Below are 47,862 nucleotides of genomic sequence, written 5' to 3'. Positions count from 1 at the left end.
GACGGCGTCGTAGCCGGCGTCCTCGGCGCGGACGCCGAGTTCGACGAGGCGGTGCAGGTCGTGTTCGGGGGTGAGTTCGATGCCGAGCATGGTTATTCGTCGAAGGTCCACTCCCGCAGCGCCTGCCGGACGAAGTCGCCCTCCGGCTCGCGGAAGTGGTTGTCCGAGCCGTCGTGGTCGCCGAACGCCCAGTCGCGGACGACGACGACCGGGGTGCCGCCGTCGCCCTCGCCGGCGACGAGGTTCGCCGCGGACGCGAGCTCGTCGATCACGTTCTGGACGGTGACGCCCATCTCACGGCCGTCGCGGTCGCGCTCGCCGCGCCAGTCGCGGCTCGCCGGGAGGCCGGCCCACCCGATCGCGACTCCGCGCTGGCCGTGTCGGAACGGGCGGCCGCAGGTGTCGCTGACGACGACGCGGTCGGCCGCGATCCCCTTGCGGACTCGTTCCGCGCTCTCGGTGGGGCGCTCCGGGAGCAGCAGCAGGTCGCCGTCGGGGACGTTCGACCGGTCGATCCCGGCGTTGACGCCGATGTGGCCGAAGCGGGTCGCGGTGAGGAGGAACGGCGCCTCCATGATCAGCTCCGTCGACTCCTCGATGACGGCCTGCGCGAAGCGCGGGTCCTTCTCCTCGCCCGAGATCTCCGCGAGCCGGTCGGCGACCGCCTCCGCGCGCTCGCTCGCCGGGAAGTCCGAGAGGTCGAAGACACGGCCCTCCGCCTTGGAGACGACGGTGCTGGCGACGACGACCACGTCGTCCGCGCGGAGGTCGACGCGCTCGTCGATCATGGCCGCCAGGTCGTCTCCCTCCCGGATCTCCGGGAGGTCCGGGACGGCGAACAGCTCCATACGAACGAGTGGGTTGCGACGAGGAAAAACCCCGCCGGTACCGGGCCGGTTTGACGGTATCGGGCTCTAAGGATGAGAAGGTGGGTTCGGCATGGTCGGCGACGATCACTTATAAACCGAATTGCTGTGGCGCGCGCCTCCGAGCGCCCCTCGGGCGCGAGGTGCGCCGCGCGAGGTCGCCGGCGCTACGCGCCGGCTGCCAGAGGGACCTTCGGTCCCTCGCTGGAGTCGGTCGCCCGGAGCAACGCGGAGGGCGACCGACGAGGCTGGGGAGGCGTGAGGTGCTGTGCGGTGCGATCGGGCGGGACTCAAAGGGGCAGTCGCGAGGACGAAGCTTGACGAAGCAAGGACCGGAAGGAGCGAGTGAAACGAGCGACTGAGGACCGCAGCGAGTCACGCGAGTCGTCGCGACTGGGGCTTTGGCGGTGTTCACCGTCGATCCGCTGTCAACCGTTTATAAACAAGCGACTGTGGCTTTGGCGGTGTCCCCTGACGCTCCGCACACCTTATAAACGAAACAGCCAATCTTGTACGTGTGGATCTGCACGTCCGGTACGAGGGAGACGACGACCCCGACAAGTGCACGGCGCGGAAGCTCGCGCGGTTCGACCTCGCGGAGCTGCACCGCTCGGACCGCGCCACGCCCTACGGCGTCGTGCTCAACCCTCACGCGGAGCGCGCGCTCTCGCCCGCGGACGCCGACCTCGCCGAAGAGAACGCCTTGGTCGCGCTCGACTGCTCGTGGGAGTCGGCGGGCGAGAAGATGTTCAGTCTCCCGGGCGAGCACCGCGCGCTCCCGTACCTCGTCGCCGCCAATCCCGTGAACTTCGGGCGACCGATGCAACTCACCACGGTCGAAGCGTTCGCGGCCGCGCTCGCGATCCTCGGCGAGCCCGACCACGCCGAGCGGATCATGGCGAAGTTCACGTGGGGCGAGACGTTCCTCGACCTCAACGAGGAACCCCTTCGGCGGTACGCGGACTGCGACGACTCCGCTGAGATCGTCGCGATCCAGCAGGAGTACCTCGATCGGGAGTAGCCCGTCGAGCGTTACGGGAACGGGGGAGTCGATACCGGAACCGAACGCGGGCGCGACAAGCCTTTTGCGTGACTCGCACGTATCACGGAGCGATGGTATCCACAGGCGACGCCGCACCCACGTTCACCGCGACGATCGGCACGAGCGACCACGAACCGTTCGATCTCGACGACCACATCGGCGACGGGCCGGTCGTGCTCGCCTTCTTCCCGGGCGCGTTCACGCCCCCGTGCACGAACGAGATGGTGGCGTTCCAGGAGCGCGCCGCCGAGTTCGAGGACGCGGGCGGAACGATCTTTGGCGTCAGCGCCGACTCCCCGTTCTCGCAGGGCGCGTTCCGCGAGGAGCACGGGATCGAGTTCGACCTCGTGAGCGACATGGGCGGCGACGCGATCCGGGCGTACGGGCTGGAGATGGACATCGCGGATCTGGGCCTCTACGGGATCGCGAACCGCGCCGTGTTCGTGCTCGACGACGAGGGCGAAGTCGTCTACGACTGGGTCGCCGACGACCCGACCAACGAGCCGGACTACGACGCCGTCCTCGACGCGGTCGAAAGCGCGTAAGACGTCGTTGATCGGCATTATAGAGAGCAAGGAGAATACCCGCGCCTTTAGGCGCGGGATGAATCTGACACTCTGACCGATAATCCACCGACAACGTTCCAACCGGATATTCCACGTCCGGTCGTTGATTTTAATACTTATTCTCTTATAACGTATTATGAACACAGTCCGATGCTGGAGACGACCCGCACCTACGTCGCACGCATCACGAACCACCAACAGGTTCGTGACGACCTCGACCAGTGCGGGTTCTCCGCCTCGAAACTGTGGAACGTCGGACGCTACCACATCCAACAACGGTGGGACGAAACCGGTGAGATACCCGGCGAAGCTGAACTCAAATCGGAGCTGAAAGACCACGAACGCTACAGTGACCTCCATTCGCAGTCAAGTCAGCGAGTTCTCGAAGAACTTGCTGAGGCGTTCACCGGCTGGTACAACTCCGACGATGGCAACAACCCACCGGGCTACCGGAAACGTGGCGACCGACACCCGCGCTCCACCGTCACGTGGAAGAAACGAGCCATCAAGCACGACACGAAGCACGGTCAACTCCGTCTCTCGAAAGGCTTCAACCTGAAAGAGAGTCGGTCTGACTTCATTCTCGCGGAGTACGAAACCCGACCCGACGTAGAAGTTGAGAACATCCAGCAGGTGCGTGCCGCCTGGAACGGTGACAAGTGGGAGCTACACCTCGTCTGTAAGAAAAAGATCCCAGTCAAAGACGCACCCGGCGACAAGACAGCAGGGATCGACCTCGGTATCAGCAACTATCTCACCATCGACTACGAAGATGGCGCGAGTGAACTGTATCCGGGGAACGTGCTGAAAGAGGACAAACACTACTTCACCCGAGAGGAGTATCAGACCGAAGGCGAGAACGGCCCGTCGAAGCGTGCGCGGAAGGCTCGGCAAAAACTCTCCCGACGCAAAGATCACTTCCTCCAGACCCTCAGCAAACACATCGTTGAGCGGTGTGTCGAAGAAGGTATCGGGAAGATAGCAGTTGGCGATCTTAGCGACATCCGCGAAGACGAGAACGGCGACTCGCGGAACTGGGGTGCGTCGGGGAACAAGAAACTCCACGGCTGGGAGTTTGACCGCTTCGCCCGTCTCCTTGAATACAAAGCCGAGGAACACGGTATCCTTGTTGACCGTGTGAATGAGGAGAACACGAGCAAAACGTGTTCGTGTTGCGGGCAGATTCGTGACTCGAATCGTGTGGAGCGCGGTCTGTACGTCTGTTCGTCGTGCGAGACGACGATGAACGCGGACGCGAACGGTGCGGTGAATATCCGGCGAAAGATAACTCAGAGTCCCCCGACAGGGGATATGAGTAACGGCTGGTTGGCACAGCCCGGAGTCTTCCTGTTCGACCGCGAGAGCGGGTCGTTCAACACGAAAGAACAGGGAGACTGCAAACCTTAATATCCCAACGCTCGGGATTCCTCCGGCTTTAGCCGGAGGAGGATGTCAATTATACGTAGTTGACCGCGGTCCGGTAGTGAACTCTACTGAAACGCTAGCTCTCCATTTATAAGTATCAGGCAGCGGATCGACAGCGAACACCGCCAAAGCCCCAGTCGCGAGGTGGGCGCACGCTCGCTGCGCGCTTCAGTCGCTCACTCCGTTCGCTCCTTCCAGTGCTTACATCGCCTGCGCCCACCTCGCGACTGCCCCTTTGAGTCCCGCCCGATCGCACCGCACAGCAACCGCAGCCTCACACCTCCCCAGCCTCGTCGGTCGCCCTCCGCGTTGCTCCGGGCGACCGACTCCCTCGCGCGGTGCTGCTCGGCCGCGAAGCGGCCTCGCAGGCACGCGCCAATCGGTACACTCCACCCGTCGATCCACCATCGATGAAGTCAGAAAATCCGACTCAGTCCCCGAGCACCCCGCCGATCGCGCCCGCGAGCGCCGAGTCGATCGCGAACAGGAACGTTACGAACAACCCGACCACCAACACGCCGGCACCGCCGAGCAGACTGCCGACGGGACCACCGACCAGTCCCACGAGTCCACCGAACGCGGCCAGAATGAGGGTGACGACGACTCCGCTCACGGAGCCGGCGAGCAGGCCGTGCCACGTCCCCGAGAGCAGCCCGCCGCCGGCGACGTAGCCGGCGACGAATCCGCCGATCAACCCCGCGCCGATGTGGCCGACGACCGGGGCGAACGTCGCGAGGAGCCCGGCGATCAGCGTCACGACGAACCCGTAGCCGACGGCGCGCCAGTCAGTCATACTCCTCCGTACCCGTCGCCGAGATAAATACTCGCCGTCGCGTCCGTTCAGGATTCGAACACGCGAATGCGAGGAGACCGGATCCGCCGACATCCATTTACCGACCGCCGCGACGACCGGAATTTAAGCCCTCTCTGCCCCAACAAGTGCTCATGCCCTCCGAGTCCAGCACAGCGATCGACGAGACCCAGTCGTCGGCGGACCGGGACCGCGGCGCGGATTCCGCGGGCGACTCCGCCGCGCTCCCTGACGCCGATCCCGACATGGCTCCCGTCGAGTGGGGCCCGGTCCGCTTCGAGCGGCTGCGGTCGCTGGCGTTCGGCGCGAGCGCGACTGTGGGCGTGCTCGTCCTCGCGGCGCTGCTGTTCGTCGCTGCCGGGATCGTCGTCTCGGTGATCGGGGGCGGCACCTCGCTGTTCGGAGGCGGCGGCCCGCCGGCGTCGACGTGGGCGCTGCTCGTCCTCCTCCTCGTCGGCGGCCCGATGTCGCTGTTCTACTGGATCGTGGCGTACGATCAGACCTCTCCGGAGCGCCGTCGAGAGCTCCGGTCGCAGTTCGGCGACTACTCGTTCGACCTCTCGGGGCTCCGACTCGGCTGGACGCTCGCCGGGGCGGGCGCCGTCGTCGCTGTCGGGGTCGCCGCGATGGGACCGGGTCCGTTTCCCGAAACGCTATCGGTGTTCTCGGCGTTCGCGCCGTTACTCCTCGCGTTCGCCACGCTCTTCCCAGTGATCGCGGGCTCGGGCGGGACCGACCTGCGGCTCGATCCCGCAGCCGAGACGATCGAGCGTACCTCCCGGAGCCACGACCGGACGCGCTCGGACGACCTCGGGTCCGTAGTCCGGACGCGTCGGATCGACCTCCCGTGGACGACCGTCTTCCTCCTCGCGTACCGCGGGAACGCCTGGTATCGCTCGACACCGTGGCTGTTCGTCCCGAGCGACCTCGCCGACGAGGTCGAGCGGAAACTGGGCGCGACGCTCGCGCGGAGCGACGGACCCGACCGAGCCAGTGTCCCGGAGCGCGTCATTCTCGCGATCGTGGGTTCCGCCTCGCTCGTCGTCGGCCTCGCGATGGCCCTCGCGGCCGGCGAGCCGGCGGCCGGGATCCTGTTAGCGCTCCTGACGGCGCCGTTCAGTCTCCTCTTCCTCGCGCTCGCGGCCCGACTGTGACGCCCGATAGCGGCGAGAATTCGGTCCGTCGTCGACACCGGACGTGCCACCCCCTACCACGCGACTCATATAGTCGGGCCTCGTAGGTCCGACCATGGACCGACAGCGTCTGGAGAAGGCCCTTGAGTCGGAGTTCGGCGGGACCGAGGCCGAGCGGCGGGCGGTCGCCCGGGCGGCCCGCGATCTCGCCGACTCGGGGCGACCCTCCCGAGACCGCGGGCACGCCCTCACCGTGCCCGGCGTGATCGACCACCTCGAAGACGCGCCCGACGGCTCCTCGATCGCCGAGCGATGGAACTGGTGGCTGGGCGCGCTCGACGCCGCCTACGGCGGCTACGACTACTTCACCGTGTGGTTCGTCGAGGGCGACGAGGAAGCGGGACTCCGGCGGTAGCCCGTGCGGAAGCGGTCGGTGTATCCCTGTGCTCACACCGGTAACGGCTCTACTTTCACTTTCACTCCGCGGATGGCTCGCTTATAGGGGCGTTCCGTCCCTCGGTAGGGGTATGAGCGCGACGAGCCACGAGCAACCTCGATACGCGACGCCGACCCGCGTCGACGTCACCGAGTGTCGGACCGATCGGATCGCCGACCGCGTGCGGCTGAACCGCGTGCAGGGAAGTGAGGTCCACCTCGAACACCGCGGCGGGCGCACGTTCCTCGTGACGACGCCCGCCGAGTGAGACGAGAGCGGACGGCAAACCGCACGATCAGTCGTCCGCGGCGACCTGATCCCGGGGAGATCCGCCGTCGGACAGCAGGCTGTCGAGTCCGACGCCGAGCGCCTCGTTCGTCCGCGCCATCGATTCCTCTCGGGAGACGTCCGTCGTCAGTTCACGGATCGCGTCGACGTTCTCGGGCACCACATCGGCCTCCTGGTGGACGTTCTGGAACAGGTACAGATCTCGCCCCTCGACGCTTATCGACTCCTCCCAGACGCAGTTCTCCCAGAAGTCGCCGCGAGCCCGCCCGAGGTCGGACGCGTAGTCCTTCAGGGTCCCGGCGCCGTCGATGCCGGCGCCCTCGGGGATCAGGAACAGCCGCGTCTCGCCGCGGAGCAGCTCGCGCACTTCGGCCGTCGTCGGCTCCCGTTCGAGCGTGACGTTGACGCTGTGGGTGTGCATGCCGGTGACCGGCGCCTTCAGCGCGGCCGTGTCGACCGAGACATCTGGGAGGATCTCGTTCACGTCGGGGCCGTGGTGCGAGGGGACCGTCGCCGGGTCCGGCACCACGTCGTTTATCGGGCCGCGGTCGGTCTCGCTCGGGTCGCCGCCGCGCCGGACGAGGGTCACCCGGGCCTTCTCCACGCCGTACGCCTCGTCGAGGGGAGCGAGCAGCCGCGAGAGTCCGGTCGTGTTACAGGAGACGACGCGGAGCGAGTCGGCGTCGCGGATCTCCGCGCTGGCGCGGGCGTTAAAGGAGGCGTCCGCGATCGCGGCGTCCTCGCCGCCCTGGTAGATCGCGGGCGTGTCGTGGGCCTCGTAGGTCGGGCGGTTGCGCTCGCCGACCCCGGAGGGCGCGCAGTCGACGACCACGTCGACCGCGTCGAGGAGGTCGCCGAGGGTCCCCGCCACGCCGAGGCCGGCGTCCTCGAACGCGGCGGCTCGGTCGTCGAGCGCTGCGTACAGGTCGTAGCCGCGGCGGAGCGCGGCCTCGGCGCCGTAGTCCGGGCTCGTCTTCGTCACGCCGACGAGTTCCATGTCGGGCTGGGCCGCGACCGCGTCCGCGACGCGTTTCCCGATCGTCCCGTACCCGTTGACGCCCACGCGTGTCATGGGTCACGGTCGCTCGGGGAACAGCATAATGTTTTCGAGTGATGCAATCAGAAATTAACTACGCCGAGAGTAATCGGTCAGTTAATTCGCGCCCCGCCGAGATGAAACTGAATTTCGAAACGGAATAAATTAGTCGCCGATGGGAAGGACTAACGTCCGTCGCCGCCGATCGGCGGATATGTCGAGCGAGCTTGCCGATGCCGCCGAGACCGCCGTTGAGCAGTGCCTGTGCGTCGCGCCGGACGAGTCCGTGGTCGTCGTCACCGACGAGAAACGCGAGCGCATCGGCGAGGCGCTCTACGAGGCCGCGAGCGCGGTCACGGCCGACGCAACGATCCTGCGGTACCCGCCGGCGGACCAGCACGGCACCGAGCCGCCCGCGCCGGTCGGGGCCGCGATGGCCGAGAGCGACGTCTTCCTCGCGCCGACGACGAAGAGCCTGAGCCACACCCGCGCTCGCGGAGCCGCCTGCGACGCCGGGGCGCGCGGCGCGACGCTCCCCGGAATTACCGAGGACGTGTTCACCACCGGACTCGACGCCGACTACGCCGCGATCGACGACGCCTGCGACGAGGTGCTCGCGCGGGTCGTCGACGCCGACGAGGTCCGGGTGACCTCGCCCGCGGGCACCGACATCACGTTCGGGATCGGCGACCGCGAGTGGCTCGCGGACACCGGGATGGTCCACGAGCCCGGCGACTTCTCGAACCTGCCGGCCGGCGAGGTGTTCGTCGCGCCCGAAACCGCGACGGGCACCTACGTCGTCGACGGGACGATGATGCCCCACGGGCTGCTCGGGAAGGGGAAGGAGCTGGTGTTCGAGGTCGAAGACGGGTTCGTCACGTCCGTCAGCGACGAGGCCGTCCGCGAGGAGATCGAGACCGCAGCCGAGTCGGTCGGCGACGCCGCGTTCAACCTCGCGGAACTGGGGATCGGGACGAACGTCGGCGTCGACGAACTCGTCGGCTCCGTCCTCCTCGACGAGAAGGCGGGCGGCACGGTCCACATCGCGATCGGCGACAACGCCGGGATCGGCGGCGAGACCGACGCTCCGATCCACCTCGACGGGATCCTCCGGAACCCGACCGTCTACGCCGACGGCGAGGCGATCAAACTGCCGAGCGCGTGACGCGGGCGATCAGACCGGAGGCGAATGTTCCCTTATAAGTAAACGGGGCTGTGGCTTTGGCGGCGTTCACCGTCGCCCCGCCGTCAACGACTTGGAAACGGGTGATTCTCTCTCTCACCAGTCCGTATTTCGCTTAAAAAGAACGTCCCGTACGCACGTCACGTATCAGTCGTCTGCGGCTGCGCCGTCGGCATCCGTCTCGGTCGCGTCCGTCGCCGCGTCGTCCTCGATGCTCGGCGGGTACTTGCCCCGATCGAGCTTCAGGTCGGACTGCGGCCGCGCCATGCAGGTGAGCGCGTACTCCTCGGCCTCCTCGTCGGTGAGCCCGCGGGCCGCCGGCTGTGTCACCTCCCCCTCGACGATCGCCGCTGAGCAGGCGAGACACATCCCGACGCGACAGGAGTACTCCTGAGCGATCCCCTCCTCGATACAGGAGCTGAGGATCGTCTCCGTGTCGGCCACCTCGATCGTCTCGCCGGTGCCGACGAACTCGACGGTGTACTCGGTCATGGCGCGGAGTACCCGCCGGCCGGTCAAAAAGGGTTCCCCTCGATCGCGTCGCCGTCGCGGGGACGGAAGCGGATGAGGGAGCGGTGAATTATCCGATCTCGGTTGATTTCTCGATATCGGTTTTTTGGCTCTATTGAAATCCTTAGTAAGTGATACATCCTGACGGAATGTGGTCACTACAGGCTGTTTGTCGACCGACTGTTTCAGGCGAGAATATGTCTGAAGAAGAGGATTTCAACAGAGCCGCAGCGAAAGAATCGATGCAGAAACCAAGGTGTCTGGAAACCAAGCGAACACCTCCACTTGGATTCGACGGGCGCTACTTCGGCTGTCGAACGACTTGACTTTTCAGGCATGAGACGGCCGGAATCACCCGTCTCAAAACAAGGGAACAGCTTCCCAGCACAGTGGGTCTGAAAGTGGGCTGAGAGTCCCCAGACACCCTTCTGGGTGATTATGACTCCGTGTTAACACGACGGCTGAAAATTGCGTATAATTCTCTGAAGACGATAGCGGCACCCACACCAAGTGATCCAAGTGCGGCTGCGGTCATGAGTGCGGGAACGAAGAAGACGGGATCAAGGACGTAGTCAAGGGGTGCGCCCGTTAGTACAAATGCGACGGAGTACCCGAGAACTACCGCCGCGTTGCCGAGCCACGCAAGTACAATCCCGTGAGAGTACAAGTAGACGACCGCCGCGACTGGAGCGCCGAATACGGCGAACGTGAATGGCTGGTATGCTGGTATAGTCCGTGAAACCAAGGCATCAATGTGGCCGCGAGAACGCCGGCAGTGATAATGACAACCAGCGCTCTGTGGCGGTCCTCCGACGAGCCGAGGAAGCGTTCTGACAGCGAACGTTCGTTCGGTGGCGCCCAGTAGCGGGACAGCGACCCAATCACAATGGCAAGAGCGCCGAAAGCGAAGCTGAGACGGAGATGGGTCGCAAGTGTCACACGAAGAACGTCGGCTTCCAATACGTCTGGCTGCGGGCTGAAAACCCTGCGTGCGAGTGCCGACGCGACTGGTAGGACGGGCGCCGCTGCGAGCGTGTACAGTACGGCGCCACCGTGATAGTGGACAACAACAGCGAGCAACGCTGCGGGGAGGTATAAGATAGCGCCGGCATAAGCGTGTCCGATGTCATGGGATCTTGGAGTGACTGCGTGTATGGCACTGGACTGGGTGGTTACCCCGGTATCAGCGTAGGTCCCCCGCCAGTAGGTAGCATATAGGAAAAACAGGAGGACGAACGAGATAACGATGGTGCCAGCAAGACGGTGGCGTGCGTCGGGGTTTCCGAGGAGGGTACGACGGACATCCATCAAAAATTACAATTTACGGATTTGATAAAACGGTTGTGTCATTAATTAGCTATGCTGTATAGATATTTTATATCGGCCACGCAGCTGTTGACAGAGTTCGAGTAGTTAGCGACGGTGCTGCTGAATATAACGCGCGTGTCCGTCGTGGCGACTGAATGGAATACGCGAAAAGACGGGATATATAAAGACGCGAAGGACAGAGGCAGCGACTGGGCGTGGCAGTGGAGATTCGGCACTCCGCTGACGGTGATCGCGGGGTTGGACGTGATGCTGTTGGTCGTCGTGATTTATCTGCTAGTCCGTGAATCAGCGTAGAGTGACCTGCTGTTGGGTCGTAACCTCGATCTCGGCGCTGAGATTTATAAATATACACACGTAACTGTGTACTGTAATGTCGACGAAAACGATCTCGCTCGACGAGGAGGCCTACGAGCGGCTCAAATCGCACAAGCGGGAGGGAGAGTCGTTTTCCGACGTGGTCAAGCGGATCGCCGGTGAGCGGTCGTGGACTGAGGTCGCCGGGATCCTTTCGGAGGGCGAAGCCGACGAACTCGAATCGCTCGTCGAGGAGGGGCGGTCTCGTTCTCGCGACCGGCGCGACCAGATCGACGCAGATGTACGGGACGTCGAATGATCGAGGACACGACGTTCATCATCGACGTTCTACATGACGATCGGGACGCAGTCCGATACCTCGATCTCATCGAGCGAGAGAATCGCCCGGAAAAGATCTCCTCGATAACGGTACTCGAACTGTACGAGGCGGTTCCACAGCTGAACGCCCCCGAGGACCGCCGACAAGCCATTCTCGACGTACTCGACACGCGCCACGCGGTCGCCGCCGACGAGACTGTGATGCGAAAAGCCGGAAAGATTTCTGGCTCGCTCCGTGCTTGCGGCGAAGAGATCGACAGGGAAGACTGTATCATCGGTGCGACCGCGTTGTTGAACGACGAGCCGGTCGTGACCCGCAATCGCGATCACTTCGAGCGCATCGACGGCCTCGACGTCGAGACGTACTGAGCGTTCCACGGCGATCCCGCACCTTTCCTCCCACTCATCGCAACGACTAATCCCCCGCCGGACGCTTCCCGAGGTATGACCGAGAAGGCCACCGCGCGAGCCCACCCGATCCAGGGGCTCGTCAAGTACCACGGGATGCGCGACGAGAAGCTTCGGCTCCCGTACCACGACAGCATCAGCCTCTGTACCGCCCCGACCGCGACGACGACGACGGTCGAGTGGCAGCCCGACGCGAGCGAGGACACCTACGTCATCGGCGACGAGGAAGTCGACGGGCGCGCCGCCGAGCGCATCGACATGGTCGTCGAGCACGTCCGCGAGCTGGCCGGCGTCGACGCCGCGGTCCGGCTGGAGAGCGAGAACTCCTTCCCGTCGAACATCGGCTTCGGCTCGTCGTCGTCGGGGTTCGCGGCCGCCGCGCTCGCGCTCACCGAGGCCGCCGGCCTCGATCTGACCCTCCCCGAGGTCTCCACGGTCGCCCGCCGCGGCTCCTCCTCGGCGGCCCGCGCGGTCACCGGCGCGTACTCGCGGCTCGACGCCGGGCTCAACGACGAGGACTGCCGCTCCGCCCGCCTCGACGTGGGCGTGAGCGAGGACGGGTTCGACCCCGAGGAGGACCTGCGGATCGTCGCCGCGCACGTTCCGGCTTATAAAGAGACCGAGGAGGCCCACCGTGAGGCCGCCGCGAGCCACATGATGCAGGCGCGGACCGCCCACGTCCAGGACCAGCTGGTCGAGATGACCGACGCGCTGCGCGAGGGCGACTTCGACCGGATCTTCGAGACGGCCGAACACGACTCGCTGTCGCTCACCGCGACCACGATGACTGGCCCGTCGGGCTGGGTGTACTGGCAGCCCGAGACGATCGCCGTGTTCAACGCGGTCCGCGAACTCCGGGACGAGGGGGTCCCCGTCTACTTCTCGACGGACACCGGCGCGTCGGTGTACGTGAACACCCTCGCCGACCACGTCGACGAAGTGGAGAGCCGGATCGCCGAGATCGGTATCGACACCGACGTGTGGGAGGTGGGCGGGCCGGCGCGCGTCCTCGACGAGAACGAGGCGCTGTTTTAAATTGGATCGGCGGTGCGGTGGCGCGTGCCGACGAGCGCCCGCAGGGCGCGAGTCGCACGCGCGAGGGACGCCGCGAGCGAAGCGAGCGGCGAGGCTGGGGAGGTGTGAGGCTGCGGTGCGGGGTGGGAATCAAAGGGGCAGCCGTGAGGCGGACGCAGGCGACGTAAGCACTGAAGGGAGCGAGCGAAGCGAGCGACTGAAGCGCGCAACGAGCGTGCGTCCGCCTCACGGCTGGGGCTTTGGAGGTGGTCGCCGTCACAACGTCTCCGAGTTCATTGCCACCCGCTTATTCGTCCGGGTCCTCGCCGCGCGCCCGCTTGTACATCGCTAACGCCTCCTCGCGCCGCTCCGAGTGGTCGACGATCGGCGCCGGGTAGTCGGGCGCCGCGTTCGCGCGCTGGGTGGGCGACAGCTCGTGCCACTCGTGGATGAGGTCGGCGTCGAGGCCCCGCAGCTCCGGGACGTACTCCGTGATGTACTCAGCCTCGGGATCGTAGCGCTCCCCCTGCGTCATCGGGTTGAAGATGCGGAAGTACGGCTGCGCGTCGGTCCCGGTCGAGGCCGCCCACTGCCACCCGCCGTTGTCGTTGGCGGTGTCGTGGTCGGCCAGTTTGTCCCGGAAGTGGTCGTACCCGTGCCGCCAGTCCGCGAGCAGGTCCTTCGTGAGGAAGGAGGCGACGATCATCCGCACGCGGTTGTGCATGAACGCCTCCTCGCGGAGCTGGCGCATCCCGGCGTCGACGATGGGGTAGCCCGTCTCGCCGCGCTTCCACGCCGCGATCTCGTCGGGGTCGTCGCGCCACGCGATCCCCTCCTCGTACGCCTTGTAGTTCTCCGTCACCACCTCGGGGTTGTGGAAGAGGACCTGCGCGTAGAACTCACGCCACGCCAGCTGCTGCTGGAACTCCTCCACCTGCTCGGGGGCGTCGTCGGGCCGCGCGTCCGACTCCGCCTCGGCCATCGCCTCCTCGGTGGCCGCGTACGCCTCTCGGACGCCGATCTCGCCGTACTTCAGGAACGCAGAGAGTCGCGAGGTCGCCTCCCGGGCCGGGTAGTCGCGCTCGGCCTCGTAGGCGAAAACCGCCTCGTCGAGGAAGTCGTCGAGGCGGTCGCGGGCCGCCGCGGTGCCGGCGGGACCGACCTCGGCGTCCGGCTCCGCGAAGCCGAGGTCCGCGGGAGACGGGAGCCAACCGACGCCGCCGTCGGTGACCGCGCCGTCGGCCATGTCGAGCGCGTCGAGCGCCGACGCCGCGTCCGCGAGCCGGTCAGCGTCGGCGAGACCGTGGGCGGTCGGAGCGGGTGCCGGATCGTCCTTCGTTCGGTCGGTCCACTTCTTCCAGTAGTAGCTGTACACCGAGTACGGGTCGCCGGCGTTCGTCCGGATCGCGTCGGGGTCGTGGAGGACCGCGTCGTGGTGGGCCTCGCGCTCCACGTCGACCGCGTCGAGCGCGCGCCGCACGCCCGCGTCGCGCTCGCGAGCGAGTCCGGAGTAGTCGCGGTTCCAGACGACGCGGTCGGCGTCGAGCGCGGCCGCGAGCCGCGGGAGGACCGCCTCGGGGTCGCCGCGGGCGACGAGCAGGTCGCTCCCGCGCTCGCGATAGTCGTCGCGCAGCGCGGCCAGCCCGTCGAGCAGGCGACGGACCCGCACGTCGCTCGCGTGGTCGAGAACGTCGGGGTCGAAGACGAAGACGGGCGCGGCAGGTCCCCCGTCTGCGCCCTCCTCGCCGGTCCCGGTCGCGGCCGCGAGCCCGACGTTGTCGGCGACCCTGAGGTCCCGCCGGTGCCAGAACAGCTCCATGGGATCTGCACGGGTGCGACGACCGTGAAAGCACCGGGATCAGAGTTCGGGACGCCCCGGGACGCTCACGCGATCGAGGAGAAAGTACGCGACCGTGAGCGCCAGCACCAGCGCGCCGATAGCGACCGCCGCGAGCAGCGCCTCTTCCCCCGTGGCGTAATCCTCGAGCCGATAGCTGATCACGCGCCGGGCGGCGGCGATGATCGCGGCGCTCACGACGATTCGGAGGACGGGCTGGCCCCGCGCGTACGCCACGAGCGTCCGGTGGACCTCGACGATGACCAACAGGAGCAGGACGCTGTCGAGCAGCCCCACCACCGCGACGGGGTCGGTGAAATCGCCCGCGACGATCAGCTGATAGAGGGAGATAAACAGATCGAACACGCCGATGAGAAAGAGGATCAGCAGGAAGTACGCCGCCCCCAACACCAGCCACTCCATCGCCCGGGCGGCGGGATCCGCCGCGTCGTCGAGGTCGAGCGCCATGAGTCAAAGTCACGCGGAGATGGCAAGTCGCTTGCGCCTATCCGTCGGTCGTCAGCGCCTCCAACAGCCGCACCGCCGGCGCCTTCGCCAGCGGTTCGTTGGCGTTGCCGCAGTGGGGCGACTGGACGCAGGCCGGGCAGCCGCCCTCGCAGTCGCAGGTGTCGATCAGACGGGCCGTGCGGGCCATCAGCTCCTCGATCCGCTCGTGGCCGCGCCGCGTGAGCCCGACGCCGCCGGGATGGCCGTCGTAGACGAACACCGCGGGCGCGTCGGTGTGGGGGTGGTACGGCGTCGAGATGCCGCCCACGTCGGCGCGGTCGCAGAGCAGGTGGAAGGGGAACAGCGAGATGAGCCCGTGCTCGGCCGCGTGGATCCCGCCGTTGAAGGCGTGTTCACCGCCCGGCGCGCTCTCCCCGCCGTCGGTCGTCGCCTCCGCGTCGTCTGTCCCCTCTCTGCCGCCGTCATTCCCACTCTGACCCCCGATCGCCCGCATTTCCGACTCGACGTCCGCGGGCACCGGGAAGTACAGCGCCTTCGTCCGCAGCGTCGTCTCCGGGAGGTCCAGCGTCGACTCGCCGAGCGACTCGCCGGTCTTGGCGTCCTTCCGGACGAACCCCGTTATCTGCTCCGTGACCGTCACGTCGGCGAACCGGACCGGCACGTCGGGGCGGGCGGAGAGTTCCCGCTCCGCGAGGTCGTCGTTCACGACGATGTCCTTCTCGGTGAGCGGCTGGGTGTAGTAGTCAGCCCACGACGACTGCAGCTCGGCCACGTCGCGGTCGAGGTCCAGGTCCGTCACCTCGTAGGTCCGGCCCTGCTGGTGGTAGATCGCGCCGGGATGTGCGTCCCGGAGGGCGTCGCCGAAGCCGAGCGAGGCGACCGTCTCGCCGCGCGAAGAGTCGATCAGGTCGACCTCGCGGTCCCCCGCGGTCCGCAGGCTCACCGACTGCTGCGGGCTCGACGACCCCGCGTGCGTCCACCGAGTCCCGTCGGCGACCTCCCGCCGGTCCAAGACCCCCTCCTCGGTCAGATCCGCGACGACGCTGGGGAACGGCTCGCCGAAGAAGCGCTCGTCGCCGGGCGAGAGCCAGCTCTCGTCGGCCGCGCAGGCGACGTGGCCGGGCATGAGCTGGCCGTTCTCCGGGTCGCAGATCGCGTCCTCCGGCGGCGCGTCGAAGAAGTCGCTCGGGTTGCGCATGAGGTACTGGTCGAGCTGGTCCTCTCCGCCGACCATCACCACGAGGGCGGGGTCGTCGCCGCGGCCCGCGCGCCCCGCGCGCTGGAACGCCGACATCCGCGTCCCGGGGTAGCCGTCGAGGATCACGGCATCGAGTCCCCCCACGTCGACGCCGAGTTCGAGGGCGCTCGTCGACCAGACGCCCCGGAGGTCGCCGGCGTGGAGATCGGCCTCGATCTCGCGGCGCCGGTCGTCGGTCAGGGCCGCCTGATACGCGCCGACCTTCCCGGCGAGGTCGCGCTCGCCCCGCTCCCGGAGGTCGCTCGCGCTGTCGGTCGCGTACTGCTCAGCGGTCTGTCTGGCGCGCGTGAACGCCAGCGTCTGTTGGCCCGCGGTGACGAGGTCGCAGAAGAGTCGCTTGCTCTCCGTGTGGCTCGACTTTCGACGGCCACTCCCGCGCTCCTGCCAGTCGTCGTCGTACTCCGGCGGGTTCCACAGCACCCAGTCCCGCGGCCCCCTCCCCGACGTGTCCTCGTCGACCAGAGTGATCCCCTCCGGGTCGCGGCCGGTCACGGTCGCGACGTGCTCGACGGGATTGTTGATCGTCGCCGAACAGCAGACGAACTGCGGGCTCGACCCGAACCGCTCGCAGGTCCGCGCGAGCCGGCGCAGGGTCAGCGCGACCTGCGAGCCGAACACCCCGCGGTAGCTGTGGACCTCGTCGATCACGACGTACTCCAGCGACGAGAAGAACCAGTCCCAGAGGCGCCCAGCGTACGGTAACAGGGCGTAGTGGAGCATGTCCGGGTTCGACAGCAACACGGTCGGCTCGCGGTCGCGCACCTCCCGCTTCTCGCTCCGCGAGAGCCGGCCGGTGTACGACTCGACGGAGACGCCGCTGCCGAAGCCGAGCCCGTGAGCGAGGTCGCTCAGGCTCTCCTCCTGGTCCGCGATCAGCGCGTTCTGGGGGCCGATATAGAGCGTTCTCCCCCCGTGATCCATCGCGGCCTCGAAGGCCGGGACGGTGTACGCCAGCGACTTCCCGCTCGCGGTCTCGGTGGCGAGGACGGCGTCGTCGCCGTCGCGGACCGCCTCGATCGCCTCGACCTGGTGGCGGTAGAGCCGGTCGATTCCGTCTTTCGCGAGCGCGTCGGCCATCCGGGACGCGAGGTCGACCTCGCGGTACGCCGGCTCTCGGGCGGGCAGACGGCGGTGCTCCGCGATCTGCCCCTCGTAGAACGGCCGGTTCCGCAGCCACTCGATAGCGTCCTCCACGGCTACGGTATCGTGGGGTCGGCCGGGGGTAATCGTTGCGGTCGGGGCGGTGTGTCCCGGGCAGCCCTCCGCGCCCCCCGCGATCGGCCTGCCCTCACTGCCGCCCCTCGTACGTCTCCCGCTCCGCGATCCGCACCCGCGTCTCCCCCCGGACTGCGAACACCGCGTCGCGCTTCTGGACGAACGTGACTCCCCGCAGCGTCACCGACTCGTTCGCCGCCGGAAGCGGGGCCGTTTCGCTCTCTCCCTCGCCATCGACGCGCAGTTCGAACCCGTCCTCGACGGCGGCGACCGTGACGTTCCGGCCGTCGATCCGAGGTTCGGCGTGTGCCGGCTCGCTCGTGAACAGCGTCGAGCGTGTCTCGTCGCGCACCGCGTCGACCCGGTAGGTCGGGCCGCCGTTCGCCGCCACCCAACCGGTGCGCTGGACCCAGACGGTCTCGCGCCAGCCGGTCCCGCCCACGTCGACCGCGCGGTACCCCCAGAAGGCGAGGTTCCCCTTCGAGACCGCCGCGGTCCATATCTCCCGGTCGGCGTTCGCCACGATCACCCCGGAGGTGTTGACGGTCGTCGACCGACCGAACGCCTCCACGTCGACGACGCTCACCGCCCGGTTCTCGACGTTCTCGGCGTACGTCACCTGATACCCCTCGACCTCGACCGGGTCGCCCGGAAGCTCCTCGTCGTCGACGGCGACGAGGTTCGGACCGATTCCCGGCCCGGCCACGACCGCGAGCGCCGAGACGAGCAGCAGCAGGCCGACCGCCGCGGGCGTCGCGGACCGGATCCACCCCCTGACCGTCTCCGGCTCCGGAACGGCCAGTCCCGGCCGAATCGGCTCGTCGCGTCCGGCGACCGCGAGCGCGACGATCGCCGCGAGGACCGCCAGCAGGCCGAGCCCGACCGCGCGGTACATCTCGTACCGCTCGTTCCCGAGGTACCAGTAGACGGCCCAGAGCCGGCGAGACGCCCCGAACAGCAGGACCGCGCCGAACGCGACCAGCGCGCTCGTCCGCGATTGCGCGCCGGTCCGGTCGATCCACGCGACGCCCGCGCTCCGGCGGCGTCGGACGAGCCACACCGCGGCGAGAATCCCGCCGATCAGTCCGATCGCGTGGCCCTGTATCGCGATGTTCGCCCAGCTCGGCGCCCCGTACGAGCCGCTCGCCTCCGAGACGACGACCGGGTTCCGAAGCGCCTCGTAGGCCACGTTCACCAGCCTCGCTCCGGTGAGCGCGGCGATCGTCGTGATCGGGTAGAAGACGAGCGCGAACCCCCAGAGCGCGAACACCACGCCCGAGAAGCCGATCACCGGCCCGAGCGCGAACAGCGACGAGAGGAGGCCGAACGACAGCATCGCCCCCGGAACGACGACGAACGCCCGGGCGTAGGGGTTCGTGGCGAGCGATTCGCGGGAGAGCGAGCCGCGGGAGAACGAGTCACGTGAGAACGCGCCCATCGCGAGCGACTCCCGGACCGACGCGACAGTCGGAGGTGACTCGAGAAGCGCTCCGATCGACGGCAACGCCGACCGAACTGTTCCGGTCCCCGCCTCGGTCCCGTCGTCGATGTCGCGGCCGCCGGGGAAGTGTCCGTAGGCGTACTCGGCGAGCGAGCCGGCGACGAGCGTCGACAGGAGGTTCCCGGTGATGTGCCCCCGCCCGGAGTGCGCGAACCCGGACCAGAGCATCCCCTCGGGGTAGAAGTACGACCACGATCGGAACGGGATCACGACGGGACGGTCCGGGTTCTCGAGTCCGCTTTGCACGAACAGGTAGACGGCGACGACCGCGGCGACCGCGACGAGGGTCCCCCACGGGACGCCGAGGAGGAACCGGGAGCGAAGCGCCCGCGTCCACGCGCCTCTCGGCTTGTCGGTCTGATACACGACCGCGACCGCGACGGCGACGAGGACGCCGCCGGCGACGAGGTGAGCGGCGTCGGACGAGAGCGCCTCCGCGACCATGTGGGTGGGGAGGGTGCCGGGCGCTTAAGCGTTCCCGGGTCGCCGCCCGGGTCAAGAGCGCGAGGGGGTCCGGTATCCGACGCGGTCGCCGGCTCAGATCTTGTTTTCGGCGTCGTCGGCGAGCTCCTCCATTCGCTTGCCGACGCGGCCGGCGGGAGAGAACTCGTCTTCGCTCATCGCGTTCGCGAGGGCGTTGCCGAGGACGAACACGGCGTGTTTGTGTTCGCTCTTCGATTTGTGGACGTGGGAGGGATCGACGTCGAGCTCGTCGTACGGGTCGAAAAGCGAGCCGTCCACGGTCTCGTGGTTGCGGAAGTGCTCCATGATCGTCACCATCTGTTCGTGAAGTTCGAGGAGCTCGTCTTTGTGCATGCCCCTTGCTACGGGCCGTATGCCCTTTAAGCGTTGTTGAGGGGTATACGCACAGCTCTGTAGCGTTTCAACTCGTGGGTCCCAAAACAAAGCGGAACGAATCGGGGACGGCGCGGGGCGATCGGGGAACAGAGCGGGGACGCTCCGGGAACGTCGCAGGGCGATCCGAGAACGGTGCGGGAACGCGGCGACGCAGCCCCGGAAACGGCGAGGGTATCGGTTGGGTAGTTGAATCCGCCGTGACGAAGTGGCGAGACCTGCTCCTCAGAAGACGTACTCGTCCTCGTGGCCCATCATGCCCTCGTCTTCGAACCCGCTGGAGTCCTCGTCGTCTCGCGGACCGCTCGTCTTGAACGCCTTTATCCCCGTCGACAGGAGCTCTTCGACCGCTTCCTCGCGGTTGAGAAACTCCCCCTGCTCGACCATCTGAGCGATCTGCATCTCCAGATGCTCCGGCACGGTAATCTCTACTTGTGGCATTTCCTGTCCGGGAGTAATGGCAATGGGTATATAAATGTGGCGTCGATGCTACGGCTATTAGAAACCGATTTCGGGCGTTATTGAAATCTTACTTTTGGCTTCTCAAACATTTATTTTGAATATCATATTTTGTGATCGACATTCAATATGTTTGAGGGCCATTTTCCTTTCTGCGATCGTCGCTCGTCATCGGAGAGCGACATCCATAGGTGACGCCGGGACGTACGGGAGGTCATGACCGAAGCCGGCGCGTCCGACGCCGACGCCCGCGCGGACACGGACGCCACCGACGTCGACGCCGCGGAAACCGACGCGATCGAGGATCTCACCGGTCTCTACCGCGAGTTCGGAGACGACAGGCTCCCGCCGGGACAGCGCGAGACCGATCGGTTTCCGGTGCTCTCGAAGAGCGGGACGCCCTCGTGGGATTCGGAGACGTTCGAGTTCGAGGTCTGGGGCGCGGTCGAGGAGCCGCTCTCGTACTCTCTCTCGGGGTTCCGCGACCTCCCGTCGGTGACTCAGCGCCAGGACTTTCACTGCGTGACCGGCTGGAGCAAGTTCGACTGCGCGTTCACCGGGGTCGAGTTTGGTGAACTCGTCGAGCGCTCGGGCGTGCGAGACGACGCCGACCACGTCCTCTTCCACGCGCTCGACGGCTACACGACGAACCTCTCCCTCGAAGAGTGCACCCGCGAGGGCGTGTTGTTCGCCTACGGGTTCGACGGCGACGACCTCCCCGCCGACCACGGCGGTCCGATCCGCGTCGTCACGCCGCACAAGTACGCTTATAAAGGAGCGAAGTGGGTCTCCGGCGTCGAGTTCCTGACGGAGAAGGAGCTCGGCTACTGGGAGAAGCGCGGCTACAGCGACACCGCGAACCCGTGGAACGAGGAGCGCTACAGCTGAGCCCTCGTCCGAGGGCTCGACCGAACACTCGCTCGTCCGCCGGTACCCGGGATAGTCAGGATAAAGGTTCCCCGGACCCGATCTAACCGCAATGGAACGGGTGCGCTCGTCCCCGGCGACGACCCTCGTAAGCCGCACGGCCGGGATCGACGCGCCCGCGTTCGCGGCGGCGTTCGACGCCCTCTCGGCGCCGCGGACGATGTGGAACGCTCCGGACGATGCTCTCGTGCTCGCCAGCGGCGCGGCCGCGACGCTGACCGCGAGCGGCCCGGACCGATTCGCCGAGATCCGGGCCGGCGCCGACGACCTGTTCGACTCCGGCGACGTCCACGCCGGGACGGAGGCCGCCCGCCCCCGATTGTTCGGCGGGTTCGCATTCCACGAGGGCGGGTGCGAGGGAGACCCCTGGGGACCGTTCCCCGAGGCTCGGTTCGTCCTCCCGCGCGTGCAGGTCACGTTCGCGGACAACGGCGCGTGGCTCACCGTGAACGCGGTCGGCGACGACGCCGACCCGGACGCGGTCGAGGAGCGACTCGCCGAGGAGCGCGACCGGCTCTCGGGACTCGCGGGGCTCTCGACAGGGGACCGCCCGCCGCGACCCGGGATCGCCGCGACCCGCCGCACGACGAGTCGCGAGGCGTGGCGCGAGAGCGTCGAGGCCGCGGTCGACCGGATCCGCGGCGGCGACCTGCAGAAGGTGGTGCTCGCGCAGGCGCTGGAGACCGACCTCGCCGCAGAGTTCCCCCGGGCGGCGACGCTCGACCGGCTCGCGGAGAAGTACCCGGACTGCCACCGCTACTACTTCGAGCCGGACGCCGGCGGGAGCGCCTTCTTCGGCGCGACCCCGGAGCGGCTGGTCGCGCTGCGCGGCCGCACCGTCGAGACCGACGCGCTCGCGGGGACGACCGGCCGTGGGGAGACGCCCGCCGAGGACGAGTGGCTCGCGCAGGAGCTGCTGGACGACGCGAAGAACGTCCACGAGCACGAGCTCGTCGCCGAGACCGTCCGCGAGCAGCTGGAGCCCTTCGCGGCCTCCATCTCCGCCGGCGAGCGTCGCGTTCGGCGGCTCGCCACGGTCCAGCACCTCCACACCCCGATCACGGCCGAGCTGAGCGCGGACCGCCACGTCCTCGAACTCGTCGAAGCGCTTCACCCCACCCCCGCGGTCGGCGGGCTCCCGCCGGACCGCGCGCTCGAGACGATCCACGACACGGAGCCGTTCGACCGCGGCTGGTACGCCGCGCCGGTCGGCTGGATCGACGCCGCCGGCAACGGCGCGTTCGCGGTGGCGATCCGGTCCGCGGTGGCGACGCCCAGCCGCGCGACCCTCTTCGCCGGCGTCGGCCTCGTCGCCGACTCCGACCCCGACCGCGAGTGGGACGAGGTCCAGCTCAAGTACCGACCGATCCTCGACGAGTTGGAAGGGGACGACTGACGGGCCGTTCCCGGGAAGGCGGGTCCCGGACCTACTGGAACATCTTCAGCGGCTCCGCCTGCGAGCTCTCCTCGGTCGCCTCCTGCATCCGCTTCGCGAACGCCTGTTTCGCCTCGCGGATCTCGCTCGCCTGGTCGACGAGCCCGTCGGTCGGCGTCTCGGTCCCCGCGATCGGGTCGATCCCCTTCTGAATGAGGATGCGCGCGGCTTCGGGGTCGGGGAACTGCGGATCGGACTCGACAACGAGCCCGACGGCGTCGCGGTCGTGCTCTAGGGCTTCCGCGAGCATCGCGCCCGTCGGCCCGGAGACAAGTCCAGCTTCGGGCGGATCCCCGACGTCGGCGCGGTCGAGCGCCTCGCCGCCGTTTCCGGTCGCGATCCCGTACAGGTCGGGCGGCGTCTCGTCCTTCTCGCGGCCGAGCCCGGAGAGGAAAATCGGGAACACCGCGGTCTCCGCGAACCAGCTCTCCAGACAGCCGGCGACCTCGGTCGCGGCGCTCGGGTTCACCGGCACGTCGCTGCGGATCGCGACGAGGTCGTGCGCCTCGTCGGCGTACAGCCGCACGGGCGTCGTCACCGCCCGGTCGTCCTCGCGGTAGACGGCCACCCGCGGGAGCCCGTCGCAGTGGACGTTCGCGTAGTGGTCCATCTCGTGGGTCTCGATCATGTGATCGGTCGCGATCTTGCCGACGAGCCCGACCCCGGGGAACCCCTCCACCAGCGTCGGCTCGTCCAGCGAGATCTCGTCGTCGACGACGGAGATGCGTGTCATGCGTTCGTGTACTCTCGCCGTCGACCTAAAGGTAGGGCGGGGCGAGCCGATCGCGCGCGGCGTTCGACCGTCCCCGTCCCGAAACCGACTAACGGGCCGGCACGCAAGAGGCGGCATGAATCCGTTAGAGCGGTACGAGCCGCTCGTCGACGACGTGGCGGCGTTCCGCGCGGCCTGCGACCGGCCGCTGCCGTCGGTCGTCCGCGTGAACGAGATGGCGGCCTCGCCGGCCCACGTCCGCGAGGCCTTCGACGACGAGGGAGTGGCCTACGAGCCCGTCGACTGGCACGACGGGCTCTTTCGGCTCCCGGACGGCAACCCCGGCGGGAACTGGCCGTACGTCCACGGCTGGACCCACGGGCAGGAGGAGGTCTCCGTCTTGCCGGGGCTCGCGCTCGACCCGCAGCCCGGCGAGCGCGTCTGGGACGCCTGCGCGGCGCCCGGCAGCAAGACCACCCAGATCGCCGACGCGATGGACGACGAGGGGACCGTCGTCGCCAACGACAACAACCTCGGGCGGCTCTCCGCGCTCCGGCACAACGCCGAGCGCCTCGGGATCACGAACGCGATCGTCACGAACCAGGACGCGCGCAACTTCTCGACGAAACCGCTCGCGTTCGACGAGTTCGACCGCGCCCTCGTCGACGCCCCCTGCTCGTGCGAGGGAACCTGTCGCAAGAACCCGGACGTGGTCGACCAGTGGACCCTCGAGCACGTCCACGCCGTCGCCGGGATCCAGAAGGGGATCCTCGCGCGCGCCGTGCAGGCGACCCGCCCCGGCGGCACCGTCGTTTACTCCACCTGTACGTTCGCGCCCGAGGAGAACGAGGCGGTGCTCGACCACGTCTTGGAGGCTGAGGACTGCGAGATCGTCGACTTCGACCTCCCGCTCGACACGGCCCCCGGCGTTACGGAGTGGGAGGGCGAGACGTACGACGAGTCGGTGACGCGCGCGCACCGCGTCTACCCGCACCACAACGACACGGGAGGGTTCTTCTGCGCGAAACTGCGCGTGGGCGGGACCGGGAACACGGGTGTCGGAGCGTGACCGACGACGCCCCGACCAACGACGGCCAGCAGTTCGACCGCCTTCCCGAGACACCTGCCGACCGCGAGGTTGAGGGCCGCGCGAGTCGGCGCGAGGTCCTCGACTGGTGGGACGAGCGGTTCGGGATCGGGCCGAGCGTCTTCGAGGAGTACAGCTTCTGGGAGAAGGGCGCGGGCAAGGTCTGGATATTCAACGGCGAGGCGACCGACCCCAGCGAGGTGGAGGCGATCGGGATGACCTTCCTCCGAACGCGACAGGAGCACTGGAAGCCGACGAGCCGTGCGGCCACCCGGTTCGGGGGTCTCGCGACGACGAACGTGATCGAGCTGGATCCCGAGCAGGCTGTCACCTTCATGGCCGGCGACGACCAGGACCTCCCCGAGTGGGACGGCGACTGGGGGTACCTGATCGCGACCCACGAGATAGCTGGTGGGGAAGCGCCGATCGGTGTTGGACTGTACCTCTACGACGAGTTGCGCTCGGTGGTCCCGAAGGGGAGCCGGGCGGACCTGCCGACTGTGGAGTGAGGCCGCGTCGACTCTCGCGACGGATCCGGTCCCCTCAGTCGTCGTCCATGTCGAGCGAGCGTTTCTCGCCGAGTTCTTCCTCCAGACTCCCGCGTTCCCAACTTCGGACGGCGTCGCCTTCGACCTCCGCGCGGAGCTTCTCCTCTAAGAGGTTCACCGCGACGCTGTTCGCGCCCTCCGGGATGATCACGTCGGCGTGTTTCTTCGAGGGCTCGATGAACTGCTCGTGCATCGGCTTCACCGTCGAGAGGTACTGATCGATGACTCCTTCGAGGTCGCGGCCGCGGTCGATCACGTCCCGGCGGATCCGGCGGAGGATCCGCACGTCGGCGTCGGTCTCGACGAACAGCCGGAGGTCCATCATGTCGTTTATCTCCTCGTCGTACAGCGAGAGGATTCCTTCAAGCACGATGACGTCGGTCGGTTCGACCTCGACGCGCTCGTCTTTCCGGTTGTGGATCTCGAAGTCGTACTGCGGCATCTGCACCGACTGCCCCTCCAGCAGGGCTTCGAGGTGTTCTCTGAGCAGTTCCCACTCGAACGCCGAGGGGTGGTCGTAGTTGACCGACTGGCGCTCTTCGAAATCGAGGTGCGAGAGGTCCTCGTAGTAGTTGTCCAGCGGGATGCGGGTGACGCTGTCGCCGAGATCGCGGGTCACGAGCCGGGAAACGGTCGTCTTCCCGGCGCCGGTCCCCCCCGCGATCCCGATCACGAACGAGGGAATGGTCATACTCCCGGCTCGGGCGCCAGAGGGTTTGAAGGCTCCTTTTCGTTGTCGTCATGTACGAGCCTCAGTCGCTGAGGGCCTCAGGCGAGGGGGCTCCAGCGAGGAGGCTCCGATCTCTCGGGGTCTTCCGCGTTTCTGGACCGACCGGCTGCCTACGCGGGGAATACGTATAACGATACCGGGGGCACCTTTTAGCCGTTTGCTGCGGAATCACGTGTCATGCGAACAGACACCACGGTTCGCGACGTGATGCACCGCGAGTTCCTCGGCGTGAGCGAGTCGGACCCGTTGCGCGACGCGGCGGCGCTGTTAGTCGACGAGGGGACGAACTGCCTCGTCGTCCTCCGGGGCGGCGAGTCAGTCGGGCGGTTGGGCTGTCGGGACGCCCTCAGCGCGCTCCTCGACGCGGAGGTCGGATCTGGCGACGACGACGACCGCGGGCTCACGGTCGGCGCGGTCATGGGACCGCCGCTCCCGACGGCCGCGCCCGACGACGCGCTGGCCGCCGTCGAGGAGCGACTCGTCGCGGAGGGTGTCGACCGGGTCGTCGCCGTCGAGGACGGCGAGGCGGTCGGAGTGGTCACCGCGGGCGACGTGCTCGCCGCGGGCGCCCCTCGGACCGGGAACGGCGCCCGCGACCCCATCGGCGACGAGGACACGACCGGCGACCCCCGACGCGGCGACGCGGCGATGCTGGGGTCTGACGGCGGCGTCGATCCCGCCGTGGAGGCGTCCTCCACCGACGCGTCCGGCTCGCCGACCCAGGGCGTCTGCGAGAGCTGCGGGGCGCTCGTCCCCGACCTCGTGAGCGCGAACGGGCAGGCGGTTTGCCCCGAGTGCCGCGAGGTGTGATTCGGCGACGCGAGGAACCGCACGGTTCGGCCGCCGGTAGGCTCAAACGCCCAGCGCGCCGAAGGCCGATCGAATGGCCGACAGCGACAGCGTGCGCGTCACGCCCGCCACCGCCGACGACGTCGACCCGGTCACAGACCTGTGGATCGCGCTCGCCGAGGGGCAGCGGGAACACGGGTCGACGCTGCTCGCTGAGGGGAACCGCGAGACGGTCCGCGAATGGGTCGCACGCTCCGTCGTCACCGGTGAACTCTTCCTCGCGCGCGACGGCGACGACGAGCCGGTCGGGTTCGTCGGGTTCGAGCTTGACCACGGCGGCTACGAGCGCGAGCGAACACGGGGTATCGTGAGCAATCTGTTCGTCGTTCCCAAGCGTCGCGATGAGGGTGTCGGCGCCGACCTGCTGGAGGCGGCCGAGCGAGCCCTCCGCGAGGCAGGCGCAGAGACCGTCGCCTTGGAGGCGCTCGCGGCCAACGATCGCGCCCGCGAGTTCTACGCGGAACAGGGATACGAGCCGCACCGCGTGGAGCTGACGAAGTCGCTGGCGGCGGGCGACGGCGACGGCGACGGCGGCAACGCGAGCGACTGACCGCGACACGGCGTCGCCGCCACGTTGGGTGACCTTCGCGGAAAGCGACACGCACTCATAGGAGGACCGAGTACGCCCGCCTGCGCCAGGGGAGCATGGGCGGTTCATGCACTCGACTTGTAATCGAGACTTCCGGGGTTCAAATCCCTGCCCTGGCTCTTCTGACGGAACGACGTGGGATCGAAGAGCCGCGGAGATCCGCTTATATACATCCCTCGCGGATCCGTGATATGGACCGGACCGAAACCCTGCTTCTGGGCGTTTCCGGCGTCGTCGTCGCGCTCGTGTTCGCGGGCGCGCTGTCGGCGGGGGCGCTGTTCGGCTTCGACGAGTCTGTGGCCCGTCCGATCCGGCTGCTCGCCGTCGAGCCGCTCGCGTGGATCGTCGTCGGCGCCCTGCTCGTCGCCGTCGTCGGGCACGCGTACATCGATTGAGCGGTGCGACCGACTCGGCCTTCCGCCGAGCCGACCGCGTCACTCCCCGGCGTCGATCTCGCGAACTGTTCGGACGAGCGCGTCCAGCGCGGTGTCGACCGCCTTCCGTTTCACCGTCGAACGGTCGCCGTCGAGGACGACCCGCTCCGTGCGGACGAACGACTCTTCGGTCCCCCACGGCGCGGCGTGGGCCACGCCCACGTACACGAGCCCCACCGGTTTTTCCTCGGTGCCGCCGTCCGGCCCGGCGATTCCAGTCGTGGCGACCCCCCACGTCGTGTCGGCACGGTCGCGCGCACCCGCCGCCATCTGCTCGGCGACCGGCGCGCTCACGGCGCCCTCGGCGTCGAGTGACTCGCGGGACACCCCGAGCAGCTCGCGTTTGGCGTCGTACGCGTAGGTCACGAACCCGCGGTCGAAGTAGGCGCTCGCTCCCGGGGCGTCGGTCACGCGCGACCCGACGAGCCCTCCCGTCAGCGACTCCGCGGTCGCGAGGGTCTCCCCGCGTTCGGTCAACAGGTCGCCGAGCGTCTCCTCGATCGGCGCCGACTCGTCGATCTCTTCCGTTTCGCCGATCTCCTCCCCGCTCCCGCTTTCGTCCATGTCCTCGCTGTGAGCCCTCACGCCCGTGGGGTTTACGCTCGCCGCGCCGCAAGCGCCGGTATGACCGACTGGGACGACCGCTTCGCGTCCGGCGACTACCCCCGCGCCCCGGAGCCGTCCGCCGTCCTGCGCTCGTACGAGCCCGCGATCCCCGACGGCCGCGCGCTCGACGTGGCCGCCGGAACCGGACGCAACGCGGTCTACCTCGCGGAGGCCGGCTACGCGGTCGACGCCCTCGACGCCTCCCGCGAGGGGCTCTCCATCGTTCGCGAGCGCGCCGCCGAGTGCGGAGTCGCCGACCGGATCGAGACGATTCAGGCCGACGCCTCGACGTACGGCTTCCCGACCGAGACGTACGAGGTGGTCGCGATGAGCTTCTTCCACGCGCTCGACCGGTTCGCCGACCTGACCGAGTCGCTCGCGCCCGGGGGCTACCTGTTCGTCGAGGGGCACCTGCGGTCGGCCGACGCGACGCCCTCGGGTCCGAGCGACGACCGGTACCGCTACGCCGCCAACGAGCTCCTCCGCGCCGGGCTGGGGCTGACCGTCTTGTACTACGACGAGACGACCGAGGAGCGCCCGGGCGACCGCCGCCGCGCGACCGCTCGGCTGCTCGCGCGGCGATCGCACGGCGGGCGGCAGACGTACCCGCCTCGTCCGGACGAGGGCGACGGGGGCGATGAGGGGGTCGCGCAGCGAACAGATGAGTGACGGCGACACGCCCGGATCGGTTCTCCGGGAACTGGTTGCCGAAGCGGTCGACGGCGACGGCGGTGCCCTCCTCGATGGCGATTCCGACCTCGCCGAGCGCGGCGACGACCCCGGACCGGCGGCCCGGATCCCCGCGCTCGTCGGCGCGGGTAACTCCGTCGTCGGGGTGGTGCCTCGCGCCGATCCCTCCCTCGCGCGGCGGCTGCTGGGGAACGGCGGCGATGTCGGGTCGATCGAAGATATCGATAACGAAGGCGCCGACAGCAGGACGATACGACTCGTCTTCACCGGGCGGGCCGCGAACCGGCTCACCGGCCCCTCGGGTGCCGTGATCCGGTCGATCCTCGCCGACCACGGCGTCGAGGCGTACCGCCACAGCGGCGACTCACGAATCGGGGTGCTCCTCGTCGGCGACCGCGCCGGCGTCGGTCTCTTCGACGAGCGGGGGCTCGCCGCGCTGCTGTGGTCGGACGCGCCAGCGGTCCGCGAGTGGGCGGCCGACACCTGCCGGCGCTACCTCTCGGCGGCCGAGCCGGTGTGACACGCTCTGGGCGCGAATCGCGCCGGCGTGACCGCGCGCCGCATCGTTTTTGCACGTACCCCCCGAAGGGGAGGTATGAAGGCCCTGCTGCTGTTGGTCGCCGGTATCGGTGGACTGGTCCAAACGCTCGTCCCGCAAGCGATCGTGCGCGCGTGGACGAAGGCGATGTACCGCAACGCCGGGGAGGCGGAGCCGCGTCAGTGGGTGTACGTCGCTACGCGTGCCGAGGGCGCGGTGATCGTGCTCGCCGCGCTCGTCGGGCTGTACCGGGTGGCGACAGCCGACGACGACGAGGCGGTCGACGAAGCGGCTCCCAACGGCGACGCCGTCGCCGCGTGACGAGGAGATCTGCGGGTCCGAACGCGAATTCGTCCGGACGGCGCTGTTGAAGTCCACAGCTACCGATACTCCGGCCCCGTAGCGATCAGTACGGACACAGCTGTGCGCGATGTCGGGAAGTGGGTGTTGCAGATCGGTGGCGGCGATCTAGTGTTTAAAAAGACATGAGCGACAGCGACGATCGCTTATAAAGAGGTGTGCGGTGGCGCGTGCCCGTGAGCGGCCCGGAGGGCCGCGAATGGCACCGCGCGAGGGAGTCGCGAGCGAAGCGAGCGACGAGGCTGGGGAGGGGTGAGGCTGCGGTGCCGTGCGGTCGGGCGGGACTCAAAGGGGCAGCCGACGAGGCGGGCGCAGGCGACGCAAGCACCACAACGAGGGAGCGAACAGCGTGAGCGACCGAGTGAGGAGCGCAGCGAGCGTGCGCCCGCCTCGCCGGCTGGGGCTTTGGAGGTGTTCACCACAGAGTCGTCGATCACGTATAAACAGCCGACAGCAACACCACTCGATCACGTATAAACAGCCGATCAACCGAATTGGTACACATACTCCCGCTATCGATCAAGAAGCGGCCCGCATTGACCGACCGTTTCGGACCGAAAATTCTGGAGCGGAGACTGTCCGCGGAGCCACCCGAACGTATTTCCACGATGTCGTGGTAGTGTATCGCAATGTCGGATCGGGTCTTCCGTCCGCACGAGGATCGCGAATCGGTCGTCCGAGTGTTGCACGTCGACGACGAGCCGGCGTTCCTCGATCTGGTAGCGACCTACCTCGAACGCATCGACGACGCGTTCGAGGTTCGCTCGGAGACGGACGTAGACGCCGCGCTCGAGGCGGTCGAGTCCGGGTCGATCGACTGCGTTGTCAGCGACTACGAGATGCCCGACACGGACGGGCTGGCCTTCCTCGAACGCGTCCGCGAGCGCGACCGGACGGTGCCGTTCGTCCTGTTCACCGGGAAGGGGAGCGAGGAGATCGCCAGCGAGGCGATCTCCGCCGGCGTCACCGACTACATCCAGAAGCGCTCGGGGACCGACCAGTACACGGTGCTCGCGAACCGGGTCCGGAACGCGGTCGATCAGTCCCGCTCGCGGGCGGCGCTGGCGGCGAGTCAAGAGCGGCTCTCGCGGTTCATCGAGCAGTCGCCGCTCGGCACGATCGAGTACGACGAGGCGTTTCGGATCGTCCGTGCCAACCCGGCCGCCGAGGAGATCCTCGGTTACTCGGAGTCGGAGCTGGTCGGCGGGACGTGGCTGCGCTTCGTCCCCGAGGAGCTCCACCGCCACGTCGCGGCGGTCGAACGGGGGCTCCTCTCCGATAAGGGCGGCTACCGGAGCGTCAACGAGAACGTGCGCGCGGACGGCGAGCGGATCCGTTGCGCGTGGCACAACCAGGTCGTGACCGACGGCGACGGCGAGGTGATCCGCGTCTTCTCGCAGTTCGAGGACGTCACCGAGCGAACGGACCGAAAGCAGGAGGTCGAGCGAACGAACGCGGTCCTGTCGACCGTGCTCGACACGCTCCCGGTCGGGGTGCTCGCCGAGGACGCGGACAGGCGGGTCCTCCGCGTCAACCGCCGCCTGTACGACCTCTTCGAACTCGGCGGGGACCCGGCCGCGGCGATCGGTCGCGACTGCGCGGAGTTCGCCGTCGAGATGAGCGAGCTGTTCGACGACCCCGAGTCGTTCGTCGAACGGATCGAAGCGATCGTCGGCGCGCGACAGCCCGTCGACGACGAGCGGATCGCCCTCGCCGACGGCCGCGTCCTCCTGCGGACGTACCGCCCCGTCGACTTACCGGAGGGGCACGGACACCTGTGGGCCTACCGTCGTGCGACCGACGAGCGGTAGGAATCCTCCTCCGCCGATCCCGTCAGTCGTCGGTCAGGTACGCCCGCTCCGCTTCCGAGCGCTCGCCGGTCCGCAACACGTGGCAGTCGCGGCACCGCGCCTCGTAGGACTCCTCGGCGCCGACGAGGATCGTCGGGTCGTCGACGTGGGCCGGCTCGCCCTCGATGAGCCGCTGGTTCCGGGAGGCGGGCTCGCCGCACTGCGAGCAGATCGCCTGCAGCTTGTCGACGTACTCGGCGGTCGCCATCAGCTCCGGGAGGGGCTCGAACGGCTCGCCGCGGAACGTCTGGTCGGTGCCGGAGACGATCACGCGCGTCCCGTTGTCCGCTAACGCGTTACACACGTCCACTAAGGCGTCGGAGAAGAAGTTCGCCTCGTCGATCGCGACCACCTCGGGGTACGGGTCGTCGTCGAGGATCGCGAGGGGGCCGTCGCCCTCGTTGTCGACGACGGTCGCCTCCCACTGCCGACCGTTGTGGCTCCCGATGGTCGTCTCGCCATAGCGGTCGTCGACGGCCGGCTTGTACACCGCGACGGACTGGCCGGCGATCTCCGAACGCCGGAGGCGCCGGAGCAGCTCCTCCGTCTTCCCCGAGAACATCGACCCCGAAATGACCTCGATCCAGCCGGATCGAGTGATCGCGTGCATGCCCTGACGGGAACGAGCCAGCGACTAAACCGTTTCTCTCCCGGCCGGCTCGCCGCCGATCACGACGCGGGACACGTCCGCCGCGCCGGCGCGCCTGACGATCGCGCGGACGAGGTCGTGCGCGCCGGCGAGGTTGTCGGAGTCGCCGTCGAGGGCGAGCAGGTCCGCGTCCGCGCCGGGCTCGACCACGCCGCGGTTCAGCCCCGCGATTTGCGCGCCGTTCACCGTCGCCATCCGCAGGATCTCTCGGGCGGGGAGATCGGAGAGCTTCGCGGCGAACTCCATCTCGCGGAACATCGACGGCGAGTCGAGCATGACGTTGTCGGTGCCGAGCGCGACGGTCGTCCGCTCGGCGAGGTCGCGGATCGGCGGCACGCCGACGTTGGTCACGAGGTTCGAGCGCGGGCAGACGACCACGGGCGTCCCGCGGTCCTCGAGGCGTTCGAGGTGGATCCCCTCGGCGTGGACCATGTGGACGAGGAAGTCGGGGTCCAGATCCATCGCGGCGTTGATGTCGTCGGCGTCGCGCTCGCCGGCGTGGATCCCGAACAGCTTGTCGGCCTCGCGGGCCTCCGAGCGCACGGCGTCGAAGTCGGCGTCGCGGGCGCCGGAGGCGCCGTACCCCTCGGCGACCGCGAGCACGTCCGGGTCGTCGCGGCCGAACACGACCGGCTCGATGGCCCGCTCGCCGAAGTCGACGCCCTCGCCCGCGACCGCGTCCCGGAGCGCGGCGACCCCCTCGACGCCGCCCTCGCGGAACTCGAGGAAGGTGCCGGTCCCGGTCGACTCCATGTACCGGAGGCTCCGCGCCATCGCGCCGACCTTCTCCTCGCGGCTCGCCTCGCGCAGGAGCCGGTGTTTGAGCCCGTCCGGCGGCGCGACCAGCTCGTCGAGCGAGAGCCCCTCGCCGGCCTCCTTGGCGATCGAGTCGCCGATGTGGGTGTGGGCGTTGACGAACGCCGGGAGGATCACGTCGTCGCTCTCGACCGACTCCTCCTCGATCCGGACGATCTCACCGTCGGCGACGACGACCCGGCCTTCGACCGGCTCGAACTCCGGACCGATCAGAACGGTCCCCTCAAGGTTCATACTCGCGGGTCGCCGGCGCCGGAGTAAAAGGTCACGACAGGGATCGGCCCCTCGATCACGTCCCGTCGTGGAATTCGTCGAGCGTCGTCGGCATCGCGCCGCGCACCTCCGCGACGAGCCCGTCGGGGTCGAGGCCGAGCACGTCGGCGGCGGCGCGACCGACGCGGTCGGTCGCGGGTCGGGGAGCGTACACGCCGAGTCGCCACTGGTTGCGCTGGGCGGTCCGGAGCGCGGAGACGAGCGGGGACTGGCGCTCCAACCGGCGCACCTCGCCGTTGACGGTGACGCGCGCGGTCGACTCCCGCATCGACGGCTCGGGGGGGACGTCGAGGATCACGTGCTGGCGGGCGACGCCGGCCTCCTCGGCGATCTCGCGCTCCAGTTCGGTCTCGGCGTCGTGGTCGGCCTCGTGGACGCGCTCGGGGACGTCGTCGTACTCGGCCCACACCGCGAGCTTGTAGAGGTCGCGCTCGTCGTAGCGCCGGGAGAGATCGGTCGTCTCCGGGCAGCTCCGGATCGCTGCGAGGAAGTCGTGGTCGTCCATCCGTCGGAGCTCTGCCGCGGTCGTCGGCGTCGCGTCGAGGAGGTCGCTCGCGGCCCGGCGCAACATCGCCTTCGAGATGCGCGCGACGTGGTGGGTGTAGACGACCGGGTTCATCAGCGCGCGAGCGAGCAGGAGGCTCTCGGCCGTCTGGACGTTCCCCTCGTCCAGGACGAGCTCGTTCTCGCCGGTGCCGGCGTCGACGAACGTCAGCTCCCGGACGAACCGCTCGGTGTCGATGGTGCCGTACGGGACCCCGGTGTGGTAGGCGTCGCGCACGAGGTAGTCCATCCGGTCCACGTCGAGTTCGCCCGAGACGAGCCCGCCGTACGGCCCCTCGCCCGCGACGAGCCCGGCGATCCGGTCGGGGTCGAGGTCGTGGTCGCGGAGCACCTCACCCACCGCGCCGGTCGCGAGCAGTTCGTCCACGTCGTCGTGGTACTTCCCCGTGCGGCGATGCGTGAGCGACTCCAGGTTGTGGCTGAACGGGCCGTGCCCCACGTCGTGGAGCATGGCCGCCGCCTCGATCCGGTCCGCGCGTTTCCCCTCGATCCCGAGGTGGTCGAGCGCCCGGCTGGCGAGGTGGTAGACGCCGAGCGAGTGCTCGAACCGGGTGTGGTTCGCGGAGGGGTAGACGAGCTGGACCGTGCCGAGCTGTTTGACGTGGCGGAGGCGCTGGACGGCGGGGGTGTCGAGGAGATCGGCGGCGACGCCGTCGATCTCGATGTGGTCGTGGACGGTGTCCTTGACCGTGATCATGCGCCGACGTTCGTCGGCACGGGATAAAAGCGGCGTGCGTCGTCGAAAACGTCCAATCTACCGGAATCCGGACCGTTGCCGAAATTTGGAACGGCCGGCACGATTTATACCGGTCCGCGAGACGAATACCTCGACCCACCGTGGTCGGGGATGAAGCCGACAACTCGTGACACAAACCATTAAATGAATATATCGATGATTAGCAGACAGCGATGGAATACAGTCACCGCTACCACGCCTACCCGACACAAGAGGTAGCGGCTGATCTGGAATACCATCTAGACGTTCATCGCCAACTCTACAACCACGTCCGCTGGGACTACACGAACAGTCCCGAGGACGACAAACCGAACGAGTACGACCAGAACAACAAACTCCCCACGTGGAAACGCAAGTGGCCGGTGTTCGGTGAATTGTACTCGAAAGCCGCACAAGCCACCGTCGCTCGTTTCCACCGTAACCTCTCGAACCTTCGTAAAAAGGAAGAGAAAGGGTACAACGTTGGTCGGCTCAAACGACAATCACCTACCGAGTACCGAAGCGTGACGTACAACCAGTCTGGTTTTGACCTCGATGAAAAGGGGGGCCACGACAAGTACGCATACGTGCGCTTCAGCAAAATCGGGTGGGTGAAAATCCGGTACTCTCGTCGGATTCCTGACCACGCCACGATCAAAGAGGTCACGATCAAAAAAGAGACGACTGGCGAGTGGTTCGTCTCCTTCGGTCTGGAAACTGACGACGCCAACTTGCCCGAGAAACCCGACGTAGACTCGCTGGACGCGAGCAACAGCGTTGGGATCGACCTCGGCATCCAGAACTACATCCACACATCGGATGGCAAAACCGTAGAGTGGCTTGATCTCGAAGACGACTACGAGCGTCTTCGCCGCGAGCAACGCAAACTCTCGCGGAAGCAACACGGATCGAACAACTACGAGCGACAACGCCAGAGGGTCGCCACGATCAAACGCCACATTCGCCGGAAGGTGCTTGACTACCAGCACAAGATTACGACGTGGCTCGTAAGAGAGTACGACGCAGTGTTCGTGGAAGACCTAAACATCCAGAGTATGCTTCAGGGCGACGAGAACGCTCGAAACAAGCAAGATGTGGCGTGGAGACAGTTCATCACGCTTCTCGAATACAAAGCCGACCTCTACGGGGCTCACGTCGTTCAGATCGAGGCAAGAGGGACGACAAAGGAGTGCGCGTCGTGTGGTGTGGAGACAGCGAAGCCGATCTGGGTCAGGGACCATTCGTGTCCGGCGTGTGGGTTTGAGACAGATAGGGACGCGAATGCGGCGATGAACGTCTTGCAGAGAGGCTTTTCTGAACTAGGGCTGGGATGGCCCGAATCAACGCCTGTAGAGACTGTGGCCGCTACGGACACAACTCAGTTTGAGTCTGTGTCTGCAAGTCACGTCATCGAAACAGGAAGCCTGCCCTCGTGAGAGCAGGATTCCCCGCGCCACCGTGCGCGAGGTAAACATTCAAACGTCCGGTAATCGAACGGATGACCATGTACGACGTGCTCATCGGCATCGACAACGCGGAAGACGACCGTGCGGTCGCGCAGGCGGAAGCGATCGCGGACCTCCCGACGGAGGAGGGGGCGGTGACCGCGCACCTGTGTCACGTGTTTCAGGATAACCCCGAAGGCGCCTCAGTCCACCAGATATCGGCGGTGCGGCGCGCCCGCGAGATCCTCGAGGAGGCCGGGATCAGCTGCGTCCACTACGAGGCGAGCGGCGATCCCTCCGACGAGCTGCTCGCGGCCGCGGCCGACGTCGACGCGGACGCGATCTGCGTCTCCGGCCGGAAGCGACGCCCGACCGGCAAGGCGGTCTTCGGGAGCGTGACCCAAGACGTGATTCTGGGGGCCGACCGGCCGGTGTTCGCGGTTCCGGCGCCGAAAAGCGACTGAACTACGTCCGCGCGACGACTGAGCCGCTACGTCCGCGCGCCGCCTCCCGCACCGCGGAGCCCGAGGGCGTCGCGCGCCGCCTCGCCGACCGCGTCGACGTGCTCGGCCGGGCAGTAGACCCCGAGCGTCCAGCGGCGGCGCTCGGCGCTTCGTAGCCCTGCCACCAGCTCGGAGGCGTCCTCCAGCCGCTGCGGGACGCCGTCGACGACGACGGTCGAGCCGGACTCCTTCAGGCCGGGACGAGAGGGCACGTCGACGACGACCGCGTCGCGGTCGAGCCCGACCGCCGCGGCGATCTCGCGTTCGGCCGCGCGCTCCTCGCCGTGGCCGGCGTCGACGGTGCCCGCCGGCACGTCCTCCAGCCCGACCCACACCGCCCGCTTGTAGAGGTCGCGGCGCTCGATCCGCTCCCCGAGCGCGGGGACCTCCTCGCGGAGCGCGACGAGGAGGTCGTGGTCGGCCATCCGGCGGAAATCGGTCGCGTCGGTGTCCGTCCGATCGAGGTAGCGCTCGCAGGCGCGCTCCAGCATCGCGCCGGCGACCCGCGAGACGTGGTGGCGGTAGACGACGGCGTTCATCAGCGACCGGGCGACGAGCAGGCTCTCGGCGGTCGGGACGTTCCCCTCCGCGAGCACCAGTTCGGCGTTCTCGGGGTCGACCGGCGGGGATCCGGCGGTCCCGCCCGACCTGCCAGACCGATCGTCCCCCGCGAGCCGGAGCTCGTTGACGAGCCGGCCGGTGTCGACCGTGCCGTACGGGACGCCGGTGTGGTGGGCGTCGCGCACGAGGTAGTCCATCCGGTCCACGTCCAGTTCGCCCGAGACGAGCGCGCCCAGCCCGCCCTCTCCCGCGATCAGCGAGGCGACGCGCTCCGGGTCCAGCCCGTTGCGTTCGAGGACTTGGCACACCTCGCGGTCGGCGTCGGTCAGGAGCCACGCGATGTCGTCGTGGTCGCGGCCCGTCGCGCGCCGGATGATCCCCTCGGTCTGGTGGCCGTAGGGGCCATGGCCCACGTCGTGGAGGAGCGCCGCCGCGCGGACGTGGTCGGCGGTGTCGTCGTCGAGGCCCAGCCCGTCTATCGCGCCGCGCGCGAGGTGGTAGACGCCGAGGGAGTGCTCGAAGCGAGTGTGGTTCGCGGAGGGGTACACCAGCCGGACGGTGGACAGCTGTTTGATGTGCCGAAGCCGCTGAAAGGCGGGCGTGTCGACCAGCTCGGCCGCGAGGTCGCCGAGCCGGACGTGGCCGTGGACGCTGTCCTTGATCGCCTTCATTACCCGACGGTGGACCGCCGCGGAATTGGTCGTTTCGGCTCGCAGTCGGGGCAGCTTACGGTCGGACCGGTGCTCCCCGCCGCGTCAGTACCGCGACGCGACCACGACGACCGCGCCGCGCATCCCGTCGTCGCGGTGGCGTTCGCACGCGTACTCGTGGATTCCCGGCTCCTCGAAGGTGTGCTCGAAGACGTGCTCGTCCTCCTGTTCGTCGGGGGAAGCGGCGGCCTCGACGGCGACGAGGTCGCTCTCGAACGAGCCGTCCTCGGCGACGATGCTGTGTTCGCCCGCGCCGGGGATCCAGCGCCACCTGACGGTCGTCCCGGGCGTCACCCGGAGCGCGGGGGTGTCGTAGACGGGCGCCGTCTCCCACTCGCCTGCTTCCGGGTCGTACCCTCCGGGACCGCCGACGCGGACGGTGACCGCGTCCCGCCGGAGCGGGCTCTCCGTCTCCGCGACGCCCGGCGTTCCCGACGCGGCCGGCGTCTCCGCGAACCAGTCGCCGTAGTCGACGGGAGTCGTGTCGTACTCCGTGACGTACGACTCGATCTCCGGGCCGACGACGAGCGCCCCCTGTTCCCCGATCGCCTGATGGGGACGACAGGAGTACCGGGTGATCCCCTCGTCGGCCTCGGTCACGGTGACCGCGTACTCGTGGGCCGCCTCGTCGGTGAGTTCCGACTCGATCGCCGCGGGACCGTCATAGGTCACCACGTCGTGCAGGCCGGCGTCGCCGGCCCACTCCCAGCGGACCGTCGTGTCGTAGTCCACCCACACCGCCGCCGGGTCGAACCGGAAGCCGTCGCCGGCGCCGACCGTGATCGCGACCTCGTCCTCGCCGCGCCGGTCGACCGTCCCGGCGTAGTCGACGCCGCCAGCGAACCAGTGGCCGTACTCCGGCTCGGGGGCGTCGGTCGTGTCGGTGAACTCGTCGTCGGAGCCGTCGCCGTCGCTCCCGTCCTCACCGGTCGGGTCGAACGAGCCGAGACAGCCGGCGAGCGTTCCGAGCGTTCCCCCGGCCGCCAGCGCCAGCGCGCGGCGGCGGGAGGTGGAGGGCGTTCGCGACATCGCTCGGACTACTCGTCGACGATATCCACACCGAGTCGCTCTTCGAGGGCGCGGACGACGGAGCCGCCCACGTTGGCGGTCGCGGCCCGTCCGTCCTCGACTGCGAACAGGTCGTCCTCGTCGACGTCGAGCTCCTCGGCCAGCTCCTCGACGGTGAGCCCGGCGTCCTGCCGGGCCTCGGAGACCGTCTCGCCGTAGCCGGAGACGAGGTACGGGAGCCGGTCGGACTCGTAGTTGGTCCCGCCCTCCTCCCAGTGCTTTGAGTCGCCCGTCGCGGAGTCGTACATCTTCGCCTGCTTGCGGGCGAGCTCCTTCTTCCGGCTCTCCGGGCCGCTCGAGTCGGCGCTCGCGCCGCCGGGGCTGCCGCCCGAGCTGCCGCCCTGGCTCCCGCCCGACCTCGATCCGCCGTGCCCGCTCGGAGCGTTGCCGGCGTCGTCGTGGGGGCGGCAGTCGGAGCAGACGAGGAGCTTCGCCCCGGCGACCGTGGCCCGCCCGAGGTCTGTGGTCTCGCGCCCGCAGAGCTCGCAGGCGTCGCCGTCGTCGCCGCCGCCGCCACCGCCCGTCGAGTACTTCGCCATACCGCGAGTAGTGGGCCCCGATCGTTAAAAGGCCGTGGAGGGGCGCCCGTCGATCGAGACGCGTCGGCCGGCGTCACTCACCTCGCGGTTCCTCGGTCTGATCGCGCGAGCGATGGCGGGAGTGCGTGACGCAGATCGGTGGCGGCAGCGCGATATTTAAATGACCGTGAACCACTTCGGCGATCACTTATAAATGAACGCGGCTGTGCGGTGGCGCGCGCCTCCGAGCGCCCAACGGGCGCGAGGAGCGCCGCGCGAGGGAGTCGGTCGCCCGGAGCAACGCGGAGGGCGGCCGACGAGGCTGGGGAGGCGTGAGGCTGCGGTTGCGGTACGGCGGGTGGGTCTCAAAGGGGCAGCCGAGAGGGCGGCGCACGCTCGCTGCGCGCTTCAGTCGCTCGTTGCACTCGCTCCTTCCAGTGCTTACGTCGCCTGCGCCGCCCTCTCGGCTGGGGCTTTGGAGGTGTTCACCGCAGATCCATCTTCTACTTATAAACAGCCGACAGCAACACCACTTGGTCACTTATAAACAACCGATCAACCGCACTGATTCACCTACTCCCGCTATCGATCACGGTCCGAGGTAGCCCCACGCTTGCAGCCGATCGCCGTCGCCGTCGACCCAGCGCTCGCCGATGTCGTCGCGGTAGTACATGTTGGGCATCACGATGTCGTCGATCCGGTCGTACGCCTGCTCGCGCGCGGCCTGCATCGTCTCGCCCTTGCCGGTCACGACGATGGGCATCCCGTTGTCGCCGGCGGCGCGCCACTGGCCGTCGACCTGCTTCGCGTCTTCGAGATGAATGCCTTCCCGACTCTCCGTTTCGAACACCACGGCCGCGTTCCGCGAGTTCTCGTCGTACGTCTTCTCGTCGTCGAACGGGAACGGCGGGAGGACGACTCGCACGGCGATTTGGTATCCGTTGTGAACGTCGACCGCGGGCTCGTTGCCGCGCGCGAGGTCGGCGAAGAACCGACCGGTGGACGACTCGATCGACTCTTCCTGTAACGCGATCGTCGGGTACCCGAACCGCGGCGTGAACTCCAGCGGGTAGATCCCATTCTCGTTGACGATGCAGTTGATGTCGATGCTCCCGACGTACCCCTCGTCGGCGAGCCAGCCCTCGATCTTCCCGAACGTCTCTTTGAACAGCTTGTTCTGACCCGCCCAGAACATCGAGGTCCCCATCTCGCCGGTCGAAGGACCGATGTTTCCCGGGAATAATTTCTTGTGCTCGAAATTGAAGTTAACCTGATCGATGAACTCGTTCCCGTTGAAGAACCCGCAGATCGCGATCTCGACGCCCTCGACCTTCCGCTGAAGCTGGAAGCCCTTCATCCGGTGGCCCCACGCCTTCTTGTACGCCTTCAGCACGTCGACCACGTCGCTGCCGTCGTCCTCGTTCCCGACGTACAGTAAGCGCTTGACGTTCTGGACTTCGCCGAGCGGTTTGATCACGTACGGTGCAGGGTTCTCTTGGACGTGCTGTATCCCCGCGTCGAAACTGTCGAAGATGTGGTGTTCGACGGTGTTCACGCCGTGGTCTTCGAGGATCTCCATCGCGTATCCTCGGTCCTCTTCGAGGTGATCGGTGTTCGGCGTCCCGCCGACGACGGCTTTCCCTTTCTCGCGGAGTTCCTGGGCGAGTTCCCCCGTGCCGATGTCGGAACCGACCCAGATGTCGTCGAAGACGATCACGTCGGCCCACTCAACCTCGGCGCGCCAGTCGTCGGTCTTGGGGACGAAGCCGTCGCCGATCTCCCGGTCGCTCTCGGCCTCGATGTAGTACTTCACGTCGTGGCCCTCGCGGTGGACCTGCCACGCGAGGTCCGTGATCAGCGCGGCGTCCGCGGAGACGAACAGAAACCGTTCGGTGTCCATGGCGGCACCTCTCGCGGCGGGGACTTGAGTGTGCATGTCGGCCGCGACCCGAGGCGCTCGGGTTCCGGCCGTCCGGTGGCCGAGTTCCAGCCCGGATTAGGCCACAGTGAACGCCGTCGAGATGTCCTCGACGGTGGCCGGGTCGTTCGTCCAGAACCCGGTGTACCCGTCCGCGTTCTCCTCGGCGACCAGGCCGCAGGCCTGATCCTCGTCCGGGCCGCCGTCGTACGCCATGACCCAGTAGGGGTCGAGCCTCGCCTCCACGTCGGCGTGATAGGTGATCCCGGGGACCCCCGACGGCGTCCAGTCCTCGACGCCGTACACGCGGACATCGAGGGCGGTCTCGGTGCCGAGGGCCCGATAAACCTCCGACTGGGACTCGAACGCCGAGGCCCGCTGAAAACTCACGGACAGGGTTCCCGCTCCGACCCGAAAGGCGCGGTCTTCGATCTCGCGACTGACCGCGAGGAGCTCCCGACGATCCATCCCGGAAAACACCGTCCGATCGAATATCGCGAAGAGCGCTCGGTACCCCTCGGATATCTCGTCTCGGTCGCCCGGACGACGGATCGGCGATTCGAGTAGCATCTCGACCGCGTCGACGCCGATGATGCCCGTTACCTCCCCGTCGATTTCGATCTCGATGAAGGGGCTCGGGCCGCCCGCCGGAAGCGATCGCGACTCGACGGCGACGCCGTGGTCGGCGAGCCACGTCTCGATGTCGAGTCGGTCACCGCTCCTGTAGACGATCACCCGATGCCGCTCTCTCCGAAACCCGGAGAGGAGGGAGCCGGGCGTCACGCTGACTCGTCGGACCGTTCAGCCTCGACGCTCTGCCTGATGACCTGCGCGACCCGCGGATGGAGCGATTCGAGACGGACGGTGTCACCGTTCGAGTCGTACTCTATCAGTCCCGCGTCCGCGAGTTGCGGCAAGTGGCTGTGCAGGAGCTGGAGGCGGATCGCCGATCGGTCCTCCGACGTGTACATCGTCCCCGTCGTCGTGGCTTCCCAGCCGCTGAGGACGGACGCGATCTCCTCGACGGTGCGTTCCTCGTGTTCGAGCAAGTAATAGAGCAGCCGTCGGCGATGAAGCGAAGTAAGCGCCCGATAGAACCGATCCTCCGCTAACCGCGGTGGAGGGTTTCCCGTCCCCTCGGGGGCTTGTCGAGCAGGCGCGTTTTCTGGTCCTCCCATACACGTCCTATCTGTGACAATGGGCCAAGTAGTTATGCACGTTACAAGGCGAAAGCCCCGCCCTGAAGGGCGGGGAGGATGTCAACTCCTCGCAGGCCTCCGACGAGGCGCACGGAACCCGTCGGATCACCGAGATGGACGACCGAAGCCGCCTACTGGCCGACCACGTCCGGTTCGAGCGCGCCGACCTCATCGAGAATCGTCTCGACGTTCTCCTCATCGACGCCGTGCTCTCTGAGCGCCTCCGCGAGGAAGGTCGCGACCCGCCCGAACGCCTCCTCGGTGATTCCCATCCCCTCGTGGGCCGCCCGCATGTCCGCGCCCTCGTAGGAGACCGGGCCGCCGGCGACCGCGCTGATGAACTGGACTTGGTGGGCGTACAGCGCCTCGCGGTCGACGCCCTCGAAGTACGGTTCAAGGACCGGATCGTCGAAGACGCGGTCGTAGAAGTCCGAGACGACGGCTTCGACGGCCTCTCGGCCACCGATGTCTGCGTAGATCGACTGGGAATCGGGCATCGGATCGGTACACTTCGTTCCGACGGAAGACCCTACCGAAAGAACATGTTCGGGGGTGTTCGTGGGACCCGATCACCCGCCGAATACGTTCGGGAGAACACACTCCCCTGCGCCGACCGACCCTCGGGTATGAGCACCGACCGGTCCGAAGGGACCGTCGCCCGGTCCGAGTCGGAGCCAGACCGATCCGACCCGCCTCTCGATCTGGAGCGATCCGACCCGCCTCTCGATCCGGAGCGACTCCGGAGGCGGCTCCGCCGTCGAACCGACGAGATCGAACGGCACGAGGTCGACGAGGCGATCTCGGCGCTCGACGCACGCGGCGACCTCACCGAGGAGCAGCGCGAGATCGTCCGAGATCTCGGGTCCGCGCTCGTCGAGGAACTGACCGCAGCGCCGGAGCAGACGCTGGAGCAGGCGGCCCGGATCGAGCGGCCGGAAGAGCGGGACCGAATGCGAACGCGGGCGATCCGTCGACTGTTCGACCTCGGCGAGGCGTAGCTTCGATCTCAAAAACGCGTTCGCGTCCCGGTAACGGCCTCAAACCTCCGTCTTCGGGAACTCCGCAACGAACTCGTCGGGCGCGTTCTGCCGCACCTCGTACGCCTCCTCGTCGAACGCGGAGACCTCGGCCGCCATCTCGTAGTACAGCGGCTTCGGTTCGTGGTCGTTGACGATCGTGAGCGTCTCGCCCGGATCCATCTCGTCGAACTCGTCGTGGATCTTGTCGTGGCGATTCACCGGCGGGATCTCGCGGACGTCGAGTTTCGGCATGCGATCGGAGAGTCGGGACGTGGCGGATTCCGTGTTGAGCCGAATACGTTCGGGGACACGCACTCGCCCGCGGGCCGCCAACGCTCGACCGTGATCGATACCGCATCCGATCTGCCGACAGGCATCGACAGGGACTACCGCACACCGACCGTCAGGAGGGGTGAGTGACGTGCCGGCGACCGACTTCGACGCCGAGCGCGACTACGACGACGAGCGGTTCTCGACCAGCGAGGTGTTCCGGAGCGACCGGATGAAGGTCGTCTGCGGCTACTTCGAGCCGGGGCAGTTCATCCCGGTCCACGCGCCGGACAGCGACGTGGCGATCACGGTTCGCTCCGGCTCCGGCACCGTCCGGGAAGGCGAGACGGAGCGATCGGTCGGACCCGGCGACGTCGTCGTCGTGGAGGCGGGGACCGCGCGCGGCGTGAGGGCGAGCGACGGAGAGCGACTGGAGGCGTCGCTCGTCACCGCGCCGCCGCCGACCGACGCGGAACACGACCCCGTCAGATCGGGGATCCGACGCGGGGAGTTCGACCCGCGTGCCGACGGGGAATAACGACCCCAGTGGGTCGGGAACGCGAACTGCCACAATGGGGGTGTTTTCACTTTTTAAAGTCTTATTTATGAAGTCGAAAATTAATTTCTAATTAATAAATGGCACGGCGGACAGTAGCCAGCTTTTTATTTGACGTCGATAAAGAAACGATGACGCCGAATGCGTGACGACTCCAGCTTCTGGAACGGACGCTATCGATCTCCGCGCGCCGGTCGCTCTCGCGCCGCCGGTACCGGATTTCGGTCGCCCGTTTTCGACCGATGGAGTCCCTCTGCAGACGCTTTCGGTGCGGTTAGGAACGACGCAACCACAGCACTTCAACCATAATGCCAAGAGACAACACAGATTGGTGGCCGAACCAGCTAGACCTAGACGTCCTCGACGAGCACGCCGGTAACCCCGGCCCGATCGACGAGGAGTTCGATTACGCCGAGGCGTTCGAGGAGCTCGACCTCGAGGCGGTGAAAGAGGACATCGAGGAGGTAATGACGACGTCGCAGGACTGGTGGCCGGCCGACTACGGCACCTACGGGCCGCTGTTCATCCGGATGGCGTGGCACAGCGCCGGCACGTACCGGACGCACGACGGCCGCGGCGGCGCCTCCGGCGGGCGACAGCGGCTCCCGCCGCTCAACAGCTGGCCGGACAACGTCAACCTCGACAAGGCGCGGCGACTGCTCTGGCCCGTCAAACAGAAGTACGGTCGCAAACTCTCGTGGGCCGACCTGATCGTTCTCACCGGGAACGTCGCCCTCGAGTCGATGGGCTTCGAAACCTTCGGCTTTGCGGGCGGCCGCGAGGACGACTTCAAGCCCGACGACGCCGTCGACTGGGGCCCCGAAGACGACTGGGAGATGACCTCGTCGGAGCGCTTCGAGGAGGACGGACGGCTCGACGACGCGCTCGGGAACACCGTCATGGGCCTCATCTACGTGAATCCGGAGGGGCCGAACGGCGAGCCCGATCTGGAGGGGTCCGCGAACAACATCCGCGACACGTTCAGCCACATGGCGATGAACGACAAGGAGACGGTCGCGCTCATCGCCGGCGGGCACACCTTCGGCAAGGTCCACGGCGCCGACGACGGCGACCACCTCGGCCCGGAGCCCGAGGACGCTCCGATCGATCTGCAGGGCCTCGGCTGGGACAACGATTTCGGCGAGGGCAAGGGCCCCGACACGATCACCAGCGGGATCGAAGGACCGTGGAACGCCACCCCGACCGCGTGGGACCTGAGCTACGTCAACAACCTGCTCAGTTACGAGTGGGAGCCGGAGAAGGGTCCCGGCGGCGCGTGGCAGTGGACCACGAAGAACGACGAGCTCGATAACGCCGCCCCCGGTGTCGACGACCCCTCCGACAAGGAGGACGTGATGATGCTCACGACGGACGTGGCGCTGAAACACGACGACGACTTCCGGGCGGTCTTAGAGGAGTTCCGCGACGACCCCGACGAGTTTCAGGAGTCGTTCGCGAAGGCGTGGTACAAGCTCATCCACCGCGACATGGGCCCGCCGGAGCGGTTCCTCGGTCCCGAGGTCCCGGAGGAGACGATGCTCTGGCAGGACCCGCTCCCCGACGCCGACTACGAGATCGTCGGCGAGGCGGAGGTCGCCGAGCTCGAAGACCTGATCGCGGCGTCCGACCTCTCGGTCTCCGAGCGAGTCAAGACCGCGTGGGCGTCCGCGTCCACGTTCCGCCACAGCGACAAGCGCGGCGGCGCGAACGGCGCGCGTATCCGCCTCGAACCCCAGCGCAGCTGGGAGGTCAACAACCCCGAGGAGCTGGAGTCCGTGCTGGAGACCTACGAAGGGATTCAGGCCGAGTTCAACGACTCCCGTAACGACGACACGCGCGTGTCGCTCGCGGACCTCATCGTCCTCGGCGGCAACCTCGCCGTCGAGCAGGCCGCCGCGGACGCCGGCTACGATATCGACATCTCGTTCGAGCCGGGTCGCGTCGACGCGACGCAGGAGCAGACCGACGCGGAGTCCTTCGAGGCGCTCGAACCGGAGGTAGACGGCTTCCGAAACTACTTCAGTGAGAACCTCCCGAACGAGCCGGAACACGAGATGGTCGATACGGCTGAACTGCTGAAGCTGACCGTCCCCGAGATGACGGTGCTCGTCGGCGGGATGCGCGTCCTCGACGCGAACTACGACGGCTCCGACCGCGGCGTGTTCACCGACGAGCCGGAGACGCTGACGAACGACTTCTTCGTCAACCTGCTCGACTTCGACCGCGACTGGGAGCCCGTCGACGACGACGAGGAGGTCTTCGAACTCGTCGACCCCGAGACCGGCGAGGTCGACTGGACGGCGACGCGACTGGACCTGATCTTCGGATCGAACTCCCGGCTCCGCGCCGTCTCAGAGGTCTACGGCGCCGCCGACGGCGAGGAGCAGTTCGTGCAGGACTTCGCCGACGCGTGGAGCAAGGTCATGACGCTCGACCGCTTCGATCTCTAGAGTCGAGCAGTAGCGGTTTTCACTTTCTCACTCCACGACTGCGAGCGCGACGCCGGCCACTCCCCGCACGCCGACGACTTGGTGACGCCAACCGTCGCCGGCGTCGACGCAGAGGGTGCCGGCGTCAGTCACGGCCACCGATACGCCGGGACCGTAGCCGAGCGCGACCGGCTCCTCGTCGACCGGGAGGTCCGCCGCGGTCCACGTCTCGGTGTCCCACCCGTCGACGTCGCTCTCGTGGACCACCAGGTCGCCGTCGACGACCGCCATCGCGTGGCCGTCGCCGTCGGCGGCGGCCGCGGTGGCGTCGCCCTCCAGCGCCGTCATCCAGCCGTTCCCCAGCCAGTAGACGCCGGCTGCGGTCGCCGCGAGGGGCATCCCCGCTCCCGCCACGTCGCGGGCGTCGTCGAGGCCGACGGAGGTGAGAGTGTCGGACTCGTTCGCACTGTCGCTCCCGGAGATCTGATAGACTCCGTCCACGGCCGCAACGAGGGGGCCATCGATCGCACGCGGCTGCGAGACGGTTCCGATCGAGATCGCTTCCGGATCTGCGACGCCGTTACCGACCTCGATGCGGCTGATCTCGCCGTCATCGCGCGCTGCGAGGAACGCGTCGTCGTAGACGCCGACGGCGACGAGCGGTTTCGAGCCGGCCGGGTCGGCGGGCTCGAACTCGGGATCGTCACCGACGACGGCGACGTGCAGGCCGTCCGCGGTCGCGATCCCGACGAGATCCGGACCGTCGTCGCGGGCGAGGACCGCGACATCGCGGGCGGGCTCGCGGGCGACCATGTCGAACGCGCCGACCTTGTCGGCCGAGAGCGCCACCCGGACGACGCCGCTCTCGGTGGCGACGTACGCGTCGGTGCGGCCCGCCGTCCCGGCGTACACGCGCTTCTCCTCGATCGAGATGTCGTCTTCGGCGGGGGCCATTGGCGGGGGGGTGGGCGGGGGGGGGCGAAAACCCCCCCCGGGGGGGGGGGGGGGGGGGGGGGGACCC

General features: G+C 67.8%; 51 protein-coding genes and 1 tRNA gene. 27 read left to right on the top strand and 25 right to left on the bottom strand.

The window, feature by feature from the left end:
- Positions 1 to 92 precede the first annotated feature (92 nt).
- Positions 93 to 848 carry a coenzyme F420-0:L-glutamate ligase gene (locus ACP96_RS06585; RefSeq protein ID WP_050032728.1) on the bottom strand — a complete coding sequence of 252 codons (756 nt, stop codon included), beginning with the start codon at positions 846 to 848 and terminating at the stop codon, positions 93 to 95.
- A 535-nt stretch (positions 849 to 1,383) separates the two neighbouring features.
- Between ACP96_RS06585 and ACP96_RS06580 the strand changes: the two genes are divergently transcribed.
- The 3 genes from ACP96_RS06580 (at position 1,384) to ACP96_RS06570 (ending at position 3,881) form a co-directional block, all read left to right on the top strand.
- Positions 1,384 to 1,887, top strand: a complete 504-nt coding sequence (locus ACP96_RS06580; protein ID WP_050032727.1) for a DUF367 family protein — start codon at positions 1,384 to 1,386, stop codon at positions 1,885 to 1,887.
- A 92-nt stretch (positions 1,888 to 1,979) separates the two neighbouring features.
- A complete protein-coding gene (locus tag ACP96_RS06575) occupies positions 1,980 to 2,453 on the top strand; it encodes a redoxin domain-containing protein (protein ID WP_050023458.1) in 474 nt (157 codons plus the stop codon).
- 171 nt (positions 2,454 to 2,624) lie between these two features.
- A complete protein-coding gene (locus tag ACP96_RS06570; protein WP_050032726.1) occupies positions 2,625 to 3,881 on the top strand; it encodes an RNA-guided endonuclease InsQ/TnpB family protein in 1,257 nt (418 codons plus the stop codon).
- A gap of 448 nt (positions 3,882 to 4,329) precedes the next feature.
- Here the strand turns inward: ACP96_RS06570 and ACP96_RS06565 are convergent, their stop codons facing one another.
- On the bottom strand, positions 4,330 to 4,692 hold the full coding sequence (locus ACP96_RS06565) for a DUF5518 domain-containing protein (protein ID WP_050032725.1): 363 nt from the start codon (positions 4,690 to 4,692) through the stop codon (positions 4,330 to 4,332).
- Between the two features lie 152 nt (positions 4,693 to 4,844).
- On the opposite strand from ACP96_RS06565, the gene ACP96_RS06560 reads away from it, so the two are divergent.
- From ACP96_RS06560 to ACP96_RS19150, 3 genes are all read left to right on the top strand, one after another.
- Positions 4,845 to 5,864 carry a hypothetical protein gene (locus tag ACP96_RS06560; RefSeq protein ID WP_050032724.1) on the top strand — a complete coding sequence of 340 codons (1,020 nt, stop codon included), beginning with the start codon at positions 4,845 to 4,847 and terminating at the stop codon, positions 5,862 to 5,864.
- A gap of 94 nt (positions 5,865 to 5,958) precedes the next feature.
- Positions 5,959 to 6,258, top strand: coding sequence for a hypothetical protein (locus ACP96_RS06555; protein ID WP_050023465.1), 300 nt, complete (start codon positions 5,959 to 5,961; stop codon positions 6,256 to 6,258).
- 112 nt (positions 6,259 to 6,370) lie between these two features.
- The gene (locus ACP96_RS19150; RefSeq protein ID WP_200895647.1) at positions 6,371 to 6,547 is read left to right on the top strand and encodes a hypothetical protein; all 177 of its coding nucleotides are present in this window, start codon (positions 6,371 to 6,373) and stop codon (positions 6,545 to 6,547) included.
- 27 nt (positions 6,548 to 6,574) lie between these two features.
- Here ACP96_RS19150 and ACP96_RS06550 read toward each other — a convergent pair whose 3' ends face one another.
- Positions 6,575 to 7,639: a type II glyceraldehyde-3-phosphate dehydrogenase gene (locus ACP96_RS06550; RefSeq protein ID WP_050032723.1), complete on the bottom strand. Its 1,065-nt coding sequence runs from the start codon at positions 7,637 to 7,639 to the stop codon at positions 6,575 to 6,577.
- 178 nt (positions 7,640 to 7,817) lie between these two features.
- Between ACP96_RS06550 and ACP96_RS06545 the strand changes: the two genes are divergently transcribed.
- Positions 7,818 to 8,768 carry an aminopeptidase gene (locus tag ACP96_RS06545; RefSeq protein WP_050032722.1) on the top strand — a complete coding sequence of 317 codons (951 nt, stop codon included), beginning with the start codon at positions 7,818 to 7,820 and terminating at the stop codon, positions 8,766 to 8,768.
- Between the two features lie 165 nt (positions 8,769 to 8,933).
- On the opposite strand, the gene ACP96_RS06540 is transcribed toward ACP96_RS06545, so the two are convergent.
- Positions 8,934 to 9,278: a 2Fe-2S iron-sulfur cluster-binding protein gene (locus tag ACP96_RS06540; protein ID WP_050023472.1), complete on the bottom strand. Its 345-nt coding sequence runs from the start codon at positions 9,276 to 9,278 to the stop codon at positions 8,934 to 8,936.
- A 1,717-nt stretch (positions 9,279 to 10,995) separates the two neighbouring features.
- Here ACP96_RS06540 and ACP96_RS06525 point away from each other — a divergent pair.
- From ACP96_RS06525 to mvaD, 3 genes are all read left to right on the top strand, one after another.
- Positions 10,996 to 11,238 (top strand): antitoxin VapB family protein, encoded by a 243-nt coding sequence (locus ACP96_RS06525; RefSeq protein WP_050032720.1) that lies wholly within the window; start codon positions 10,996 to 10,998, stop codon positions 11,236 to 11,238.
- The gene (locus tag ACP96_RS06520) at positions 11,235 to 11,627 is read left to right on the top strand and encodes a PIN domain-containing protein (protein WP_050023475.1); all 393 of its coding nucleotides are present in this window, start codon (positions 11,235 to 11,237) and stop codon (positions 11,625 to 11,627) included. Before ACP96_RS06525 ends, ACP96_RS06520 begins: the two co-directional genes overlap by 4 nt.
- A 75-nt stretch (positions 11,628 to 11,702) precedes the next feature.
- Positions 11,703 to 12,701, top strand: a complete 999-nt coding sequence (mvaD, locus tag ACP96_RS06515) for a phosphomevalonate decarboxylase MvaD (protein WP_050032719.1) — start codon at positions 11,703 to 11,705, stop codon at positions 12,699 to 12,701.
- Positions 12,702 to 12,987: 286 nt separating this feature from the next.
- Here mvaD and ACP96_RS06510 read toward each other — a convergent pair whose 3' ends face one another.
- The 6 genes from ACP96_RS06510 to ACP96_RS06485 form a co-directional block, all read right to left on the bottom strand.
- Positions 12,988 to 14,499, bottom strand: coding sequence for a cryptochrome/photolyase family protein (locus ACP96_RS06510; protein WP_050032718.1), 1,512 nt, complete (start codon positions 14,497 to 14,499; stop codon positions 12,988 to 12,990).
- Between the two features lie 39 nt (positions 14,500 to 14,538).
- A complete protein-coding gene (locus ACP96_RS06505) occupies positions 14,539 to 14,985 on the bottom strand; it encodes a phosphate-starvation-inducible PsiE family protein (protein ID WP_050023477.1) in 447 nt (148 codons plus the stop codon).
- Positions 14,986 to 15,022: 37 nt separating this feature from the next.
- Positions 15,023 to 17,437 (bottom strand): DEAD/DEAH box helicase, encoded by a 2,415-nt coding sequence (locus ACP96_RS06500; RefSeq protein ID WP_050032717.1) that lies wholly within the window; start codon positions 17,435 to 17,437, stop codon positions 15,023 to 15,025.
- A gap of 94 nt (positions 17,438 to 17,531) precedes the next feature.
- Positions 17,532 to 19,403, bottom strand: a complete 1,872-nt coding sequence (locus tag ACP96_RS06495) for a rhomboid family intramembrane serine protease (protein WP_050032716.1) — start codon at positions 19,401 to 19,403, stop codon at positions 17,532 to 17,534.
- A 93-nt stretch (positions 19,404 to 19,496) separates the two neighbouring features.
- Entirely contained in the window at positions 19,497 to 19,775 is a 279-nt protein-coding gene (locus ACP96_RS06490) for a UPF0058 family protein (protein WP_004045952.1), read from the bottom strand.
- Positions 19,776 to 20,039: 264 nt separating this feature from the next.
- Positions 20,040 to 20,255, bottom strand: coding sequence for a DUF7120 family protein (locus ACP96_RS06485; RefSeq protein ID WP_004045951.1), 216 nt, complete (start codon positions 20,253 to 20,255; stop codon positions 20,040 to 20,042).
- Between the two features lie 234 nt (positions 20,256 to 20,489).
- On the opposite strand from ACP96_RS06485, the gene ACP96_RS06480 reads away from it, so the two are divergent.
- Positions 20,490 to 21,161, top strand: a complete 672-nt coding sequence (locus ACP96_RS06480; protein WP_237561624.1) for a sulfite oxidase-like oxidoreductase — start codon at positions 20,490 to 20,492, stop codon at positions 21,159 to 21,161.
- A 91-nt stretch (positions 21,162 to 21,252) separates the two neighbouring features.
- On the top strand, positions 21,253 to 22,596 hold the full coding sequence (locus ACP96_RS06475; RefSeq protein WP_050032715.1) for an isochorismate synthase: 1,344 nt from the start codon (positions 21,253 to 21,255) through the stop codon (positions 22,594 to 22,596).
- 31 nt (positions 22,597 to 22,627) lie between these two features.
- On the opposite strand, the gene ACP96_RS06470 is transcribed toward ACP96_RS06475, so the two are convergent.
- Positions 22,628 to 23,368 carry a proteasome assembly chaperone family protein gene (locus tag ACP96_RS06470; RefSeq protein WP_050023484.1) on the bottom strand — a complete coding sequence of 247 codons (741 nt, stop codon included), beginning with the start codon at positions 23,366 to 23,368 and terminating at the stop codon, positions 22,628 to 22,630.
- A 115-nt stretch (positions 23,369 to 23,483) separates the two neighbouring features.
- Between ACP96_RS06470 and ACP96_RS06465 the strand changes: the two genes are divergently transcribed.
- Positions 23,484 to 24,416, top strand: coding sequence for an RsmB/NOP family class I SAM-dependent RNA methyltransferase (locus ACP96_RS06465; protein WP_050032714.1), 933 nt, complete (start codon positions 23,484 to 23,486; stop codon positions 24,414 to 24,416).
- Positions 24,413 to 24,943, top strand: a complete 531-nt coding sequence (locus ACP96_RS06460) for a DUF7122 family protein (protein WP_050032713.1) — start codon at positions 24,413 to 24,415, stop codon at positions 24,941 to 24,943. The genes ACP96_RS06465 and ACP96_RS06460 overlap by 4 nt, the downstream gene beginning before the upstream one ends.
- A gap of 34 nt (positions 24,944 to 24,977) precedes the next feature.
- Here the strand turns inward: ACP96_RS06460 and udk are convergent, their stop codons facing one another.
- Positions 24,978 to 25,673, bottom strand: coding sequence for a uridine kinase (gene udk / locus ACP96_RS06455; RefSeq protein ID WP_050023488.1), 696 nt, complete (start codon positions 25,671 to 25,673; stop codon positions 24,978 to 24,980).
- A gap of 216 nt (positions 25,674 to 25,889) precedes the next feature.
- On the opposite strand from udk, the gene ACP96_RS06450 reads away from it, so the two are divergent.
- The 4 genes from ACP96_RS06450 (at position 25,890) to ACP96_RS06435 (ending at position 27,545) form a co-directional block, all read left to right on the top strand.
- On the top strand, positions 25,890 to 26,522 hold the full coding sequence (locus tag ACP96_RS06450) for a CBS domain-containing protein (RefSeq protein WP_050032712.1): 633 nt from the start codon (positions 25,890 to 25,892) through the stop codon (positions 26,520 to 26,522).
- A 73-nt stretch (positions 26,523 to 26,595) separates the two neighbouring features.
- On the top strand, positions 26,596 to 27,111 hold the full coding sequence (locus ACP96_RS06445; RefSeq protein ID WP_050032711.1) for a GNAT family N-acetyltransferase: 516 nt from the start codon (positions 26,596 to 26,598) through the stop codon (positions 27,109 to 27,111).
- Between the two features lie 84 nt (positions 27,112 to 27,195).
- Positions 27,196 to 27,269: transfer RNA gene (locus tag ACP96_RS06440), tRNA-Thr, on the top strand.
- A gap of 72 nt (positions 27,270 to 27,341) precedes the next feature.
- Complete coding sequence (locus tag ACP96_RS06435) at positions 27,342 to 27,545, top strand: hypothetical protein (RefSeq protein WP_050032710.1); 204 nt, start codon at positions 27,342 to 27,344, stop codon at positions 27,543 to 27,545.
- 39 nt (positions 27,546 to 27,584) lie between these two features.
- Here the strand turns inward: ACP96_RS06435 and ACP96_RS06430 are convergent, their stop codons facing one another.
- Positions 27,585 to 28,148 carry a CinA family protein gene (locus ACP96_RS06430; RefSeq protein ID WP_050032709.1) on the bottom strand — a complete coding sequence of 188 codons (564 nt, stop codon included), beginning with the start codon at positions 28,146 to 28,148 and terminating at the stop codon, positions 27,585 to 27,587.
- 60 nt (positions 28,149 to 28,208) lie between these two features.
- On the opposite strand from ACP96_RS06430, the gene ACP96_RS06425 reads away from it, so the two are divergent.
- The 4 genes from ACP96_RS06425 (at position 28,209) to ACP96_RS06410 (ending at position 31,589) form a co-directional block, all read left to right on the top strand.
- Positions 28,209 to 28,859, top strand: coding sequence for a class I SAM-dependent methyltransferase (locus tag ACP96_RS06425; protein ID WP_050032708.1), 651 nt, complete (start codon positions 28,209 to 28,211; stop codon positions 28,857 to 28,859).
- Complete coding sequence (locus ACP96_RS06420) at positions 28,852 to 29,400, top strand: transcriptional regulator FilR1 domain-containing protein (protein WP_050032707.1); 549 nt, start codon at positions 28,852 to 28,854, stop codon at positions 29,398 to 29,400. The genes ACP96_RS06425 and ACP96_RS06420 overlap by 8 nt, the downstream gene beginning before the upstream one ends.
- A 75-nt stretch (positions 29,401 to 29,475) precedes the next feature.
- Positions 29,476 to 29,739, top strand: coding sequence for a hypothetical protein (locus ACP96_RS06415; protein WP_050023518.1), 264 nt, complete (start codon positions 29,476 to 29,478; stop codon positions 29,737 to 29,739).
- Positions 29,740 to 30,407: 668 nt separating this feature from the next.
- Complete coding sequence (locus tag ACP96_RS06410) at positions 30,408 to 31,589, top strand: PAS domain-containing response regulator (RefSeq protein ID WP_050032706.1); 1,182 nt, start codon at positions 30,408 to 30,410, stop codon at positions 31,587 to 31,589.
- A gap of 22 nt (positions 31,590 to 31,611) precedes the next feature.
- On the opposite strand, the gene ACP96_RS06405 is transcribed toward ACP96_RS06410, so the two are convergent.
- Genes ACP96_RS06405 through ACP96_RS06395 form a run of 3 tightly spaced genes read right to left on the bottom strand, consistent with a single transcriptional unit; the run spans position 31,612 to position 34,627 of the window.
- Complete coding sequence (locus tag ACP96_RS06405) at positions 31,612 to 32,238, bottom strand: thymidine kinase (protein WP_050032705.1); 627 nt, start codon at positions 32,236 to 32,238, stop codon at positions 31,612 to 31,614.
- A 24-nt stretch (positions 32,239 to 32,262) separates the two neighbouring features.
- Entirely contained in the window at positions 32,263 to 33,327 is a 1,065-nt protein-coding gene (locus ACP96_RS06400; RefSeq protein ID WP_050032704.1) for an amidohydrolase family protein, read from the bottom strand.
- A gap of 55 nt (positions 33,328 to 33,382) precedes the next feature.
- Positions 33,383 to 34,627, bottom strand: coding sequence for an HD domain-containing protein (locus tag ACP96_RS06395; protein ID WP_050032703.1), 1,245 nt, complete (start codon positions 34,625 to 34,627; stop codon positions 33,383 to 33,385).
- Positions 34,628 to 34,839: 212 nt separating this feature from the next.
- On the opposite strand from ACP96_RS06395, the gene ACP96_RS06390 reads away from it, so the two are divergent.
- Positions 34,840 to 36,081, top strand: coding sequence for an RNA-guided endonuclease InsQ/TnpB family protein (locus tag ACP96_RS06390; protein ID WP_050023524.1), 1,242 nt, complete (start codon positions 34,840 to 34,842; stop codon positions 36,079 to 36,081).
- 68 nt (positions 36,082 to 36,149) lie between these two features.
- A complete protein-coding gene (locus tag ACP96_RS06385) occupies positions 36,150 to 36,554 on the top strand; it encodes a universal stress protein (protein WP_050023533.1) in 405 nt (134 codons plus the stop codon).
- 26 nt (positions 36,555 to 36,580) lie between these two features.
- On the opposite strand, the gene ACP96_RS06380 is transcribed toward ACP96_RS06385, so the two are convergent.
- The 7 genes from ACP96_RS06380 to ACP96_RS06350 form a co-directional block, all read right to left on the bottom strand.
- Positions 36,581 to 37,825: an HD domain-containing protein gene (locus ACP96_RS06380; protein WP_050032702.1), complete on the bottom strand. Its 1,245-nt coding sequence runs from the start codon at positions 37,823 to 37,825 to the stop codon at positions 36,581 to 36,583.
- Positions 37,826 to 37,909: 84 nt separating this feature from the next.
- A complete protein-coding gene (locus tag ACP96_RS06375) occupies positions 37,910 to 38,893 on the bottom strand; it encodes a plastocyanin/azurin family copper-binding protein (protein ID WP_050032701.1) in 984 nt (327 codons plus the stop codon).
- Between the two features lie 8 nt (positions 38,894 to 38,901).
- Positions 38,902 to 39,471, bottom strand: coding sequence for a helix-turn-helix domain-containing protein (locus ACP96_RS06370; protein WP_050032700.1), 570 nt, complete (start codon positions 39,469 to 39,471; stop codon positions 38,902 to 38,904).
- A gap of 568 nt (positions 39,472 to 40,039) precedes the next feature.
- A complete protein-coding gene (locus tag ACP96_RS06365; RefSeq protein ID WP_050032699.1) occupies positions 40,040 to 41,350 on the bottom strand; it encodes a phosphoribosylamine--glycine ligase in 1,311 nt (436 codons plus the stop codon).
- Positions 41,351 to 41,446: 96 nt separating this feature from the next.
- Positions 41,447 to 42,151 carry a DICT sensory domain-containing protein gene (locus tag ACP96_RS06360; RefSeq protein ID WP_050032698.1) on the bottom strand — a complete coding sequence of 235 codons (705 nt, stop codon included), beginning with the start codon at positions 42,149 to 42,151 and terminating at the stop codon, positions 41,447 to 41,449.
- Positions 42,148 to 42,546 (bottom strand): DUF7344 domain-containing protein, encoded by a 399-nt coding sequence (locus ACP96_RS06355; RefSeq protein ID WP_449272136.1) that lies wholly within the window; start codon positions 42,544 to 42,546, stop codon positions 42,148 to 42,150. Before ACP96_RS06355 ends, ACP96_RS06360 begins: the two co-directional genes overlap by 4 nt.
- 152 nt (positions 42,547 to 42,698) lie before the next feature.
- Positions 42,699 to 43,064, bottom strand: a complete 366-nt coding sequence (locus ACP96_RS06350) for a group I truncated hemoglobin (protein ID WP_050032697.1) — start codon at positions 43,062 to 43,064, stop codon at positions 42,699 to 42,701.
- A gap of 129 nt (positions 43,065 to 43,193) precedes the next feature.
- On the opposite strand from ACP96_RS06350, the gene ACP96_RS06345 reads away from it, so the two are divergent.
- Complete coding sequence (locus tag ACP96_RS06345) at positions 43,194 to 43,565, top strand: glutamyl-tRNA reductase (protein WP_050032696.1); 372 nt, start codon at positions 43,194 to 43,196, stop codon at positions 43,563 to 43,565.
- Between the two features lie 39 nt (positions 43,566 to 43,604).
- On the opposite strand, the gene ACP96_RS06340 is transcribed toward ACP96_RS06345, so the two are convergent.
- A complete protein-coding gene (locus ACP96_RS06340) occupies positions 43,605 to 43,838 on the bottom strand; it encodes a DUF2249 domain-containing protein (protein WP_050032695.1) in 234 nt (77 codons plus the stop codon).
- 169 nt (positions 43,839 to 44,007) lie between these two features.
- On the opposite strand from ACP96_RS06340, the gene ACP96_RS06335 reads away from it, so the two are divergent.
- On the top strand, positions 44,008 to 44,394 hold the full coding sequence (locus ACP96_RS06335; RefSeq protein WP_050024549.1) for a cupin domain-containing protein: 387 nt from the start codon (positions 44,008 to 44,010) through the stop codon (positions 44,392 to 44,394).
- Between the two features lie 326 nt (positions 44,395 to 44,720).
- A complete protein-coding gene (gene katG / locus ACP96_RS06330; RefSeq protein ID WP_050032694.1) occupies positions 44,721 to 46,862 on the top strand; it encodes a catalase/peroxidase HPI in 2,142 nt (713 codons plus the stop codon).
- A gap of 27 nt (positions 46,863 to 46,889) precedes the next feature.
- Here the strand turns inward: katG and ACP96_RS06325 are convergent, their stop codons facing one another.
- Complete coding sequence (locus tag ACP96_RS06325) at positions 46,890 to 47,795, bottom strand: HVO_0234 family beta-propeller protein (protein WP_050032693.1); 906 nt, start codon at positions 47,793 to 47,795, stop codon at positions 46,890 to 46,892.
- Positions 47,796 to 47,862: the final 67 nt, after the last annotated feature.

It is taken from the genome of Halorubrum halophilum, assembly GCF_000739595.1.
Taxonomy (GTDB): Archaea; Halobacteriota; Halobacteria; order Halobacteriales; family Haloferacaceae; genus Halorubrum; species Halorubrum halophilum.
This window is presented reverse-complemented; position numbering and strand designations above follow the sequence as displayed.

What these genes read in the sequence shown, in the direction of transcription:
- ACP96_RS06470 (WP_050023484.1), bottom strand. Translation starts at nt 23,368, where the DNA reads ATGACACGCATCTCCGTCGTCGACGACGAGATCTCGCTGGACGAGCCG.
- ACP96_RS06375 (WP_050032701.1), bottom strand. Translation starts at nt 38,893, where the DNA reads ATGTCGCGAACGCCCTCCACCTCCCGCCGCCGCGCGCTGGCGCTGGCG.
- ACP96_RS06365 (WP_050032699.1), bottom strand. Translation starts at nt 41,350, where the DNA reads ATGGACACCGAACGGTTTCTGTTCGTCTCCGCGGACGCCGCGCTGATC.
- ACP96_RS06570 (WP_050032726.1), top strand. Translation starts at nt 2,625, where the DNA reads ATGCTGGAGACGACCCGCACCTACGTCGCACGCATCACGAACCACCAA.
- ACP96_RS06405 (WP_050032705.1), bottom strand. Translation starts at nt 32,238, where the DNA reads ATGCACGCGATCACTCGATCCGGCTGGATCGAGGTCATTTCGGGGTCG.
- ACP96_RS06520 (WP_050023475.1), top strand. Translation starts at nt 11,235, where the DNA reads ATGATCGAGGACACGACGTTCATCATCGACGTTCTACATGACGATCGG.
- ACP96_RS06560 (WP_050032724.1), top strand. Translation starts at nt 4,845, where the DNA reads ATGCCCTCCGAGTCCAGCACAGCGATCGACGAGACCCAGTCGTCGGCG.
- ACP96_RS06445 (WP_050032711.1), top strand. Translation starts at nt 26,596, where the DNA reads ATGGCCGACAGCGACAGCGTGCGCGTCACGCCCGCCACCGCCGACGAC.
- ACP96_RS06370 (WP_050032700.1), bottom strand. Translation starts at nt 39,471, where the DNA reads ATGGCGAAGTACTCGACGGGCGGTGGCGGCGGCGGCGACGACGGCGAC.
- ACP96_RS06505 (WP_050023477.1), bottom strand. Translation starts at nt 14,985, where the DNA reads ATGGCGCTCGACCTCGACGACGCGGCGGATCCCGCCGCCCGGGCGATG.
- ACP96_RS06490 (WP_004045952.1), bottom strand. Translation starts at nt 19,775, where the DNA reads ATGCACAAAGACGAGCTCCTCGAACTTCACGAACAGATGGTGACGATC.
- ACP96_RS06545 (WP_050032722.1), top strand. Translation starts at nt 7,818, where the DNA reads ATGTCGAGCGAGCTTGCCGATGCCGCCGAGACCGCCGTTGAGCAGTGC.
- ACP96_RS06425 (WP_050032708.1), top strand. Translation starts at nt 28,209, where the DNA reads ATGACCGACTGGGACGACCGCTTCGCGTCCGGCGACTACCCCCGCGCC.
- ACP96_RS06325 (WP_050032693.1), bottom strand. Translation starts at nt 47,795, where the DNA reads ATGGCCCCCGCCGAAGACGACATCTCGATCGAGGAGAAGCGCGTGTAC.
- ACP96_RS06395 (WP_050032703.1), bottom strand. Translation starts at nt 34,627, where the DNA reads ATGATCACGGTCAAGGACACCGTCCACGACCACATCGAGATCGACGGC.
- ACP96_RS06575 (WP_050023458.1), top strand. Translation starts at nt 1,980, where the DNA reads ATGGTATCCACAGGCGACGCCGCACCCACGTTCACCGCGACGATCGGC.
- ACP96_RS06390 (WP_050023524.1), top strand. Translation starts at nt 34,840, where the DNA reads ATGGAATACAGTCACCGCTACCACGCCTACCCGACACAAGAGGTAGCG.
- ACP96_RS06380 (WP_050032702.1), bottom strand. Translation starts at nt 37,825, where the DNA reads ATGAAGGCGATCAAGGACAGCGTCCACGGCCACGTCCGGCTCGGCGAC.
- ACP96_RS06565 (WP_050032725.1), bottom strand. Translation starts at nt 4,692, where the DNA reads ATGACTGACTGGCGCGCCGTCGGCTACGGGTTCGTCGTGACGCTGATC.
- ACP96_RS06400 (WP_050032704.1), bottom strand. Translation starts at nt 33,327, where the DNA reads ATGAACCTTGAGGGGACCGTTCTGATCGGTCCGGAGTTCGAGCCGGTC.
- ACP96_RS06345 (WP_050032696.1), top strand. Translation starts at nt 43,194, where the DNA reads ATGAGCACCGACCGGTCCGAAGGGACCGTCGCCCGGTCCGAGTCGGAG.
- ACP96_RS06355 (WP_449272136.1), bottom strand. Translation starts at nt 42,546, where the DNA reads ATGGGAGGACCAGAAAACGCGCCTGCTCGACAAGCCCCCGAGGGGACG.
- ACP96_RS06450 (WP_050032712.1), top strand. Translation starts at nt 25,890, where the DNA reads ATGCGAACAGACACCACGGTTCGCGACGTGATGCACCGCGAGTTCCTC.
- ACP96_RS06420 (WP_050032707.1), top strand. Translation starts at nt 28,852, where the DNA reads ATGAGTGACGGCGACACGCCCGGATCGGTTCTCCGGGAACTGGTTGCC.
- ACP96_RS06465 (WP_050032714.1), top strand. Translation starts at nt 23,484, where the DNA reads ATGAATCCGTTAGAGCGGTACGAGCCGCTCGTCGACGACGTGGCGGCG.
- ACP96_RS06435 (WP_050032710.1), top strand. Translation starts at nt 27,342, where the DNA reads ATGGACCGGACCGAAACCCTGCTTCTGGGCGTTTCCGGCGTCGTCGTC.
- ACP96_RS06550 (WP_050032723.1), bottom strand. Translation starts at nt 7,639, where the DNA reads ATGACACGCGTGGGCGTCAACGGGTACGGGACGATCGGGAAACGCGTC.
- ACP96_RS06540 (WP_050023472.1), bottom strand. Translation starts at nt 9,278, where the DNA reads ATGACCGAGTACACCGTCGAGTTCGTCGGCACCGGCGAGACGATCGAG.
- ACP96_RS06385 (WP_050023533.1), top strand. Translation starts at nt 36,150, where the DNA reads ATGTACGACGTGCTCATCGGCATCGACAACGCGGAAGACGACCGTGCG.
- ACP96_RS06525 (WP_050032720.1), top strand. Translation starts at nt 10,996, where the DNA reads ATGTCGACGAAAACGATCTCGCTCGACGAGGAGGCCTACGAGCGGCTC.
- mvaD (WP_050032719.1), top strand. Translation starts at nt 11,703, where the DNA reads ATGACCGAGAAGGCCACCGCGCGAGCCCACCCGATCCAGGGGCTCGTC.
- ACP96_RS06485 (WP_004045951.1), bottom strand. Translation starts at nt 20,255, where the DNA reads ATGCCACAAGTAGAGATTACCGTGCCGGAGCATCTGGAGATGCAGATC.
- ACP96_RS06350 (WP_050032697.1), bottom strand. Translation starts at nt 43,064, where the DNA reads ATGCCCGATTCCCAGTCGATCTACGCAGACATCGGTGGCCGAGAGGCC.
- ACP96_RS06430 (WP_050032709.1), bottom strand. Translation starts at nt 28,148, where the DNA reads ATGGACGAAAGCGGGAGCGGGGAGGAGATCGGCGAAACGGAAGAGATC.
- ACP96_RS06415 (WP_050023518.1), top strand. Translation starts at nt 29,476, where the DNA reads ATGAAGGCCCTGCTGCTGTTGGTCGCCGGTATCGGTGGACTGGTCCAA.
- ACP96_RS06555 (WP_050023465.1), top strand. Translation starts at nt 5,959, where the DNA reads ATGGACCGACAGCGTCTGGAGAAGGCCCTTGAGTCGGAGTTCGGCGGG.
- ACP96_RS06585 (WP_050032728.1), bottom strand. Translation starts at nt 848, where the DNA reads ATGGAGCTGTTCGCCGTCCCGGACCTCCCGGAGATCCGGGAGGGAGAC.
- katG (WP_050032694.1), top strand. Translation starts at nt 44,721, where the DNA reads ATGCCAAGAGACAACACAGATTGGTGGCCGAACCAGCTAGACCTAGAC.
- ACP96_RS06480 (WP_237561624.1), top strand. Translation starts at nt 20,490, where the DNA reads ATGACCGAAGCCGGCGCGTCCGACGCCGACGCCCGCGCGGACACGGAC.
- ACP96_RS06475 (WP_050032715.1), top strand. Translation starts at nt 21,253, where the DNA reads ATGGAACGGGTGCGCTCGTCCCCGGCGACGACCCTCGTAAGCCGCACG.
- udk (WP_050023488.1), bottom strand. Translation starts at nt 25,673, where the DNA reads ATGACCATTCCCTCGTTCGTGATCGGGATCGCGGGGGGGACCGGCGCC.
- ACP96_RS06495 (WP_050032716.1), bottom strand. Translation starts at nt 19,403, where the DNA reads ATGGTCGCGGAGGCGCTCTCGTCCGACGCCGCTCACCTCGTCGCCGGC.
- ACP96_RS06510 (WP_050032718.1), bottom strand. Translation starts at nt 14,499, where the DNA reads ATGGAGCTGTTCTGGCACCGGCGGGACCTCAGGGTCGCCGACAACGTC.
- ACP96_RS06340 (WP_050032695.1), bottom strand. Translation starts at nt 43,838, where the DNA reads ATGCCGAAACTCGACGTCCGCGAGATCCCGCCGGTGAATCGCCACGAC.
- ACP96_RS06410 (WP_050032706.1), top strand. Translation starts at nt 30,408, where the DNA reads ATGTCGGATCGGGTCTTCCGTCCGCACGAGGATCGCGAATCGGTCGTC.
- ACP96_RS19150 (WP_200895647.1), top strand. Translation starts at nt 6,371, where the DNA reads ATGAGCGCGACGAGCCACGAGCAACCTCGATACGCGACGCCGACCCGC.